The sequence below is a fragment of the Lentimicrobium sp. L6 genome, from assembly GCF_013166655.1.
Taxonomy (GTDB): domain Bacteria; phylum Bacteroidota; class Bacteroidia; order Bacteroidales; family UBA12170; genus UBA12170.
The window spans coordinates 1-48190 of sequence record NZ_JABKCA010000042.1 but is presented as its reverse complement, the minus strand read 5'-3'; the positions used below and the strand labels follow the sequence as shown (position 1 = coordinate 48190).

The window sequence follows — 48190 nt, the reverse complement described above, 5'->3', positions numbered from 1 at the left end:
CACCTTCAGTTACGATAGTTTCACCATCAAGGACTACGGTTACATCTGCCATGGGCAGCATTCCATCAGTAGTCCAGATGTAAATATCATAGGTTTCAGGAGTGGGAAGCATAACTGCAAAGTCGGAGCCATTAGCATCAGTAATAGTAACAGAACCATTAACAGTGATGAATCCATCTTTAGAAGCAGTATAGTTATAAGTTCCTGGAGCTTTATTAGTAAAAACAGCCTCACCACCCATTGGGCCACCTTCAGTTACGATAGTTTCACCATCAAGGACTACGGTTACATCTGCCATGGGTAACATGCCGTCAGTAGTCCAAATGAATATGTCAAATTGAGCAAAGGAAAATGAAGATAACATCATCAATGACATTATCATCAGCAGCTTTAATTTCTTTAAAGAGTTAGTTGTTTGTCTCATATTAATCGTTTTTGTTTAACATTAATTCATGATTTTTTTACAGGGACAAAGGAGATAATATTAATTCCTAATTGAAAAAAAATAAACCATACAATAGTTTTACAGTAGGCTAGTATGATGTTATTTTATTACTACAGCATGTGTTAATTGGCAGGAATACAGGGTGATAAGTGTTTTGTGTTTGCGAGATCTGAAAAATGAAAATTCAAATTTAAATAGCCTAATCATTGAATGTGAAAAGTATATAAAGTCCAATTACATAAACATTCAGTCGTTAAAGTAAATGGAAATTGGTTTAAATATTCAATATTAACTTTTGCTGTAAGTATTATTTAAATATAAGAAGAAGCTTGCTGCTTTTCAACATCATCTTTAGTTAATAATTTCTAATAGGCATTTTTTAGGATAAATTAGGAAGGTATAAGATATCTTTACTTTGTTTTTTTTGTAATTTCGTCATCATAACAAAAAAAACACAACATATGCATTTATTTGATAAAGAAACTTATATAAATAGACGTCAAAAATTGAAGTCAGAAATTAAGGATGGTTTATTATTATTCATTGGTAATGAAGAAGCCAGTTTTAACTATCCTGCCAATACCTATGCTTTTCGTCAAGACAGTAATTTCCTTTATTTCTTTGGCTTAGACCTTTATAACCTGGTTGGAGTGATAGATGTAGATGCTGATAAAGATTATATTTTTGGTAATGATGTAGATATTGATGATATCATATGGATGGGACCTCAGCCAAGTATTAAAGATTTATCCGCAAAGGTAGGAGTATCCAACTCTAATACATTAGCCAATTTAGAAACAGTGCTTAATGATGCCATAAAAGAAGGCCGAAAGATACACTTCCTTCCACCTTATAGAGGAGAACATAAATTACAATTATCTTCTTTATTAGGAATGAAGCCATTTTCAGTTAACGATTATGTTTCCTTAGACTTGATTAAGGCTGTTGTTAAGTTAAGAGAAATTAAAGAGGATGTTGAAGTAGCAGAAATTGAGAAAGCTGTTGATATTGCCTACGAAATGCATACTACTTCAATGAGAATGGCAGCTACAGCTGGTAGAGTTGAACGAGAAATTGCAGGTACCATCGAAGGTATTTCCTTAGCAAAAGGAGGACCCGTTTCTTTCCCAATTATTTTAAGTGTGCATGGAGAGACTTTGCATAATCATCATCACGATAATATTATTGAAGTTGGCCAAATGATGGTTACTGATGGTGGTGCTGAAACCACGATGCATTATGCAAGTGATATCACCAGAACGGTTCCAGTAGGAGGTAAGTTCAATGAGCGCCAAAAGGCGGTTTATCAAGCTGTACTCGATGCCAATATGAAGGCCATTGAAGCCATTAAACCAGGTTTAGAATATAGAGAAATACATTTTTTAGCAGCTAGGGTATTGGTTGAAGGTTTAATTAAAGCTGGAATCATGAAAGGGGATGCTCAAGCAGCTGTTGATGCAGAAGCACATACTTTGTTTATGCCTCATGGTTTAGGTCACCAAATGGGCTTAGATGTTCATGATATGGAAGGTTTAGGAGAAAATAACGTAGGCTATGATGAAAAAACTGTGAGAAGTAAGAATTTCGGAACAGCCTATCTTCGATTAGGAAAAGAACTAAAACCTGGTATTGTTTTAACAGTAGAGCCAGGTTGTTATTTCATTCCTGCACTAATCGACCAATGGAAAGCTGAAAACAAACAAAGTGAGTTTATTAATTACGATGTCGTAGAGACTTATAAAGATTTTGGAGGTATTCGTATTGAGGATGATATTTTAGTTACAGAGACTGGATATAGAGTTTTAGGAAAACCAATTCCAAAGACTATTGAAGAGATAGAAGCGGTAATGGCAAATCCATTATAAAGCTTGTTCTTAAACATAAAAAAGCTCCTTATTTAGGAGCTTTTTTTATGTAATATAAATCAGTTCAATTTAATTCTTTGTCAATTTTCGAGTTGTTTTGTTTCCAAACATATCTATAATTTCAAGCAAATAAATACCATTATTCAATTGACTTGTTTCCATAGTATATTGTGTGCTAGCTATGGTAGAGATTGTTTGGATTTGTTTGCCGGTAATATCGTAAAGGTTCAACTCCTTTATAATCTCGTCGTTGCTCACATTAATAAAATACTGGAAAGGATTTGGACCTAAAACTAATTTTTCTGCTAAGCGGTCTTCAATACCAACAAAATCTTCTGTTTCTACATTGAAGGTCATCGTTTGTCCATTCTCATAATCACCAGATTCATAAATATAATAGGCTACTGTACCAGAGCCGTTTATATATAGCGGATCGAAGGATAGCTCAATATAGCTTGTGAATTCATCAAAGAGAGGTGACATTTCACCATATTCAGGAAGACTCGACATACATCCATGATTATCACAGTATGAACGGTACCATTCATCAGGGATGGTATTAGTGACTAATTCGTATTTGAGCCTAACAGTATCAACAGCCGGATTTCTTAAAATATTCAAGCGCAAATAACTTGAACTAGAAATACCAATAACCTTCGATAATTCATTGCTGGGTTCAAAATAGAAATTTTGCGCTGATATTTGTAAGCTTGCTGTAATAATTAGTATAATTGTAAATATTTTTTTCATAAAAATAACTTTTGGTTTTCCTTTGTAGTCGTAAAGAAAATGAATTCCTTACAAAGAATTAAAAAAATATTTTCCTTTAACAGGGTATTAACAGCTCTTCTATGGTACTTTCAGTCCATATTGGTTTAGTTTTCTTCCTCTTTTGAGCTTATCTTATTGTTTGGGATATCAAGCTTATCTGCCTTCTTATGAACCTCCTCATTTGTATTTTCTTGTTTTACTGATTGTAGATGTTTTCGGACAAAATAAGCTGCAGCAATCGCTAAAACAGCTAACCAAAAGAAATTGACTTTTAAGATGATAAGTACAATAAAGATAACAACTAAACTAATGATGGCGTATTTATTCATGCATATTTTTTTTGTAAAAGTAGAAAAGACATTCATTTTATCCTAAGATTTTATAACTTCACCAACATAAAATAATGAAGGTATGTTTCAAAAAGCGATAGTAAGAATTCCAAGTAAAAGCATGATCAATGGGCTGAGTTCTGTTAACCTTGGTCAGCCTGATTATCAATTGGCCATAAAACAACATGAAGCCTATGTAGACGCTCTTTTGAGCTGTGGGCTCGAAGTGATTACTTTGGAAGCTGATGAGAACTTTCCAGACAGTACATTTGTGGAGGATGTTGCCCTGTGTACACCTCATTGCGCAATAATCACTCATCCTGGGGCCGAAAGCAGGAGGGGAGAGATTGAAGAGATGAAAGAAGTTTTGAAGGATGAATACAAGAATATTGAGTTTATTCAAGCTCCGGGTACTGTTGAGGCTGGTGATATTATGATGGTTGAGAATCACTATTTTATAGGTTTGTCAGCCAGAACAAATGAGGATGGTGCAAAGCAGATGATTTCTATTCTGGAGAAATATGGGATGACAGGTTCTTTAGTTTCTTTGGAAGAGGTCCTACATTTAAAAACCGGTTTAGCTTATTTGGAGAATAATTATCTAGTAGCTTGTGGAGAGTTTTTAGAGAAGGACGAGTTTAAGAAGTTTAATATTCTAGAGGTTGAGCAAGGGGAGTCTTACGCCGCAAATTGCATCTGGGTAAATGATACGGTAATCATACCAAAGGGATTTCCAAAAGCTAAAGAAGTCATTGGGCAAACAGGTTATGAAATCATAGAATTAGACATGTCGGAATTCCAGAAATTGGATGGTGGATTGAGTTGTTTATCCTTGAGATATTAAAAATAATAAAATAGAAAAAGCTCCATTACTAATAATGAGTTATGGAGCTTTATTATGAATGCGGATTCTAATATTTAATCCATTTTTGACTCATTGACATATTGTCAGTCTCTATTTTAATCAGGTATGAGCCATTGTTTATATTGCTCATATCTAATTGTATATTGTTTTCACCTGAAGTTCTAGTTGAATATATGATTTCTCCTAAATAGTTGATTATTGAAATTTGAGCATCCTCCATTTTTTGATTTAATTGAAGGTTAATCATGCCATCAGATGGGTTTGGACTGGCTGTGAAATCGAAAGAATTGTCATTGATTTTAGAAATTCCAACATTGGTTTGAATATTGACATTTCCATCTCTAAGTTGATTTCCTTTATATCCATTAGCCAATATTTTTGACTCATCATACGGAACATTTAAATTATAAGAAGTGATAAAAACAGAATCATTGCCTGTGAAATTGGTATAAGAAAGGCAGCTGATGTCTAATAATTCATCACCGTTAATATCACCTAAGACTGCAGAATTGATAAATGTAAATCCTTTTGGTCTTAAAGGAAATCCTTCGATTTCTCCACTTCCATCAAGTGAGTAGGCATGGATAAAACCATATCCATCAGCATCAGTAATATTACTGGTAAACACTAGATCCATAATATCATCATTATTCACATCAGCGACAGAAATAACTCCTTCGCAACCGCCAGCTTTGTTGATAGGTAGGTTATCTAGCATTTGTCCGGCTGCATTATATCCAAAAACAACATCTAATGGAGCTCCGCCACCGTCGGTGTTTGGATGTCCAACATATATCTCATATTCACCATCATCGTCAGCATCTACCACAGTTGGTGGGGAATATCTCCAGCCACTAGGGCTAGTGATTGGCCAGCCAAAAGGATAAGATCCATTTGATTTTACCATATAATAATCTGAAGCATCCCCATGTCTAGCTCCAACAATTTCCATAAGCTCATCACCATCAAAGTCATAGATGATTGGCGATTGATAAGAAAAGCTTTTACCTGCCTCTATTAATGGAAAACCAAAAATAAAGCTGCCATTTGTATTAATGGCATAGAGAGACCCAGAGGAAATTGAAATGATAATATCTTTTGTTCCATTATTGTCAATATCACCTATAGAAGGAGTAAAGGCTAAATTGCCAGGTAGCTCTAATGGCCAAGCATCACTAAATGGAGTTCCGTCTATTTTGATGACATGAAGCATACCATAATTTGAATTTCCTCTTTCACAGGTAATGACTTCCATAATATTGTCTCCATCCAAATCAGATATGGCTGGGGCATTAAACATCCAATGCTCTTCAAAGTTTTGTGGCCAGCCTTCTAAATCATTTCCATCTTTATCGAGCAAATAAACTCGTCCAGCATTAGGCGAGCCTCCAGTGTTAAGAATGATCTCTAAATGTCCATCATCATCCATATCAGCTATGCTAGGTGGATATATAATGGTACCACTTACATTTTTTGTCCAAAGGGTTTCGCCGTTTCCTTTGAGAACGAATAGTTTATTATTGGCACCAAAGATAATTTCATCTGCGCCATCCTCATCAATATCTGCTATGGCAGCACCTCTGAAATTTTTAAAACTGGCATTGGCAGGACTTCCAAAGGGGAATCCATTTAGCATTTCAGCAGTGCTTTTTTCACTGTAATCTGGTAAAAGGATGTTTTCGAGTAATATGGTTCCATCAGTACTTAAACTTGCTTTCTTTCCATTGGTATATTGACCATAAATAGAGGTGGAGAATAGCATTATCAATGTGATTGATACAAAATAGTAGTTTTTTTTCATTGGGTTAAATTGGGGTTTATTTTATTTAATGGATTTAGAATCTCCATAAGCCCAAATATAATCAAAAAAGACACGGATAGAATTATAAGTTTCTAACCGTTAATGTAATAATGTTGAAAAGTATTAGAGTCGATTATTAGAATATTGCGGATTGGTATAGATAATTCTTTAGGATAATAATGCCTTCATCAAATTAACGGGAATTCCAAATCCCACATCTGTCATCCGTCTCCACTACTTCCCAGCTTCCAACTCTCTCAAATGCTCCATCTTTTTACGTTCTAAAAACTCTTGGATGCCCTCGAAATGCTCTCTTACCCTTTTGTTACCAAACTCGTAAATCTTACTGACCATGCCATCTAAGAAATCTCTATCGTGAGAAACGAGGATTAAAGTTCCATCATAATCCATTAAAGCTTGCTTGAGGATGTCTTTGGTTTTTAAATCCAAGTGATTGGTAGGTTCATCGAGTATGAGTAAGTTAACGGGTTCGAGGAGCAGTTTAATCATAGCGAGACGAGTTTTTTCTCCTCCTGAAAGAATTTTTACTTTTTTGTCCCAATCATCACCGCCGAACATAAAAGCGCCCAGAATATCTTTTATCTTATTTCTGATATCACCTTTGGCTACATCGTCAATAGTGCCAAATACGCTATTGTTCTCGTCTAATTTAGAAGCTTCATTTTGAGCAAAGTAGCCAATATGAATATTATGGCCAATAGTAAGCTTTCCATCATGTTCAATCTCATTCATGATGGCTTTTACTAAGGTAGACTTGCCTTCTCCATTTTTACCCACAAAAGCTACTTTTTCTCCTCTCGTAATACTAAAAGAAGCATCTTTAAAAACGGTATGTTCACCATAGTGTTTGGCTAAATCTTCAGCCATTACCGGATAGTTACCAGAACGTGGAGAAGGAGGGAAGCGAAGTTTCAAATGTGAATTATCTACCTCGTCAACTTCTACAATCTTCAGCTTCTCTAGCATTTTTACTTTGGATTGTACTTGTAGTGTTTTTGAGTAGGTTCCTCTAAATCTATCAATAAATACTTGGGTTTCTGCAATGAATTTTTGTTGCTCGTCAAATTGTTTTTGCTGCTGTTCTCTGCGTTCTTGACGTAATTGCAGGTAGGCAGAATAATTCACTTTGTAATCGTAAATTCTTCCCATGGTGACTTCGATGGTACGTGTGGTAATTCTGTCGATAAACATTCTATCGTGAGAAATAATCATCACTGCTTTTGCACTATTGATGAGGAAATCTTCTAACCATTGCACCGATTCGATATCTAAATGATTGGTAGGCTCATCCAGAAGAATTAAATCAGGGTCTTGTAATAGAATTTTAGCCAACTCAATCCTCATTCGCCATCCTCCACTAAATTCACTGGTAGGACGTTGAAAATCGGAACGAACAAAACCCAAGCCTAATAAAGTTTTCTCTATTTCAGCATCATAGTTAATTTCAGCTTGACTATAGAGTTTCTCACTGATATCAGAAACTTTCTCTATGATTTCGTAATATTCCTCCGATTCGTAGTCGGTCCTAGTGGTTAGCTGTTGGTTTAACTCGTCCAACTCCTTTTGCATACTTTGAACTTGAGAAAATGCTTGAGCTGCTTCCTCAAAAACCGTCCTGTCATCCTCTGTCATTAAATGCTGAGGAAGATAGGCAATCACAGCATCTCTGGGCGCTGAAATCTTTCCACGACTTGGAGTTTGAGCTCCAGCAATAATTTTGAGGAGGGTAGATTTACCAGCACCATTCTTACCCATTAATGCTATTCTATCTTTATCGTTCACCACAAACGAAATATCTTTAAATAGGGTAGTGCCACCAAATTCTACTGCCAAACCATCAATTGAAATCATAGTATTCTTTTAAAAATGAAGCGGCAAATATAATTAAATACGAGATGTAGCTCGATTCGGATTTGTTATTGTTTTCAAGAATAGGTTTCTTGAGGAGGATTCGATAAGAAATTCCGTTTTTTTAATTAGAAAAAGAAACGAAATCCAGTGTTAATGATGAGTCCATTAGAATAAATAGGTTTGTATAATACCTTATCAGCTATAGCTCCGGTTCCTACACCTCCAATTTCTATAAAATAATTGCTTCCATTACTCATGAAAAACTCAAAGCCAAATAATCCATATCCACCAAACTCCATTTGTTCTGAGGATAATTCGGTGCTAGGAAAGATAAAAAGCGCTCCACCTTCTCCATATAACCTTATTTTGTCATTGATTTCTCCGGCAACCCCAATTATGCCAAGAGATAAATTGGAATATGGAGTCCAAGTAGTTTCTTTTTTGTGAATATGCTCATTGAACATTAAATTTCCTCGTAATCTGAACGCTACTTTTTGCTTTGCGAAATATGGTGTGGTAACTTGTAATCCTATTCCAAAGTCTTTTTGGTACTGACCTAACTGGAATCCAGCATTAAACTGATGCCTTTTTTCTTGTGAAAAAGCTGAAATTAAAATAGTTACAAATATAAGTGTTAATAGTCTTGATTTCATGATAAGTGGTTTTAAATTTGGATAAAAATAGAATTTTCTATTATTAATTCAAATGAAATCATGAAAAATTAAGAAAAGTAATGGGCCTAATTTATTGTTTCTTAAGCTTTTTTTGGCTCTTTTTAGCCAAAGGATTGTAATCTAAACATAGTTGAATCCATTCTTCCAAATCTTCTTGCATATCTAAGCCTAAGGAATCAACATGAATAAACCCTTTCATGGGTCGGCCTGTAAAGGTCATTTCTGAAGCATATTCCCTCTGAAGAGCCTCCTCATATGCAAATTCACCAACTCTAGCCATCATTCTTGAGGCTTTGCTCGATTTGTTTGATTCTAACCCTACACACATCTTATCATCAACCATGAATGTGAGTCCGCCCATCATTTTCTTTTCTGTAAAGAAAATTCGTTTTTGTTTAAAAACTTGTCTTATTCGTTCTGCTAAATTTTCATCGTAAGCCATGTTGTTAGGTTAATATGTTAAAAAGATATGAGGGTGAGGGGATTATACTACAACAGCCATTATTCACTTTCCCCTTCTGCTTTTCTTTTAAGCTCTCTTTGATTTACAATCAAGTCTTGTCCATATTTCTCCCAAGTTTTGGCAAACTTTTTAAACTTACTGCATGGGAACTTTGAACATTGGTAGCAATAGTCAATTCCTTTCTTTTCGTTGCATTGGTATATGGTTTTGCAATGCTTACATCCTTTGTCAGCTCCATCGCATCCATTTTTCTCTCTACCAAAACGAGGGCATCCATTACAATCGATGCCACATGGAGGAGTGATTCCTTTATACTTCTTTTTCTTCTTCTTTTCTTTCAAGCTCTGAATCTTTATTATTAGAACCCTTAAACCAATTTTTAGGATTAAAATAGGATTTGTATTTGGTAAACAATTCTTTGCCCACTAAAAGTCCTCCGCCCCAAAATAAAATTTCTCCAATAACTAGCGATGCGGTACTAAGCCACACTTTTGTTGTGTTTTCTATTTCAATAAATGGGAAAACAGGGATAATTAGAAAGAATGGAATACATGCAAGCATTAATCCTATGCCCAGTTTTATTTTCCAGTTTTGTTTTTTCATGGTTTTCTCAATCAGAAGCCAAATATATTATAACTGTAGCTTAGTTTGTATCTGATGGACCTCTTTTTGCAAAGATTTAAGACTTTGAGCTAAAGCTTCGGTTTTCATTTCGTTGGTATCGGGGAGCTCTCCGCTTATATAATTCACAAATTTCCAGACTTCTTTTACCTCTTGAATATGTATTTCATAAGGTTCGTAGAGTGGATTGAGGGAGTGGAGTTTGAGCATTCCTTCATTTTCTATTTTGTTTTCCACAACTTTAAATACTACACCATCGTCAATGGTAAGAATGATATAGGCTTGCTTGCTTTTCATATGAGTCCAGTTTTGAACAAACTCCGCTGTTACATAAGAGCCATCGGGGATGGGAAGCATAGAATCACCACTGATTTGAAAACTGCGGTATTTCTTTTCCTTAGATAGGAAAGGAAGCCTAAATGTGGGTAGTATCTTAATATACTCTGGGTCGGCAAATCCGCTGGTATAACCTGCTTTGGCTTTTTCTGGAACCAGCTCTATATTTTCCTCGTTGTCCTCACTTACTGAAGTTACTAAAACCCTCAATTTGCTACCTTTAATATAAACATCATAGCCTCTTTCTAGTTGGTTGAGTTGATTTTCTGGAAGACTCCCCAAATCGATTTTTATTAAAGTATCCACCGATACATTATAATATTCAGAGAAACTGACCAAAGCAGACATATTAGGCTGCGCTACTTCGTTCTCATAACCACTCAAGGTAGAGCGTTTCATGTTTAATGTTTGCGCAATATCCTCTTGGGTAAAGCGTCTTCTTTTTCTTAATAATTTAATATTGCTGCTAAATATTGTCATATCTCTGTTTGTTTTTTTTAACTTAGTGGCTGCAAGAAAACTCCGATAACTTCGTTACAATTTTTCTAAAAACAGTCATTTACATAAGTAAACTCCTTGGTTTTTAGAAAAATCAAGCCTCGTTCTCGAAGCTTTCTTATCAGCCCTTGAAAAATATTATAGTTTTCTTACTAGTATTAATTTCAGAATGTACCAGTCATCCATCATCCCGCATAGATCATTGGTCATCCCACATCTAACACTGCACTTCCCCAAGGCAAACGCACTCTTTTTTAATTATAAAAAGCTAGCGCGGAAATGTTTTCCGTGCATATATAAGAGCAATAAAGGTAATGGTTACCGTACGGATTACAAATCCGCACTAGCGTTGTATCATCCCACTTCCGTCATCCCACTTCCCACAATTTTCCTAAACTTTCTTCCGACTTTCAAAATAATGATTATATTACCGTCATGTAAATGATTAAATAATAATCAAAAGTAAATAAAATAATTTAAAACACAAATATTTTAGATAATTTATGCTGATAGCTCAAGATAATAGAACCATAGTCCATTTTGATTTGGATACTTTTTTTGTTTCGGTAGAACGACTCGCAAACAGTGCTTTAAATGGTTTGCCGATCATTATTGGAGGAGGGTCAGATAGAGGAGTGGTGAGTACTTGTAGCTATGAGGCACGAGCATTTGGAGTGCATTCGGCTATGCCTATGAAAATGGCCATGCGACTTTGTAAAGATGCCGTGATTATAAGAGGCGATATGGATGAGTATACCAAGTATTCGCGTTTGGTTACCGATGTGATTGCCGATAAAGCACCTCTTTATGAAAAAGCCAGTATTGATGAACATTATTTAGATATCAGTGGAATGGATCGTTTTTTTGGTTCTTATCAGTGGACAAAAGAGTTGCGACAAAGTATTATCAAAGAAACGGGACTTCCTATTTCTTTTGGTTTGTCTATCAATAAAACGGTGGCCAAAATTGCCACCAGCGAATCCAAGCCCAATGGCGAATTACGAGTGCCGGCAAATATGGTACAGCCTTTTATGTTTCCGCTTTCCATTCGTAAGATTCCCATGATTGGCAAGAAGACCTACCATTTATTGCGTTCCATGGGGGTTTCTAATATAGAGACTTTGAGTCGCATTCCACCCGAGATGATGGAACAGGTATTGGGGAAGTTTGGAGCAGTGATTTGGAAAAAGGCCAACGGCATAGATTTTACTCCTGTGGAACCTTATAGTGAGCGTAAAAGCATCAGTAGCGAACGAACTTTCCAAAAAGACACCATTGATGTGGTTCGCCTTCGCCTTTTATTGATTTCCATGGTAGAAAAATTGGCTTTTCAATTGAGAAAAAAACAAAAGATGACGGGTTGTATTACAGTAAAGATTCGTTATTCCAACTTCGATACGCATACTCAGCAGAAACATATTCCATATACCGCTTTCGATCATGTATTAATGAAAACGGCCACAGAATTATTCGAAAAGCTTTACAACCGACGTATGCTCATTCGTTTGATTGGAGTACGATTTAGTGATTTGGTATATGGAGTACAACAACTCAATTTATTCGAAGATACGCCCGAAATGATTAATCTCTACCAAGCTATGGATAAGGTACGCCTCCGTTTTGGAAGCCATGTGATTAAACGAGCCAGCTCCTTAGTTACGCGGGATGAAAACCTAAAACCAAAGGAAGTTCCTTAAGTAAAGAAGAGACTTCAATATCGGACATCGGTCATCCGTCATCAAACATCCGTCATCAACAAATACTAACAAATTAAAACAATATTATGCAATACAAGAAATATCAAAAACTAAAAGCCATGCAGACCTTTAAACAAAAATTCAGCGATATGACCAGAGAATATCGAGATGGATTTCGATTTCAGCTTATTAATTCTATGCATGAGGCTGGAGCAAGTATAAAAGTTGAGGGAAAACTTCAATAATCTTCGTATTTTCGCAAAAAAATAAGATTAGGTTTGAAGATAAACGATTTACTTTCCCGTTATCAGTCTGAAAAGACTCAGCAATTTCTGCAATTATTTGATAATCAAGAACAGATTGGCTTAAAAGGCTTGTCGGGATCTGCATTGTCATTATATGTGGCTTCTGTATTTCAGCAGCGAAAAGGATTTCACCTTTTGGTGATGCCCGATAAAGAAACAGCAGCTTATTTATATAATGATTTAGAAAATCTATTAGAGGATGTAGGTGTAGATTATCCTCGTAAGAAAGTGATGTTTTATCCTTCGGCCTATAAGCGACCTTATGAAACCGATCATCCTGATAGCGCGAACCTGCTATCCAGAACAGAGGTGATAGCCAGAAACAATTCGGGTACTAAGGATTTGATTTTATTGAGTTTTCCTGAAGCTTTATCTGAGAAAATTGTTTCTAAGAAATATGTTACTGATAATACTTTAATGATTCGTCAGGATGATGAATTGGAGCAAGATGCTTTGTTGGAGAGGCTGGTGAATATGGGATTCTCTAGAGTCGATTTTGTGGTAGAGCCGGGTCAGTTTGCACTTAGAGGAGGTTTAATGGATATATTCTCCTATGCCTATGACCATCCCTATAGAATTGAGTTTTTTGGGGATGAAGTGGAGTCTATTCGTACTTTTGAGCCAGCCAGTCAGTTGAGTGTGAAAAAGCTGAAAACAGCAAAGATTCTTCCAAATCTTCAACGCCAGGAAATTGTAGAGAAAAGAAATTCTTTCTTCAAACTCATGCCAAAGGATTGTAATGTTTGGATTCAGAATCAGGATTTCATAAAAGAGAAACTGAAGAAAGGTTATGAAAATGCCATAAAACACTACGAAGAATTGAGTGGCGAAATCAAACATCTACATCCAGAAGAAATGTTTATCAGTGGAGAAAGTTTCGCTGATGACATCCTCAATTATAAAATCATTTATACCCATGCCAAATCCAATCAGAAGATAGATATTCAATTTAATACCCAGCCTCAGCCTAATTTCAATAAGCAGTTTGATTTGCTCTTGGGTAATATTCAAGAAAATGAGAATAATGGTTTAAAGACTATCATTGTAAGTGAATCTGAGAAACAGCTGACTCGATTGGAACAGATTTTTGAGGATTTAAGACCAGATACTGAAGATAAAATCTACCAAGGGATTTTAGTTGGATTGCATCAAGGATTTATAGATGAAGATAATGGATTAGTAATTTATACTGATCATCAGATATTTGATCGCTACCAACGATTTCGTTTGCGTGAAGGCTTTGGAGGAAAAGAAGCCGTTAGCTTAAAGGAATTATATGATTTGCAAAAAGGCGATTATGTTACTCATATCGATCATGGAGTTGGGCGTTTCGATGGTTTGCAAAAGATTGTGAATGATGGAAAAACCCAAGAAGTCATCAGAATTATATACAAAAATGAAGACTTACTCTATGTAAATATCCATTCTTTACATCGGATATCAAAGTATAGTGGCAAAGACGGAACAGCTCCTGTGCTTCATAAAATAGGTTCACCAGCTTGGAAAGTAGTTAAGGCTAAAACCAAGAAAAAGGTAAAGGATATAGCTGAGGAGCTGATCAAACTCTATGCAGAGCGAAAAGCAAAACCTGGATTCGGATTTACCCCAGATACTTATTTACAAACAGAATTGGAAGCCTCATTTATTTATGAAGACACTCCAGATCAGGTGAAAACAACCCTTGCGGTAAAAGAAGACATGGAAGCCGAAAACCCAATGGATAGATTGGTCTGCGGAGATGTGGGTTTTGGGAAAACAGAAATAGCTATTAGAGCTGCTTTTAAAGCAGTAGCAGATAGTAAACAGGTGGCTGTTTTGGTACCCACAACTATTTTGGCCTACCAGCACTATAAAACTTTTTTGGCGCGATTAAAAGATTTCCCTTGCAGAGTAGAGTATATAAGCCGGTACCGTCCTCGCAAACAAGTCACACAAGTTCTGAAAGATACCAAAGAAGGTAAAGTTGATATATTGATTGGAACTCATAAGTTGGTTGGAAAAGATATTGTATTTAAAGACTTAGGGCTTCTAGTTGTTGATGAAGAGCAAAAGTTTGGGGTTTCCATTAAAGAAAAGCTCAAACAATTTAAAGTGAATGTGGATACCCTCACACTTACTGCAACTCCAATTCCTCGTACACTACAGTTTTCACTAATGGGAGCCAGGGACATGAGTGTGATTAATACGCCTCCTCCAAATCGCCAACCTGTATTAACCGAAGTCCGATCTTTTTCTGAGGAGATCATAAGAGATGCAATACACTATGAAGTAAGTAGGAGGGGACAAGTCTTCTTCGTCCACAATAGAGTTCAGAATATTCAGGAAGTAGCAGGTATGATTCAGAAGTTTGTTCCTGATGTGAAGATTGCTATAGTTCATGGGCAGATGGAGGGAGCAAAGATTGAGAAAACCATGCTCGATTTCATTGAAGGAGATTATGATGTTTTATTAGCGACCAAAATCATTGAATCTGGATTGGACATTCCAAATGTGAATACCATCATTATTAATGAAGCCAATCATTATGGATTAAGCGAATTACACCAAATGCGTGGACGTGTAGGCAGGAGTAATAAGAAAGCTTTCTGCTATCTTTTAGCACCACCAGACATGGCTCTAACTGATGATGCTAGAAAGCGTTTGAGAGCCATTGAAGAATTTTCAACTCTAGGTTCTGGATTTAATATTGCCATGCGAGATTTAGATATTCGTGGAGCTGGGAATATTCTTGGTGGAGAACAGTCAGGGTTTATTTCTGATATAGGCTTTGAAATGTACCAGAAGATTCTCGATGAAGCCTTAAAGGAACTTAAGGATTCTAAATTTCAAGAATTGAGTAAAAATGAAACCCCATCGGATTATGTTTCTGAATGCCAACTCGATACTGACTTAAATGCTTTGATACCTGATGATTATGTGGAGAATGTGGCGGAAAGATTATCTCTTTATAAAGAATTATCGCAAGTTGATACAGAAGAAAAGCTAATTAAGTTTGGTGGATCCTTAGAGGATCGCTTCGGATCATTGCCTGAAGCAGTAGAAAGTTTACTCCAGTCTATGAGATTGAAATGGTTGGGTAAGGATTTAGGTTTTGAGCAAGTCAGGTTAAAAGGAGGATATCTCTATGCCTATTTTATCAGCAATCAGGATAGTCAGTTTTTCTCAGGTCCTTATTTTGGAATGATGATTCAGCATATTCAAAGCAATACGAGTTGCAAAATGAGAGAGAAAAATGGTAAGCTGAGTTTGATGTTCAAAAATGTGAAAACCATTAAAGCTGCCTTAATGATTCTTGAGGATTTAAAACAGCAATTAGCTGTGGAAGCCTAAGAAGTTTGGAGAATTACTTAATTGATTTGGTTTAAGCTTTTAATTAATGTGTTTATAATTTCTTGTATTTCTTCTTTAGATATGGTAAGGGGAGGAGCAATTCTAAAGGAGGTTCTGTTGAATAAAAACTGGTCAACAATTAATCTGTTTTCCCACAATACCTTCATCGCTTCTTTACCGAGTTCATTGGAGCCTAAATCTACAGCCAGCATAAGGCCCTTTTGTCTTACTTCTTTTACTAAAGGATGTGCCTGCAGGGCCTCAACAAAAAGCTGAGCTTTTTCTTCAGCTTGTTCGCAGAGCTTTTCGTCTAAAATAACCTCAAGACTTGCTTTCGCAGCTGCACAACTCACCGGATGACCACCAAAAGTAGTAATATGTCCTAAGTTGGGCTTTGACTGTAATTGATTCATCATTTCTTTAGAGGCCACAAAAGCTCCAATAGGCATTCCTCCACCCATCCCTTTGGCAAGGGTCAGTATGTCTGGAATAAAATTGAAATTTTCGAAACTAAATAATTTTCCAGTCCTTCCAAACCCCATTTGAATATCGTCTAATATTAATAAGGCGCCGACCTCTTTACATCTTATCTCAATGGCTTTGAGGTACCCTTCTTTTGGTAGAATGATTCCTGCTTCTGCTTGAATTGATTCGATAACAACTGCTGCAGTTTTTTTTGTGATTTCAGAAATTAGGCTTTCATTATTGAATTCCAAGAATTTGATATCTGGTAGTAGGGGACGAAAGGCGTATTTCATTTCTTCATTTCCCAATAGGCTTAAAGCACCATGAGTTCCGCCATGGTAAGCATCTTTAAAGGCGATGATTTCGCTTCTTCCGGTCACCCTTTTGGCTAGCTTCATGGCACCTTCATTGGCTTCTGAGCCAGAGTTAACAAAGAAAACAGAATCTAAAGAAGAGGGGAGCTGTTCGCTAATGAGTCCTGCTAATTGTACTTGTGGAGATTGGATAAACTCTCCATAAACCATCAGGTGCATATAGGTGTCCACTTGCTCTTTTATGGCTTCTACTACTTTCGGGTTTCTATGCCCAACATTACTTACGGAAACACCAGAAACTAAATCCACCCATTTGTTTCCTTTATCGTCTATTAAATATATTCCTTCTGCTTTTACTACTTCAATAGCCTCTGGTACAAAAGCTGGTGTAGCCAAGTTTTGATAGTATAATTGCCTGTTTGTTAATTGCATGATGTATTCTCTATATTTTGGTGTTCTATAAACAGAGAATATAAACTATATTCCCAATTTTCAGCAAAAATAGTTTTTCTAATCATAAATTATATCTAATAATTCAATTTTAATTGTTTCGAACCTTTGAATGGCTAATTTTGTAAAAAAAACAAAATCATTATGACAAGCTATAAGGAGATATTTGAGAATCTTTGGAAAGATTATATCAAACAAAATCCAGAAACAAAGAAAATATACGACCTTTTTATTACTGAAGGAGAAACTGTAATTAACGATCATATTGCATTTCGTACTTTCGATCATCCCAAAGTGAATATTGACGTTTTAGCCAAGCCCTTTTTAGATGCAGGTTATAAAGAAAATGGCACTTATCATTTCGAAGCCAAAAAGCTAATAGCCCATCACTATGAGCATAAAACAGATAAAGATGCTCCCAAAGTATTTATCAGTGCATTGCAGCCACAATATTTTAGTGTATTTGCTCAAAAAGCCATTGCAGAGACTATAGGTCGAATTCCAGAAGGTTTTGCTAAAGATGCCAGTTTCTTATGGGGAGGCAGTCCATGGGGAAAACCAAATTACAATACCTATTTAAAACTTCAAGAGGAGTCTGAATATGCAGCATGGTTGTATGTTTATGGTTATAGAGCCAATCATTTTACGGTGAACATCAATGCCTTAAAAAACCATACTGATATCTATGAGCTCAATCAGTTTTTGAGAGATAAAGGCTTTGCTATATTAGAGGTAGGAGGAGAGGTGAAAGGAACGCCAGAACAGTTATTGGAGCAATCGAGTATACGAGCAGGAAAGATCGCTGTCGAGTTTGAAGATGGTCCAAGAGAAATTCCATCATGCTTCTATGAATTCGCCAAACGTTATGAAGATGCTCATGGAGTGCTTTACACTGGTTTTATCGCCAAATCAGCCGATAAAATTTTTGAAAGTACCGATAATAAATAGGGTCGTCGACCCTGAAAGCAAAAAAAACTCCCAATCAAACGATTGGGAGTTTTAAATAAAAGCTCTCCTATAAGCGGGGTTCTGTTTCCGTCCTAAGACGGAGTCTATCATTTATCTAGGGTATTAATTGCTCAATACCTCTATCAACCTACCCTCCGGATTTGGCCGGGCAGACCTCCCTTTCCGACGCGCGAAAAATCTCCGGTTTATTTGGTCTTTCAACCCATAAGGTTTACATCGAGCTATAGTCGCCTATAGCAAGCGTAGGCTCTTACCCCACGGTTTCACCCTTACCCTGACATCGAGATGCCATGGCGGTTTACTTTCTGCTGCACTTTCTGTTCTCGATAAATCGAGCCCTTCCCGTTAAGAAGTATGGTGCCCTGTGTTGCCCCGACTTTCCTCGTCAATCCTAAAATTGCCGCGATAGATCAGAGAGCTTTATATTTTTAAGAACTTTTTCGTTGAGCGAAGTTGAAGCCTTGATTTCAATATCTAAGCATCGGTCTTCTATCTTCAGTCTACTGGTAAATCGATAAGTTCAGTCACCTTCTATAAAACTTATTTTTATTTGATACCTGTTGTTCAGTATCTAACTTTTACTTTCTCACTTCTCACTTCTCACTTCCGTCTTCTAACTCTGTCATCCAACTTCCAACCTACTTATAATGAATATGAACTTCAATAGCTCCATATCCATATCTTTGGAAGCTAGCATCTCTTACTTCTATCTCTTCATAACCCCTCAACTCGTCCTTTAGTTTCTTCTTAAGGCTACCATTACCTATACCGTGAATATAAATAATTTTCACATATTGGTGTTGCATGGCATCCTCTAGAGTTTTATTAAAATGCATCAATTGTTCATCAAGTATCTCTTGAGGTTTCATATCTCTAAAATCATCAGATAATGCTGAAATATGTAAATCAACTTCAGCTTCTAATGGAGCATACTTATATTTTTGTATCAATGATTTTTGTTGCTTTACAATAGCTTTTGGTGATTCTTCTATTTTAAGATCTTTAAGCTCATCACTATTTTTACTTATCATTTGCTGATAATCCATAGTAATTAATTCTACAACCATGGCATTGGCATCTAATAAATCAATATTCTTGAAATTATTCTCTTGATAGAATTTGGCTCCTTTAATGCTGAAGCTTTTGTTCAATGGTGAAATTAACTTTTCAGATTTGTCTTTGATGAATAGCACTTGAAGCTGACCTTTAAGCCATTCGTTAATATCTTCTCTGTCAATAGTATCTATAAGGAATTTATTATGAGGACCTAGTACATCATATTCTTGGTTGATAAATGCATTGTCTCTTAATAGGTTAAGACTGAATACGATATCATACTCACTATGGTTCATTAAGTAAATATCTATCAAGCCAGTCATTAGCCACCTTTGGTCTTGTGGAACAAAAGCGAGATAAATTCCTTTCTTTAAATCAAGGCTCTGACGCTTGAATAATTCTGATGAAATATGACTTGGGTTTTGATTATCACCTTCTTTAGCCTCTGGTTTATTTCCAAAGTCTTCATCAAAAAACTGACTGGCTGTTCCTTGATCATCTACTTTCAATAATTCAGTAGTAGAATAGGGGATGTTAAAGCCATCTTGAATACTTACTTCTACCATGGATGGGCTAATTACTTTTGTAATGAATCCTCCGCCTTCTTCGTTTAGAAACTTTACTTTATCACCTAAATTATAAGCCATTTTTTTTGTTTTAATGAGTGTGCAAATTTCGCATAATTTATTTAATTACAAGCCTTATTTTTTGTGCATTTCCAGAATAAAAATATGTTTTCTTTTCTAAAGTTTTTTTGTAGATTTGACAAGTTAATGGCGCCTTTTATGTAAGTAAGTGCTATTTAAAGTTAAAATCAATACATGAGACTGTTTTTGAGCATGTTTGCTTTGGGTTTGTTTTTGATTTTGTTATTCTCCTTTAGTCCAATCAGGCTGCTTGGGAATGGCCAAGATTATGGTGGAATTCAAGTGGATTCTTCAGTTTTTGATTTTGTTGTGTTGAAAAATGATACTAACGCATGGTATTATCAGGTTTTAAAAAGTGACAAAATCTTAATTATTCAAAAAAACATCCCAGCAATTACAGGAAACCGAGCATTTGTAGATTCTAGTCAAGCAGCCAAGGTTGCTTCTTTAGTTTTGTCGAAATTGGAGAATGGGGATTTCCCACCAAGTGTTCAGGTATCTGAATTAAAAAGTCTTCAAATTATTTATTAAGTAATCAATATTTATGAAAAATATGTTACTATTTTCATTTCTAAAAAAGTCAATAAACCCAATAGGTTATCGACTTTGGATAGTTTTACTAGGGCTATTCTTCGCTTTCTCAGCTACTTCACAAAACGATTTATGGATTCCAAAAGCCGATTTAGGTGATGGTTCACCGAGCTTGAAAAGAACTGGAGCGGTAAGCTTTACAATTAATGGTAAGGTATACATTGCACTTGGTAAGGCGGGATCAACTTATCATCAGGATTTATGGCAATATGATACTGTTACTGAAGCATGGACGCAGAAAGCTAATTTTGCTGGTGTTGGAAGAATTGGTGCTTTCGCAATGGTAGTGAATAATCAAGCTATTGTTGGTACGGGTGAAGTGGCCGGTGGTTCGAGAACAAATACAGTTTTCAAATATAATGCATTGTCAAATTCATGGTCAGCTATTGCTGCTTTCTCAGGAGGAGCTAGATCTTATGCTTCTGCATTCTCTATTGGAACAAGTGGGTTTGTTGTTGGAGGTGATGATGGTTCTTTTAGAAATGATCTTTGGAAGTATAATTTCAATAATAATACTTGGACTAGTAGGGCTGCCTTTCCGGGCACGGCAAGGATTAAAGCAGTTGCATTTACAATTGGTACCATGGCTTATTATGGAACGGGTGATATTGGAGTGGGGGCATATAGCCAAGATTTCTATTCCTATAATACCAATACTGATATTTGGACTCCATTGGCTGATTTCCCAGGTGGAATAAGAGGTGGAGCTATTGGTTGTAGTAATGGAACCACTGGATATGTAGGATTAGGAAATAATGGGACATACCTTACAGACTTTTGGAGTTTCGATGGAACTAATTGGGATCAGAAAACAGATTTTACTGGCAATGCTAGAGAGCTGGCTGTTGCATCTGCTGTAGGAAATAAAGTATATGTGGGCACCGGTTTTGGGGGAAATGATTATAAAGATTTTTTTCAATGGGATCCATGTGCGATTCCTCAAATTACGGTCCATCCAGTGGGTTTGGATGTCTGTGAAGCCTATGATATTACACTGACAGTTGAGATTGGAAATCCAAGTACTGAAACTTATGAATGGACAAGGAATGGTAGCCCAGTTGGCGGAAATAGTAATATTTTGTCTATCATTGGTGTAACTACAGCAGATAATGGTTCATATATATGTGAAATCACAAATGCATGTGGAACAGCAACATCTGATGCTGCACTATTAAATGTGACAGCTATTCCTGTAAATTCTCCTACAGGCTTGAGTGTGACTCCAGATATGTTATGTCCTGATAATAATTTCGATATAACCTTATCGGCCAATAATAATGGTGTTAATACTGATACTTTGAGATGGTATACCGAAGCTTGTGGGGGAATTTTACTAGGCACAGGTTATCCTGTAAATAACGATTTAATTGTAGCTGCTCCTGATCCATTGGCTGAAACAAAATACTATGCCAGATGGGAGAATCAATGTGGAGTTACAGATTGTGTTTTTGATAGTGTTATGATAAAAGAAATAGCTGTTGAACCAACCACTATAACTACTTCTCTCGATACGATCTGTTTAAGCTTTAGCGATTCTCTATTCCTTTCTGTTGAGGGAGGAGCTGGTGATTCTTTAGTTTGGTATATTGGTGATATTTGTACTAACCCAAATGCTGAAAGGTTAGATACAGGAATGAGAATCGACCTTTTTACACTTGGAAAAATACCTACTCAAACAACTACATACTCTGCTCGATGGGAGTCTTATTGTGGAGGTAGTGACTTTAGTTCTTCTTGTTTGTTAGTTGATGTATATGTGAATGGTGAGTTTTTTATCACTCCTAATCCTCAAAACAAAACAGTTTGTGAAGGAACAGAATCTGTTTTCTTCAGTGTAGATATAGATTCAGGAGAATCTTTAACAGATTTATTTTATCAATGGTATTTTGGAAATAATGCACTTAGTGGCGCTACCTCAGATACCCTTTGGTTAACTGGAGGAATTACACCTGCAGATGATGGATACTATAAGTGCAAGATTTATAATTCATGTGATACTTTAGTTTCTGATAGTGCCAAGTTAACTGTTAACTTGCTTCCTAATATTATTTTAGAACCTAGTGTTTTAGATACGATTTGTGAAGGGGATAGCTTGACTATGCATCTTCAAGTGGAAGGAACTCCTGTTATTCAAAACCAATGGTATTTTAATAATGTGGCTATTTCGGCTATAGATACTTTCTTAACCATTAATCCTGCTTCTTTTGCAAATACAGGAGAATATTATTGTATCACCACTAATGGTTGTGGTAGTGATACCTCTGCTAAAGTTAATATTGAAGTAGATACCATCCCATTTGTGGTCACACAACCCCTCGATCAAATTGTTTGTTTGAATGCAGATGCTGTGTTTGAGGTAATAGCAAATGGAACTTTACCAATCAATTACCAATGGTATAAAATAGACGATGCAGATGTTTCTGTTGTCTTACCTGGAGAAACAGGATCTACTTTTAGTGTTTCCCCTGTTTTGGCAGCGGATACCGCATTTAGTTATTACTGTATGTTGAGTAATGAATGTTCAGATGGCCCAAGTAGTGATACCGTGAGTTTGTCCATGTATAAACAAGTTGTTAAAATGGATAGCATTGTAAGTGATACCAATAATTTGTGTTTAAATTATCCTACTTACATAGAACTTACAGTATATGGTGGTCTTGGTGATTCTATTCGTTGGTTCTCTGGTGCCTGCGATGGAGATTTATTTACAGTTACAGCTGATACTACTTTAGAAATTGGTGCTCCAAGTGAAACGACCACCTTTTATGCCAGATGGGAAACTCCTTGTGGAGTGAGTAACTGTGACTCTCTAACCATCATCATCAAAGAAGATCCCATTATTCCTGATACAACTATTCTTAGTCTCGACACTATATGTTATAATTATAATGATGAATTATTTGTGAAAGCAGAAGGTGGTTATGGTGATTCATTGGTTTGGTATAAAGGTGATATTTGTACTAATCCAGCCGCCGAGTTTATAGTGGCAGGCGATACTCTTGATTTATTTGCACTTGGTCAAATACCCACGGAAACTACTATGTATTCTGTAAGGTATGAAGTTTATTGTGGCCCTGATGAATCTTACTCGGAATGTAAAACATTCACTATTTATGTGGATGGTGAAATTACCATCACTAGACATCCACAGAACAAAAGTGTATGTGAAGGAATTGATTCTGTGATGTTCTTTATAAAAACAGACCAAACTGAAGCATTGACAAGTTCAAGCTATCAATGGTTCCAAAATGATATTGCTCTTGCTAGCGCAACAAATGATACATTAATTGTTTATGATGTTACTCCTGCTGATAGCGGATATTATTATTGCAAAGTTTATCATGCCTGTGATACGCTGGCTTCTGACTCCGCATTTTTAACAGTGAATATGGTTCCAGAAATTATTACGCAACCTATTGTTTTTGATACTATTTGCGAAGGTGATAGTTTGTCTTTCTTTGTGGAAGCTCAAGGTTCTCCAATATTACAATACCAGTGGAATTTCAAAGGTGTACCCACTTCTGACAATGATTCTATTTTTATTATTAATCCAGCGAGCTTCTTAAATACGGGCAACTATTATTGTATAGTTTCTAATGGTTGTAGTTCTGATACATCAGTTACCGTTCATGTTGAAGTAGATACTATACCTTATATTACTACTCAACCCATCGATCAAATTGTTTGCTTAAATGGAACAGCTCAATTCAATACTGAAGCTGAAGGAACATTACCTGTCGCTTATCAGTGGTATAAAATTGATGGAGCTGGAGTTTCTAGTGTGATATCAGGACAAAGTAGTCCAGATTTGGAAATTACACCAGTAACAGTAATAGATACGCTTTACCATTATTATTGCTTAGTGAGCAATGAATGTTATGATGGAATATCAACTGATACAGTGGCTCTAGAGATGTATTCTCAGCTTCAAGTAATGGATAGTATTGTCAGTGATGTTTATAATGTATGCTATAATTATCCTACTTATCTTGAATTTACTGTTCATGGTGGAGTGGGTGATAGCATTCATTGGTTTACTGGTTCATGTGAAGGTCAAGAATATGCTATAACTGTAGACACGACACTTAGTATTGAGGTTCCTGCTGGAACAACAACCTTCTATGCTCGATGGGAGAATTCTTGTGGAGTGAGTGCTTGTGACTCTATAGTTATTACAGTGTCTGAAGACCCTGAAGCTATAGATTATCTAGAGTTTGAAGATAATGGTATTTGTATTAATCAATACGATTCATTGCGACTAACTGCTTATGGTGGTTCTGGTGATAGTATTTACTGGTTCAAAGGCATAGATTCTGAACCATTTGAAATCACGGTGGATACATTTATTTATGAGACTGACATTCCTGCTAATGATAATGTTTACCGTGCACAATGGGTGAATGCTTGTGGAGCCTCTTTCTTAACTCAGGTTTTATTAGATATCAATGATCAAACTTCTATTAGTCTTCAAACTGATGAGGTTAATGTTTGTGAAGGTGAAGAAGCATTCTTATTTGTTATTGCAGATGGTATTGAACCATTTACTTATCAGTGGTTCTATGAGGGTGTTGCAATAGCTGGAGAATCTAATGATACCTTATTTATAGATGCTGTTCTTGAACCTGTTTTAGGAGATTATTATTGCAATATTCATTCTGATTGTGATACTGTGTCTTCAGAGGTAATTGTGGTTAGTATGAAAGAAAACCCAAGGTTTGTAGAGCCTTTACTAAATGATACTGCATTCTGTATTGGAACAAATGCTGAATTGATAGTTCATGTTACTGGTGAGAGTCCATTATTATATCAATGGTTCAGAGATGGCAATAGTCAGGGTGCACCTTTTCTTAATGACAGTATTTTGGCTATTGAACCGGTTTTGGAAACAGCTGATTACTATGTGAAGGTATTTAATGAATGTACTACTACTTATAGTGATACCATTAATCTTAGAGCATTAGAAAATTTAGAAATTACGGAGCATCCACAACATGTAAGTTCTTGTTTATTGGAAACAGTTTCTTTCTCTGTTGAAACTATTTCTACTGAATTTGTTACATATACTTGGTATAAAGATACTAATCCAACAGTAATTGGAACAGAATCAACTCTGGTAATTGCAAATATTGATTTCCCTGATGAAGGACAGTATTACTGTGTAATAGCTGATACTTGCGGAGAGATTACTTCAGATTATGCTATATTAAACATTAACGAGCCTCCTCATATCTTAAATAACCCATATGGAGCTACTGTTTGTGAGGGTACTTTCTTCCAGTTCGAAGTTTTGGCGGAAGGTGATTCATTAAATTATGTATGGTATAAAAATGGTTTTATTGTTCCATCTGAAGAGAATAATATTCTTCCTTTCGACCCAATTATTAGAGGAGATGAAGGTAGTTATACTGTTGATGTAATTAATAATTGCGGTGAGGATCAGTCTGTTCCTGTAGAACTGCTTGTTGACTATTTACCTAATTTATTAGACAGCTTAGTAGCTGTTCCTGATTCAATATGTCCTGAATGTGATTATGATTCTATTCAATTGATTGCTTATGGTGATGGGGGAGGTTATGGAGACTATATTGAGTGGTATGTTGATGAAGTATCCCCTGATAATGTAGTTGGAGTTGGAAGTTCTATAAATGTAGCTCTTCCTACAAGTACTACAAATTACTTTGCATTCTGGATTAATGACTGTGCACCTTCTGGCTCTGGAATAGGCAATGGTGGTACTGGAGGAGGTTCTGGTGATCCATTAATGGTGACTGTTCATTATATTGAATATGCTGAACCACCAACAACCGTAATTGTGAATGTTAATGATTTTTGTATCACTTCTTATGATAGCATCACGTTATCTGGTAGTGGTGGATTTGGAGAACGACTGAACTGGTTTATTATTGATGGTTCAGATGAAACATATATAGGTCATGGAGAAAGTTTAACTGTTGTGCAACCAATAGACACTACCATTTATGCTGCACATTGGACTAATTTCTGTGGTCATTCAGACAGTGTTGTCATTCAAGTGAATGTTGTTCCTCTTCCTGAAGTGTATCTTACTGATGGTGATACCATTTGTTCAGGTCAAGAGTATACTCCAGAGCTTGTTGTAGCTAATTATTATGATTCATTACAATGGTCTACTACTAGTTTAACTGGATATTTTGATACAGCTAATATTATGTACCCAACTTATTATGATCCGGGTTTAATCAATCATGATACCACTAGAGTTTTCTTAATACTAAAAGCATATGGGCAAGCTAATTGTGAGGATGCGATTGATTCAATAGAATTATATCATCATCCAATTCCGTTCTTGACGTATAATCCATTGCTTACTGCAATTTGTCGGGATTCAATTATCACTCTAACAGGAGAAGGTGCTGAAGAATATATATGGAAGCCCATTGATTCTGATGAACCAATTGAAGAAGGTAATCCAATGGTTTTTAGCCCTGATGTTACTACTGATTATTATATTATTGGTACAAGTAGTGAAGGTTGTTTAGATTCTGTTAGCTTTACTATTGATGTTTATGCAACGCCTTTGGTTGATTTGGGAGATTCTTTATTTATGTATTCTTGTGAGCCTGTTCAGTTAGATGCAGGAGGAGGAGATGGCTCTGAATATTATATTTGGAATAATGGATTTAGAACTCGTGCTATTACAGTTTATGAAACTGGAAACTACTCTGTGATTGTAGGTAATCCAGGTTGTGAGGTTAGTGATACGGGCTATGTATCTCTTTGTAATGGTAGAATGTTTATGCCAACAGCTTTCACACCAAATGCTGATGGATTAAACGAGAGATTTAAACCTATTACATCAGATCCTAGTGTGGAATTCCATATGATGATATTTGATAGATTAGGTAAGATGTTATTCGAAACTTATGATATCCATGAAGGTTGGGATGGTGACGTAGATGGCGAAGCTTGTCCAGCTGGAAATTATGTTTGGCGAATAGATTATCAAGGACAAGGAACTTCTGCTCCGGGTAAGAAAGGAAGTGAAGTAGGAACAGTGATGCTGGTTAGATAGCAAAAAAAGCAGGCTACTATGCCTGCTTTTTTTGTCTTGTCTTGTCTTGTCTTGTCTTGTCTTGTCTTTTGGTTTTATCTTATTAACCTAATACATTTTTTTTCGTTTGCTTAAAAAAGGAAAAAGAATCTGATTGAAGCCTTTTTGAATATCAGCAGAAACTAGATCGATTGAGTATTGTGTACATTTTAGTTTGAGCTGATTTTCAAACCTATTCATCGTTGCTTGATAAGCCTCTTTAATTTCATTGGCTTGGAGTTTGATAACCTCACCAGTTTCAAGATCTATAAATCTTTTAGGTTGAGAATTGAAATTGAAATGGAGTTCGGTTTCTTTATCATGAGTATGGAAAATAATGATTTCATGTTTGTTATGCTTTAAGTGTCTCAAAGAATCAAAGAAATCATCCATCTCTAGCATATTCTCGAATATATCACTAAATAGAATGATAAGACTCCTCTTGTGAAGCGTTGCAGCTAATTGATGTAAGATGGCAGCTGCATTTGTTTCTTTGTTTTCTCCTGAGTTATTATTAATCTGCTGGCTAAGGATTTGGTAGAGATGGCTAATATGGGCGGAGTTCGACTTCGTTTCTGTGTGTTCAGTAATTTGAGTGTCGAAACATGTCAAACCTATAGCATCTCTTTGTTTTTTCAATATATTAATGATGGCTGCTGCAGCAATTATGGAGAATGATATCTTATTTTGTTTTTTTAAAGAATACTCTTTAAGAGGAGGGTAGAACATAGAGGAAGATGTGTCTAAAATAATTTGACATCTTAAATTAGTTTCCTCCTCAAATCTTTTTACGAATAGTTTATCAGTTCTTCCGAATAGTTTCCAATCGATATGTTTAACAGACTCTCCATTATTATACAAACGGTGCTCGGCAAACTCAACAGAGAACCCATGGAAAGGACTTTTATGTAATCCAGTGATAAATCCTTCTACTACTTGTTTGGCAAGTAATTCAAGATTACCGTATCGTTCTATTTGTTGTCTATCTATAGTAAAGCTCATATATAATGACTAAAAAAGCTGTCTTGTCTGGTTACTTTTCCAGAAAAGACAGCTAAATTTATTTTATGATATTTAGTTGTAGATTCTTAAAAAAGAGGCTCTATTTTACCAACTAATACTTGCTTAGGTACAGCACCAACTTGTTTGTCAACAACTTCGCCATTCTTAAAGAAAAGAATGGTAGGGATATTTCTAATACCATATTTTGCTGCAGTCTCAGGATTGTTGTCCACGTCAACTTTTCCAACAACTAATGTATCAGGATAGTCTTCACCTAATTCATTAACGATAGGTCCAACCATTCTACAAGGTCCACACCATACTGCCCAGAAGTCTACTACAACTGGTTTGTCCGATTTTATTACTAACTCTTCAAAGTTAGCATCTGTTAATTCTAAAGCCATATCTTATGTTTTATTTTCCACGCCAAATATAGGTTATTTATGCCTATACATAGGGGCTGCTGTTGATAAAGTTTTATAAATATTTTGAAATTTTGATATAAAAGCCAGTTGGAAGTGGAATTCCTTATTCTGAGAGCTTTTGCAACCAATCAATATTTTGCATCATACCTTTATACCCTGCTCTTTTAACAGCAGAGCCTCTAAATATTTCACCAAAATGCATAGCCTTTAAATTTTGCCAGTCTTTTTTTCTTAATTTTAGTAAATCAGGATGGGGATTGAAGGATTCGGTTTGGTGAGGTTCTGGGTTTTTATTAAATGGGCATACATCCTGACAAATGTCACAGCCATAAATGGTATTCCTGAATTGCTGAGGAGGGATATCTTTAGAAGCAGATTTGTTTTCAATAGTTTGATAACTTAAGCATTTTGTAGCATCCATTTTGTAAGGTTCAAAAAGTGCCTGAGTTGGACAAGCCTTGAGGCATTTATTGCACTCGAGACATAAATCCTCGTGAGTTTTATTAATCGGTTCTAATTCCCGATCGATAAATAAGTGTCCAATAAAAAAAAAAGAGCCGTGTTCTTTGTTAATAAGAAGTGTGTTTTTTCCAATCCATCCTAATCCTCCTTTTTGAGCCCAAATTCTATCTGGAATGGGAGCAGAGTCAGTAAAGGCTCTATAGTTCATTGAGCCAAATTGAGAAACAGCATTTTCTGCTATTCGATTTAGTTTGTTTTTAATGATATCATGATAATCTTTACCATAGGCATATTTGGCCAATCTATAATTATCAGAAATGGCCATTTTCTCCTGAGGAAAATAGTTGAGGATAACCGTAATGATGCTTTTTAGACCTGGCATCAATAATTCCGGGTTGAATTTCATATCAATATGGTTCGCTAGATAAGACATCTTTCCATGATAGTTCTGTTCTAACCATTGAATATAATTCGCTTTCTCCTTTTCTAAAGTTTCAGGTTTAGAGATGCTATAATCTAAAAAACCTTCCTTTAGGCATTCATTTGCAAGAAAATCAGATAGAGAGGAGCTGTTCATCTATTCTCCTTTGAGGTTTTGATTGAAAAGGTCTTCTTGTTTGATGTTTGGGTATTTGCCTAAATGACGGTAAGCCATATCTGTGACTTGTCTACCACGTGGAGTACGCATCATAAATCCTTCTTGAATAAGGAAAGGTTCGTATACTTCTTCTATAGTTCCAGAATCTTCACCTACCGCAGTAGCTATGGTTGTTAAGCCAACAGGACCTCCCTTGAACTTCTCTATAATAGTACTCAATATCTTGTTGTCCATCTCGTCCAACCCATACTTGTCTACATTGAGTGAATTTAAGGCGTATTGAGTGATTGTTAAATCTATAGACCCGTTTCCTTTTACTTCTGCAAAATCCCTCACTCTTCTAAGTAACAAATTAGCTATCCTTGGTGTCCCTCTGCTTCTGCGAGCAATTTCATTAGCAGCCTCCTCAGTAATGGGAACATTAAGAATTCCTGCTGAACGGATAATAATTTTCTCTAATGTAACTGCATCATAATACTGTAGTCTCGATGTGATGCCAAAACGGGAGCGGAGCGGAGCTGTTAATAAGCCAGAACGAGTAGTTGCTCCAATTAGAGTAAAATGATTTAAGTCTATCTGTACGGTTCTTGCATTTGGTCCAGATTCAATCATGATGTCTATTCTATAATCTTCCATAGCAGAATATAGATATTCTTCAATTATTGGACTTAATCTGTGAATTTCATCAATAAATAAAACATCACGCTCATCAAGATTGGTTAATAAGCCTGCTAAATCACCTGGTTTGTCCAATACAGGGCCGCTGGTGACTTTTATTCCAACACCCAATTCATTAGCTATAATATTAGATAGGGTTGTTTTTCCAAGGCCTGGCGGGCCATGTAATAATACATGATCCATAGCTTCATTTCTGTTTTTTGCAGCATTCACAAAAATATTCAGGTTCTCCACTACTTTGCCTTGGCCAGCAAATGTTTCAAATTGACCAGGCCTCAGCATTTGTTCCATTTCTTGTTCTCTAGGATTTAAACCGTCTCCAGAGGCATCTAAGTATTCGTTCATAGGCTTTGTTAATCATGCAAAAATAGGAAATATTCAACTCAAATTAATCCGATTTAAAATTAGATAGCGTTTCTTGGATAATTTAACCTGCCTTCCTAAAAAGGTTGAATTTATAATAATATTCGTCATTTAAATATCGAGGATTATTATTCTTGAGTTTTTAAAAAATGGAATCCATATGGCAGATATTAACATGCAACTAATTTATTCATAAAAATTATTAAAATAGTTTATTATCAATGAGTTTTATTAAAAACACTCTGTAATACTTGATATTCTTCAATTGTTAGCTCATATAATATATTGAAATTTATAATCAAATCCTAGTATTTAAAAAAAAATAAAAAAATCATCGTGAAAAGTTTGGAAATTGGACATATTCGTCTTATATTTGGACAGAATTAAGATTAACTAGGCTTATTTATTTACGAACAATTAGAGAGGACAAAAATTATGAACGTTTTTACACAGAAGATTACAGAAGCAAAAATTATCAATTCTCCCGAATATCAAGAATACTTAGAATTTTTAGAAGAAGAAGCGATGAGCAAAAATCCTGACCAGTTTTGCTTTGAAATGCCTGATAGAAATAACTATGATGAATCAGAATTGAATATCTTCTCTTATAATGATCAGCTATCTGACCAATCAGCAGCATTAGAAGACATAAATTACAGTGGATACGAAATCATTTCTGCTGCTATCTAGCACTGAAAGAATTAAATTGTCAGTTTATAGCTTGTTACAAAGGTTTTTATAGAACTCAAACCTTAGTAACAAGCTTTTTTATTTTATATATTTGCCCCTATGAAATATTATGTTCTCACTCCTTTATTAATTATTTGCGCATTCATCTTAATATTTTATTTCTGGGCTAAAGAACCTACTTTTCCAGAATCTGAGTATACTGAAATTTCAGGATTTTCAAAAGTAAATCACATTCCTTCAGATACTTTTTCCATTATGACTTATAATATTGGTTATTTATCTGGAATGAACAATAATTTGCCATTGGAAAGAAGTCCTTTAGAATTTGATCGTAGTTTAAAAAAAGCCACTGCTTTAATTTTGGACAACAATCCTCAAATTGTAGCTTTACAGGAAATCGATTTCATGTCCAAACGTTCTTTTTACATTAATCAATATGAACAAATAGCAAGTGCCTGTGATTTTACTAATGGTGGAATTGCAATAAACTGGGATAAAACCTATGTTCCTTTTCCATATTGGCCTTTTAAATATCATTTTGGCAAAATTTATTCTGGACAAGCAACATTGTCTAACTTTAACATTATTTCAAATGAAAGAATAGTATTACCTCAACCAAAAAGTAATTTCTTTTTTTTTAATGACTTTTATTTAGACAGATTGGTACAACAAACTTGGGTTAATATTGAGAAAGATAGCCTATTAATATTAAATGTTCATTTTGAAGCCTGGGATGGTTCTACAAGAGAATTGCAAACTGATATTGTCATCTCGCTATATAAAAAGTATGAAAAAGAATACCCAATAGTATTATTAGGAGACTTCAATTGTACTCCACCATATAGTAAAGATGCATTTAATGAATACACAATAAAGAGATTACTTAATATTCCGAGCATATCTTCAGTAATTGATGAATCTAAATATATGCAAAAACCTGAAGAATTTTATACTTTTTATAGTGAAAAGCCTTTTCAGAAAATCGACTATATATTTTATAATAAGCTGTTTTTGAATTGTGTTGAATCAAAAGTCCTCCAAGAAGCGAAGGATATATCGGATCATCTACCCATTTTTGCTCGATTTGAAATAAAAAAGTCAAATAATTAATACAATCATTTTGGGTTAATTATCGTTAAATAGTAGGTTTATGCTTAATATCTGTGGATATTTGCAAGCTTAAAATGAAATAGAATTATTGGGATTTGAAAATATTATTTAAGAAGGTTTTATATTCCATAAAAACATATATTTTTGCAGCATGATTAATAGTGTACGGGTTATATTGTTCGTGAGTGTGGTTGTCCTGTTTTCAGGATGTCGTTTTCAGAAGCTATTGAAGAGTAGTGACTACGATGAGAAGTACGCCATGGCCTTGGAGTTTTACAATCAGAAAGATTATAATAGAGCTCTTCAATTGATGGATCAAATTGTTCCTATATATAAAGGAACAGCAAAGTCTCAAGAATTGGAGTTCATGTATGCTATGAGTTATTTCATGCAAAATGATTATATTCTAGCTAGTTACTATTTTAAGAGATATTATAAAAATTATCCCAGTAGTGAACAAGCAGAAGATGCATTGTATTATAGTGCCTATTGTAATTATCTAGATAGTCCGCGCTCCTCATTGGATCAGGAAACCACAAAGGCTGCAATTCAAGAGATGAAGCTTTTTATGGTTCGGTTTCCAGAGAGCAAGCAGTATGTAAATGCTGAAATCATTGTGAATGAGTTAGAAGCTAAGCTCGAGAAAAAAGAGTATGATATTGCTAAACAATATTATAAAATGGAGGATTATAATGCAGCCATAACAGCATTAAAAACCTATTTAAAGAATTATAATGAAAGTGATTATCGTGAGGATGTCATGTTTTATGTGATGAAGTGCTATTACGATTATGCATTATTAAGTTTTAGTGCCAAGCAGGAGGATAGATTTACTAAATCTATAGGTGCTTATGTTGATTTTGTAGCTTTGTATCCTGAAAGCAAATACAGGAAAGAAGCTGATGAGATGCATGCTGAAGCATCTGCATATATTGGAAGAGAAGTTGTGAGTTCTGAAACTGATGACGAGGAAAATATTGAGGACGAAAATAATAATAAATAATAATATGGATTACAAAAAAGTAAAAACCGATAAGGTTGCCGTAACCAGAAACTTAAGAGATTTTGACGAGTCAACTGAAAACATTTATGAATCTATTGCTATTTTAGCAAAAAGAGCCAATCAAATTAGTAAAGATTTAAAAGAAGAGTTGAATCGTAAGATTGAAGAATTTTCTACTACGGGTGATAATTTGGAAGAAGTGTTTGAGAATAGAGAACAAATAGAAATTGCTAAGTTCTATGAAAGACTTCCAAAACCTACATTATTAGCTATTCAAGAGTTTCTTGAGGATGAAATTTATTACAGAAATCCAGCTAAAGAAGTTGCGAATAATAAAATTTCGTAATTTTTTAAAAGAGCATATTGGACTCCTTTATTAATGTTCTGCATTAGAAAGGAGTTTTTTTGTATTTTTATTAAAATTGAAAAAATAGTGATTCATGCAATTAGAAGGAAAGAAAATTCTATTAGGAATTACTGGTAGTATTGCTGCATATAAAATTCCAATCTTAGTACGTCTATTAAAGAAAGAAGGTGCTGATGTTCAGGTGGTCATGTCAGAATCTGCAAGAGATTTTGTAACTCCTCTAACCTTATCCACACTTTCAGGAAATCCTGCATTATACAAGCCTTTTGATCCAGTTGATGGAAGCTGGAATAGTCATGTGGATATGGGCCAATGGGCCGATTTGCTATTAATGGCTCCATTATCAGCATCTACTATGGCGAAAATGGCCAATGGCTTAAGTGATAGTTTGTTGACTACAACCTATTTGTCAGCCAAATGTCCTGTGTATTTTGCTCCAGCTATGGATTTAGATATGTATGCTCACCCAAGTACACAAATTAATATCGAAAAGCTATTGTCCTTTGGTCATGTGATGATTGAAGCGCAAACAGGTGAATTGGCTAGCGGGCTTTGTGGAGCAGGTAGAATGGAAGAGCCAGAGAAAATAGTGAAAATTATTATTGAACATTTCAAAAAAAAAAATAGTTTCCTCAATAAAAAAGTTCTAATCACTGCTGGACCTACTTATGAAGCTATTGATCCAGTTCGTTTTATTGGAAACCATTCTACAGGTAAAATGGGTTATGCTATTGCCGAAGAGTTTGCCCAGAGAGGTGCTTTAGTTGACTTAGTGAGTGGACCAGTATCAATAAAAGCTACCCATTCAAATATCAATTTGATTATGGTAAAATCTGCTGATGAGATGTTTGAGAATACTTCAAAACATTTTGATGATGCTGATATTGCTGTAATGTCAGCTGCTGTAGCCGATTATAAGCCCTTAATTATTAGTGCTAATAAAATAAAAAAAAGGGATGAGTCTTTAGAAATCAAACTTCAGCCTAATGTTGATATTCTGAGAAGTTTGGGTAAGAAGAAAGATAAGCAATTTATAGTTGGTTTTGCTTTAGAAACTAATAATGAAATGGAAAACGCTCAAAAGAAACTTCAATCTAAAAACTGTGATGCACTGATTCTAAACTCTATGCAAGATGCTGGTGCAGGTTTTGGTCATGATACGAATAAGATATTTATTCTAGGCCATCATCATGAACCCATCGCTTTTGGTTTAAAGCCAAAAACAGAAGTAGCAAAGGATATTTGCAATTATATTGAAAAGCATATTTCCCAATAGTTTATTTTGTAATTTTACATTAAAATATATTGATTTATATGGCGTTTACTACTAACAACATGATTGTTTAAACTTAGATTTATGAAAACTAGATTTTTTCTTTTTATTAGCATTCTACTCATTAGTTTTTCTACCATTGGCCAAGAAATTAATGGCTCAGTTCAAGTGTCTGCAAGGCAGATAGAAGGTACAGATAGAGAGGCATTTAAAGAACTTCAACAAGCTCTTTATGAATTTGTAAATAACACCATTTGGACCAACTACAATTATAAATTAGAAGAAAGGATAGAATGTACTATTCTTTTAACCTTATCAGAAAAAATTTCTTCGGATCAATATAGAGGGAAGTTAAATTTAGTACTTCGTCGCCCAGTATATAAAACCAATTATAATTCTACTATGTTTAATTATGTGGATAGTGATGTCGAATTTACTTATAGTCTAGGTGAGCCATTGTTATATGCTGAGAATAGCTTCTCAAATAATTTAACAAGTTTGATTGCCTATTATGTATATGTTTTTCTTGGTATAGATGCCGATTCATATAGTAACTTAGGTGGAACTCCATATTTTGAAAAAGCCCAAGGAGTAGTTCAAGATGCTCAAAATACTAGTGAACCTGGATGGAAAGCATTTGAGAATATGAAAAATAGATATTGGTTGACTGAAAACCTAATGAATCCCCAATACCGACCAATTAGAGAGAGTATTTATGAATACCATAGAAAAGGTTTAGACTTAATGTATGACAACGTAGAATCTGGAAGGAATAATATTGCGGAAAGTTTGAAAAATCTTCAAAAAGCCAACCGTACAAAACCGGGGTCTTTTCTATTGAGGCTTTATGTGGATTCAAAACGAGATGAAATAATTAAAGTTTTTGGAGAAGGTAGCCCAAACACCAAGACTGAAGTAGTGAATATCATGAAAGAGATAGATCCAGCCAACGGAGATAAATACTCAGCTATTTTAAAGTAATAGTGTAAAATGTTACAACAACTTTCTATAAAAAATTATGTTCTCATTGAGAATCAGATTATTGATTTTCAATCGGGTTTTTCTGTAATTACAGGAGAAACAGGAGCTGGTAAATCTATTATTATAGGAGCATTAGGATTGCTTTTAGGGGATAGAGCCGACAAGGAAGTGGTAATAGATAAAGAGCTAAAATGCATAGTCGAGGGTAGCTTTGGAATTGAGGCATTGAATCTAAAAGCATTTTTCGAAGCATTTGATTTAGATTATGAGGCCAATTGTATAGTTAGAAGAGAAGTGTCCAAAACAGGCAAAAGCAGAGCTTTTGTGAATGATACTCCAGTAAATTTACAGGTCTTAAAAGCATTAGGTATTCGGTTAATGGATATTCATTCACAAAATCAAAATCAGCAATTAAATCAGGCTGAATTTAGGATGAATATAGTGGATGCTTATGCCGATCATGATAAACAATTGTTTCAATATCAATCCCTTTTTTCCACATACAAAAATGGAATAGAAGAGTTAGAACTTTTAAAAGAGAACTATCAGAAACAAATAAATGAACAAGAATATCATCAGTTCTTATTTGATGAAATTGAAAAAGCAGAGGTTCATAAAGGTGAGCAGAAAGAAATAGAGGAGGAGCTTCAGGTATTATCACATGCTGAGGATATAAAACTCGCTTTATTTCAAGCCTCTTCTCATATTACAGGTGAAGATAATAGTATTGTTGAGCAATTAGAATCTATTTTGGCACAGTTACAAAGGGTATCAAGCTTTCAAACAGATATTGCTCTATTAGATGAAAGATTAAATTCATGTATTATTGAATTGAAGGATTTGGGAAATGAAGCTTCAGTTTTAGAAGATCAATTTCAGTATGATCCAGTTAGAATGCAATACCTTAACGATAAATTGGAATCATATTTATCATTATGCAGAAAGCATAGACTCAATAATGCAGATGAATTAGTCGAATTTAAAGAAGAACTCTCCTCAAAAATTTTTTCAGTACAAAATTTAGATGCCAAAATACAGGAATTAGAATTTTCATTGACTAAACAATTAGATGAACTGAAGAATCGAGCCTTTAAAATTAGAGGAACCCGAATTAATGCGGCCAAGAAAATTGAAGAATTAGTTAAGAAGCAGTTAAAAGAATTAGGCTTGGAGAAGGCTGAGCTTAAGATAGAGGTGAACGATTTAGGCGAGCTTGCAAAAAATGGTTCCGATCAAATCCAATTTCTTTTTAAAGCCAATGCAGGCTCTCGTTTTTCTGATATGACTAAAGTGGCCTCAGGTGGAGAAATGTCACGGTTAATGCTGTCATTCAAGTATGTACTGGCATTGAAGAAGGCTTTGCCTAGTATTGTTTTTGATGAAATTGATACAGGGGTATCAGGTGAAGTTGCCGATAAACTTGCAAAATTAATGATGGGCTTAGGAGAAAAACTTCAGGTAATTTCTATCTCTCATCTTCCTCAAATTGCTGCACAAGCCAATCATCATTATTTGGTTTATAAGGAAAATGACTCTATTTTTACTCGCTCAAAAATCAAAAAACTTAACCAACAAGAACGTCTCGAAGAAATCGCAGCTATGCTCAGTGGTTCCAAGGTTGGGGATTCGGCCATTAAGCATGCGAAAGAATTGTTGGGAACAAAAAGCTAAACAAAAACAGATTAATTATGGCTTATAATTTATTAAAAGGTAAAAAAGGTATTATTTTCGGTGCATTGAATGATATGTCGATAGCATGGAAAGTGGCCGAAAAAGCATATGATGAAGGTGCAGAGTTTATCCTAACTAATACTCCTGTGAGTATGCGTTTAGGTTCTGTGGATAAATTGGCAGAAAAATGTAATACTGAAGTTATTCCAGCTGATGCAACAAATGACAAAGACATAGAGAACCTAGTTCAGAAAGCTATTGAGAAGTTTGGTAAAGTTGATTTTGTATTGCATTCTATTGGAATGTCACCAAACGTAAGAAAGAAATTAGTTTATGATAAATTGAACTATGATTATTATCATAAAACATTAGATATCAGTGCACTTTCTTTTCATAAAGTAATTGCAACTTTGAAGAAGCATAATGCCATGAGTGATTGGGGTTCTATCGTTGCCTTATCATATGTTGCAGCACAACGTACACTCTATGGATATAACGATATGGCCGATGCTAAAGCTCTATTGGAATCGATTGCAAGAAGCTTTGGATATATTTACGGAAGAGAGAATAAAGTAAGAGTAAATACAATTAGTCAGTCTCCAACTATTACAACTGCAGGCTCTGGAGTTAAAGGAATTGATGGTTTGATGGATTTCACAGAAAGAATGTCACCACTGGGAAATGCAACTGCTGAAGAGTGTGCCGATTATTGTTTGACATTATTTAGTGACCTTACCCGAAAGGTGACCATGCAAAACTTATTCCATGATGGTGGATTTAGTAGTATGGGTATGAGTTTAAGGGCAATGACTCAATATGGAAAGAGTTTAGACATGGATATTGAAGAGTAGAAGATCAAATGATACGATTTATATCAAAAAAAAGCTTCTAAACAATTGTTTAGAAGCTTTTTTTTCTATTTGATTCTGATTATTCTGGAGAAATAGCATCTGTTGGACAAACATCAGCACAAGCACCACAATCAGTACAAAGTTCAGGATCGATTTTATAAATATCACCTTCTGAGATTGCATCTACTGGACACTCGTCAATACAAGTTCCACAAGCAATACAATCATCATTAATTACATAAGCCATAATGATAAGTTTTAAAATTAAATTTAATTTAGTTATTCCCTGCAAAAGTATATTTTTTTTTAATTGGTAAAAACTAAAATTCATGTTAAAGAAAATTTAAATAGATTCTAAATAGATAACAAAAACAAACGTTTGCATTGGTATTTGTTAATAGCAAATGAAATTCGCACTACATTTGTATAGATAAAAAAAACTCATTGAAATGACTAACAATAAAGATAAAGCGATTGAACTCGACCATGTCGTAATTCGCTTTTCAGGTGACTCCGGTGATGGGATGCAACTAACTGGAACCCTGTTTTCTGACACCGCTGCAATATTAGGGAATGGAATTGCAACCTTTCCTGATTACCCTGCAGAGATCAGAGCTCCTCAAGGTACCGTTGGCGGCGTATCTGGCTTCCAGGTTCATTTTGGTTATGATATCAATACTCCTGGTGATTATGCCGATGTATTGGTGGCCATGAATCCGGCAGCTCTTAAAGCCAATGCAAAATGGACCAAACGAGGTGGTACAATGTTACTAGATCGTGATGCTTTTACTGCTAAAAACCTATTAAAGGCTGGCTATGAAACTGACGATCCAATAAAAGAGGATGGAATTGGAGGATTCAATATTATTTATGCTCCTATCAGTACCATGACTCAAGAAACATTGAAAAACTCAGGTTTGGATAATAAAACAGTCCTAAGAAGTAAAAATATGTTTGCTCTTGGTATTTGTTTCTACTTATTCAATAAACCATTAAAATTTACTGAAGCTTTCTTTGAAAAGAAATTTAAAAAAGTTCCAAAAATTATTGAAGCCAATAAAATGGTTTTAAAAGCTGGGTATAATTATGGTTATGTGGTTCAAGAATTGACTCCATATAAAGTGACTGCTGACGAAATTGAAAAAGGAACTTATAGAAATATTAATGGTAATACAGCCACTGCCTGGGGATGTATTGCTGCTGCTGAAAAAGCAAACTTGCCTTTGTTTTGTGGTTCGTATCCTATAACCCCTGCTACGGAAATTCTTCAAGAATTAGCAAAACACAATAGTTTAAATGTTAGAACTTTTCAGGCAGAGGATGAAATTGGAGGTATTACATCAGCCATTGGTGCTAGTTTTGCTGGAAACTTTGCTGTAACAACTACTTCTGGTCCAGGTTTAGCCTTGAAAACGGAAGCTATTGGTTTAGCTATGATTACAGAATTACCTCTAGTTATTGTAAATGTACAAAGAGGAGGGCCAAGTACCGGACTTCCAACTAAAACGGAGCAATCGGATTTATTACAAGCAGTGCAAGGTAGAAATGGAGAAGCTCCTGTACCAGTAATTGCTGCAAGTACTCCTTCTAATTGCTATGATTATGCCTTTGCAGCAAGTAAAATTGCTTTGGAACATATGACACCCGTTATTCTTTTAACTGATGGGTTCTTGGCAAATGGTAGTCAACCCATGAAAATTGAAAATACAGATACACTTCCAGATATTATAGTACCTCATGCCACTTTTAAAGAAGGAGAAGAATATTTACCTTATGAGCGTGATGAGAAAACCTTAGTTAGAAAATGGGCAGCTCCTGGAGTTGCTGGTTTAGAACATCGTATTGGTGGTTTAGAGAAAATGGATAAAACAGGCACTGTATCTTATGTTCCTGAAAATCACGAGCTCATGACTGATTATAGGGAGAGAAAAGTCGATTACATTGAGAATGTAATCCCTGAACAAGTACTAATAGGTGCACCTGATGCAGATTTATTAGTTGTTGGATGGGGAGGAACCTATGGTCACCTTTTAACTGCAGTTCATGACCTTCAAGCTGAAGGTAAGAGTATCGCTCTTGCTCATTTTAACTATATTAAACCTCTTCCAAAAAATACAGAAGATATTTTAAGAAGTTCTAAGAAAGTTGTTGTAGCAGAATTAAATAATGGTCAATTTGCGAAATATCTGCGTCAGAATTTCACTAATATTGATTTCTTACAGTATAACAAGATGATGGGTTTACCATTTACTGTAGAAGAATTGACCAATCATTTTAACAAATTAATGGAGGAGAAATAAAATGGCTACGCAAGAAACAGTAAAACTTACTTTTAAAGATTTTAAAAGTGACCAAGAAGTTAGATGGTGTGCCGGATGTGGGGATCATGCCATTTTAAATTCAGTTCATAAGACTTTGGCAGCTATTGGTAAGCCACGTGAAAACTATACCATAATTAGTGGTATTGGTTGTTCATCAAGGTTTCCATACTATATGAATACCTATGCTTTTCATACTATTCATGGACGTGCATTGGCTATTGCTAGTGGAACTAAAACTGCTAATCCAGATTTAAGCGTTTGGGTAATTACAGGTGATGGTGATGGTTTAGCTATTGGCGGAAACCACTTTATTCATGCTATTCGCCGTAATATCAATATGAATGTTTTATTATTCAATAATGAGATTTATGGTTTAACCAAGGGACAGTATAGTCCAACTACTCAAGAAGGTTTGGTAACAAAAACTTCTCCAAATGGAAGTATTGAACATCCTTTTAACCCTGGTGAACTTGTATTGGGTTCTAATGGTCATTATTTTGCTCGCTCCATAGATGTCAGTATGAAATTAACCAATGAGATATTGGAAAATGCGGAAGCTCATAATGGAACATCTATTGTTGAAATACTTCAGAACTGTGTGATTTTTAATGATAAAACTCATGGTTACTATACTGATAAAGCTGAGAAATTAGATCGTCAGATTATTTTGCGTCATGGTGAGAAGATGATTTTTGGAAAAGAGAATGACAAAGGTTTAATTCTTGATGGAATGAAACTTAAAGTGGTGAAAATAGGTGAAGATGGGATTTCTGAGGATGATATCCTTGTTCATGATGCCCATGAAGAAAGTCCTTTTTTACATTGGATGTTAATCAGAATGAAAGGGCCAGAATTTCCAATAGCTTTAGGTGTAATTAGAGAGACTGAAGGTACTACTTATGGTGACAAAATGGAAGCTCAAGTGGCTGAACGAAAAGAGAAATCATCAATTAAGACCATGAATGATCTCTTACATTCAGGAGCTACATGGCAAGTTGATTAGTTGCTGTACCCAAATTAAGATAATGAGTAAGCCCGCATTTGCGGGCTTTTTTTGCACCTAGTCATCAAAGTTTTCTTAAATTTGATAAATCATGGAAAAAGAAGAGAAAATAGATAGAAGCTTATGGCGAAAATGGATAAAATATCTATTTTCTACTGTTTTCATTCTTTTGATTCTGACCATTTTTCTATTTCCTCCACTATATACAAAATATATATTGCGACCCATGTTGGAAGAAACATTTTCGCAGCTCACCAACGAGAGGTATCAATTGGATTTTGATAAAATGAGATGGAAATTGTTTAATCGAAGTATTTTTTTAAATCACATTAGAATTCAACAAGCTAATGATAGTGTATATAATCCTCATATTCAATATGTAGAACTAGATACCCTATCTATTAATGGGATACAATACCTTGATCTATTAACTGGGGAGGCAAAGGTTAAATCTCTTGAGCTTATAAATCTTAATCTTGGATTAAATATTTATACAGAGATAGATAGCAGTGAAAAAATGAATACTAAAGTGGTAAATAGATCTGGTTTTTTACACTCTTTAGAGTTAGAGAAGTTTAATTTGGATAAATTTAATATGGATATTAACTTAGATGGAGACAGCTTATTACAGATTCGCAAAGCAGATTTTAGTGTTCTTCAATTATTTGCTGATTCTTTGAATTATCCTAACTCTATTGACTTGCCAATTTTTGAAGCTGTGAACATCAATGCAAAAAATGTTGATTTTCAAAAAAAGAAAACTTCTATTTCCATTCAGGATTTAACGTTCAGCGAAAACCAGACTATTCATCAGGCTGTATTAAAATTTAAAGAATTGCTGCATAAGAACTTATTAAATGATAATCAGCAAAGAATTGAGGAGGCTAGCTTTGAGCTTGATTCAATCGCATGGATAGAACACCCTGAAAAATCTTTTCTAAAGGGAAATACCTTAAGACTTAGCTTGTCGCGACTTGTAAACACTGTTAATACACTGACTGGTGAAAAGCCTGAAGCAAGTTTGCAAAAGATTAAAAACGTAATTGAAAATTCCGGATTAGATTTTGAGGTTGATAAAATACATGTGGAACTGAAAAATTTAAAACAAGAGCATCCTCAAATGGATTTTGAGATTGTAGATTTGAATTATCAAATAATCCAAGCTTTGACCCATCAGCAAAAGTTTGAGATGAATAGCTATACTTTGGAAAGTGATACTATGTCTTTGTTGCTAAAAAAGGAAGGAGATAGTCTTTCTTTTTCGTCTTTTATATTTGATCAATCTCAATCTACATTAAATATAAAGGACATTCATTTTGTTAAAAACAAGGGATTGGTTAGTGCTTGGTATATTGCGATGCTTAAATTGGAGGGGTTTTCTCCATTTCAATTTTTAGAAGAGGATATTCTGAAATTAAATCACATGCATATTATGACACCTGAAGTGAATATAAATAAATCAGAATTTGTACATAATCAAAGCAATACGTTTCCTATACTTTTAGATATTGATAAATTCGATATGCAAAACGCTAGATTTGAATGGAAAGAAAAAGGAATTGAAATAGGTCAAACAGACCTTTATATCGATAATATTATAATTCCTCCTGGGTTTTCAGGTCATTGGGAAAGTGTATTTGAAAGTGGACAAGGGCTTATCGGCAAGTTGGAATATCAGTCTCATGATGGAAAAATGCAAGTCAATTCAAAGGATTTTAAATTTGATACAAATTTGGGATTATTGGCTTTAAAAGAAATAGATGTGAAGTCGCTATATTTTTCTAAAGAAAATCCTGGACTGATTCAGGCGGAAGAATTGATGATTAATGGGGTTAATTGGAAAGAGTTATTGAATCATTCTTCCTTAATAAAGGTTGATACAATAAAATGTATGAGTTTGAATGTAATAGGGAATATCATAAGTCAAAATCAATCTTCTAAGAGAAATAATACAATACCTTGGTCAGCTTTTTGTTCCTATATAAATTTACCTAATATATATGCCCATATTGAACATTCAGCTTTAAATAATACATCGAAGATAAACCTGGAGGAGCTAGACATTGAAGGTGCTGGCTTAAATTTAGATTTCGCTAGGCCCTACTTTTTGGAAGCTAAGAAATTGAAGTTTTCTGCTATGAAATCTTTCTATTCACAAATTCAAGACTCACTTTTGCTGAGAATAGCTAGTTGGAGTTTTACTTTAGCCCAAAAGAGGTTTGATGGTCATCAGGTTATGTTTCAATATGAAAACCAAGAAGATTCCTCCAAAATAAAATCTCATCTACAAATAGATATAGATAAGTTATCAATAGGGGGTATAGAGCCATTTGATATGTATTTGGAGAAGCAGTTTCTTTTTGATTCCATCTATATTAATAATCCTAAATTAAAGCTTAATGGAGATAGACAAACCAAAATAGTTTACCAAACCAATGCTAAAAGTTTTTACGAGTCATTAGGGCACTATATAGACAAAGTAAAAGCAGTAGGGGTAAACGACTTTGTTGTAGAAGATTTAAATCTTTCTATAAAAAATAAATATATGGAAAGGATGGATCATATTGGCTTAGAATCTTTTGACCTACATGTTCACGATTTTTATGTGGATTATAAAGTATTCCATAAATTAGATCGTTTTTTATTTTCAGAGAACACTGAGCTTGAATTAAATGAATACTTCCAAAGTGTAAATAATGGAGAGCGGCTTATTTATTTGAAGAGTGCCAAAGGTTCTACTTCAGATAATAGGCTTCAGGTTAGTGATTTACAGGTGTTGTCTTTAGGAGATTCTATTAGGTTTCCTGCCAATATACGAGTGAAAGACATTTTACTCAATGATTTAAAAATGAGTCCAGGAAATATACAGCCCCGTTTATTTATAGGCAGTCTGTTATTTCAAGAACCTGAACTCGATTTAAAAAGTTATAAAAATAAAAAAGAGCAGAAAAAGGCTTTTAGTTTAGAGGAAATAGATTTCTTTAATTCCATAAAAGGACAGTTCTCGGCCATAAATATTAACCGAATTGAATTGTCTGATTTTGATTTCAGCATGCCAATAAGGATTAAGCAAAGTTCCAAAATCTATGATTTTAAAAATATTGATTTGACTTTAGAAGGAATCGTGATCGATAGTAATAATATAGCTTTTACAAACGACAAGTTTTTTTACTGCGATGATGTGAGATTGAATCTTCCACAATTTTCAATGATTTCGCCAGATCGTTTTTATAATTATAGCTTCGAGAATATGAGTTTGAGTAGCCATGATAAATCTATTCACTTTGATTCAGTGATGATAGTCTCTAGATATGATAGAAAGACTTTTGTAGCCAATCAGACGTATCAGACAGATCAAATGGATATCACTATTCCTATATTGAAATTAGAGGGAATAGGGTATAGGGAAGCTATTTTTCGAAATAGATATACTTTAGAGAAACTAGAATTTTCTGAAGCTCAAATCTTTATTTATAAGGATAAAAGGCTTCCTCCTGATACTTCTAAGTATAAAACTATGCCGGCACAGGCTATTGAAAATATTCGTTTTTATTTGAATATTGATACCATTCAATTTAATGATGGCTTTGTTAAATATGAGGAGCGAAGTCAGATTGTAGATGATAATGGAGTCATTTTTTTTGATCGAATGAATGGGAAAATAATAGGATTTAGCAATGATACCGATTTTAGAAATTTTGGTGGAACTTTGAAGATTAATGCTCAGGCAAGGCTAATGTCTGAAGCTGATGTTTCCTTAAATGCCTATTTTCCTTTAAATTCGAAAGAACAGAATTTTGTTGTGCTTGCTTCTATGAATACCTTAGATGCGACCTCTTTAAATCCTCTATTACAGCCCTTAACAAGAATGCAAGCTAAAGCTGGTGTTTTAAGTCAGTTACAGATGAATGTAAAAGGTAATGATAAAGAAGGTTATGGATATATGGTCTTGCGTTATGAAGATTTAAAAGTTGAAGTTCTGAAAAAAAATATGGAGGAAAGTAATTTGGCATCTTTTTTAGCCAATTCTATTCTCATTAAACAAAACAATAATAATATATTTAGAATACGGAAGGGGCCTATTTTTTATGAGAGAACCCCTTATAGAGGAGTCATACATTATTTATCACATTTTGCCATTATGGGAGCTAAAACAAGTCTAGGGATTGACACCCGTAAAACAGCAAGAAAAATTAAACAAATTGAAAAAGCTCTCCAAAAATAGACTCTTCCATATTGTTTTAGTCTTTTCTTTAATAATGATAGCCATCCTCCGTTTCTTTTTTGGATGGTGTAATATTTTTATCTGCCTTGGTGGTTTAGGAGTTTTAATTGCTTGGCAAATTCTTTCTGATTATCATAAGGAGTAGTTTTAACCTAGGTAGATGATCTAAAGTTTCTATTCTGGTTATTAAAAAAAAAAGTGCTAACTTTATCATTCGAACATAATATTTTACTTTATTCTTAGATATTTTAGAGAATGAGTAAATTGGTATCAATAAAAGAAATATTTTTGCAGGCTCAAAATAATTAACGCGATGGAAAGTAATAAAGGTTTTAGAAAGTTTTATAGAGAAGAAAAGCCAGAAATGGAAGAATTGGAAAAGCAAGAACCTGTAAAGCCTAAAAAGAAGAGACAACGTGTTTCTGCCAGTACATTAACTTCAATTCAAAATCGCTCAGAAGATGAATTAATTAGACTCAATAAATTTCTTGCACATTCTGGTGTTTGTAGCAGGAGAGAGGCAGATAAACATATTCAAGCCGGAATGGTGAGAGTAAACGGGGAAGTGATTAAAGAAATGGGGCATAAAGTTCATCCAACTGATAGAATTCAGTATGATGGGAAAACCCTAAAACGTGAAAAACTGGTTTATGTATTATTAAATAAGCCTAAAGGTTTCATTACTTCTATGGACGATCCTTTTGAAAGAAAAACAGTAATGAGTTTGGTAGAACATGCAGTGAAAGAAAGAATATACCCAGTAGGCAGATTGGATAGAAATACTACAGGATTATTGCTTTTTACCAATGATGGACAAATGGCTAAGAAGCTAACACATCCTTCGCATCAAATTAAAAAGATTTATCACGTTACTTTAGATAAAGACCTTGAGCTTGAGCATTTCGAGACCATAATGAACGAGGGAGTAGATCTAGAGGATGGCTTAATAAAACCCGATGCCATTGCCTATGTTTATGATGATAATAAAAGAGAAATTGGAATAGAGATACATTCAGGTAAAAATAGGATTGTAAGGCGTATTTTTGAAAAGTTCGATTATCAAGTATTCAAGCTGGATAGAGTGAAGTTTGGAGGTTTGACCAAAAAAGACTTACCAAGGAGTAAATGGAGATTCTTAACTCTTCCTGAGATTAATATGTTGAAAGTACTGTCCTAATTCCATTAAAGAATAAGATATTAAAGCTTCATGAAATTCGTTTTGTGAAGCTTTTGTTTTTTATTGAAATAGGTATTATAAATGAGAAGGCGGTAGTAAACCATTAATTTGGTTTATTTATCTTTGAAGCAGATACAAACTAGTAAAACTAATGATAAACTCTTTTTACCACCGCCTACAACTGTGTTTACTAATTACTTATGTACTCATAGGTTCGATGGCCATGAGCCAAACCAACGATACGTTTGCAAATTGGGATAATTATTATCAAGAGTGGAATTTCCATGTAGCCTCACAAGATATTATTGACAATCCAGATACACAAGGAATATATCCATCGGCTCAATGCCAACAAGTATTGACTAATAGGGACCCTTATGATTTTATATATACAGACTTTTACGATGCTTCCAATTTTGATTATTTATTTCAACCTTCGAAGCTTTTATGTTATTAAAAACCTCTGTTCTACATTAAATAAGGCCACATTTTCAAATAATTAGGGGTCACATTAAAAATTATGGGGAGCAATGGTTTTTAGCCTTTTCATAGTTACA

The 48190-nt window shown here is 34.7% G+C and carries 38 protein-coding genes and 1 other RNA gene; 21 read left to right on the top strand and 18 right to left on the bottom strand.

Annotation, left to right across the window (positions count from 1 at the left end):
- On the bottom strand, positions 1–424 hold a 424-nt coding region (locus HNS38_RS11700; RefSeq protein WP_172346511.1), incomplete at its 3' end, for a hypothetical protein.
- 482 nt (positions 425–906) lie between these two features.
- Here HNS38_RS11700 and HNS38_RS11695 point away from each other — a divergent pair.
- Positions 907–2310, top strand: coding sequence for an aminopeptidase P family protein (locus HNS38_RS11695; protein ID WP_172278966.1), 1404 nt, complete (start codon positions 907–909; stop codon positions 2308–2310).
- Positions 2311–2379: 69 nt separating this feature from the next.
- Here the strand turns inward: HNS38_RS11695 and HNS38_RS11690 are convergent, their stop codons facing one another.
- Positions 2380–3060 carry a T9SS type A sorting domain-containing protein gene (locus tag HNS38_RS11690; RefSeq protein WP_172346510.1) on the bottom strand — a complete coding sequence of 227 codons (681 nt, stop codon included), beginning with the start codon at positions 3058–3060 and terminating at the stop codon, positions 2380–2382.
- A gap of 125 nt (positions 3061–3185) precedes the next feature.
- Positions 3186–3410, bottom strand: coding sequence for a hypothetical protein (locus HNS38_RS11685; RefSeq protein WP_172346509.1), 225 nt, complete (start codon positions 3408–3410; stop codon positions 3186–3188).
- 82 nt (positions 3411–3492) lie between these two features.
- On the opposite strand from HNS38_RS11685, the gene HNS38_RS11680 reads away from it, so the two are divergent.
- Complete coding sequence (locus HNS38_RS11680; protein ID WP_172278960.1) at positions 3493–4254, top strand: dimethylarginine dimethylaminohydrolase family protein; 762 nt, start codon at positions 3493–3495, stop codon at positions 4252–4254.
- A gap of 67 nt (positions 4255–4321) precedes the next feature.
- Here HNS38_RS11680 and HNS38_RS11675 read toward each other — a convergent pair whose 3' ends face one another.
- The 7 genes from HNS38_RS11675 to HNS38_RS11645 all read right to left on the bottom strand — a co-directional run bounded on the left by HNS38_RS11675 (position 4322) and on the right by HNS38_RS11645 (position 10522).
- A complete protein-coding gene (locus HNS38_RS11675; RefSeq protein WP_172278958.1) occupies positions 4322–6076 on the bottom strand; it encodes a T9SS type A sorting domain-containing protein in 1755 nt (584 codons plus the stop codon).
- A gap of 234 nt (positions 6077–6310) precedes the next feature.
- Entirely contained in the window at positions 6311–7948 is a 1638-nt protein-coding gene (locus HNS38_RS11670; protein ID WP_172278956.1) for an ABC-F family ATP-binding cassette domain-containing protein, read from the bottom strand.
- A gap of 125 nt (positions 7949–8073) precedes the next feature.
- A complete protein-coding gene (locus tag HNS38_RS11665) occupies positions 8074–8601 on the bottom strand; it encodes a hypothetical protein (protein ID WP_172278954.1) in 528 nt (175 codons plus the stop codon).
- A 91-nt stretch (positions 8602–8692) separates the two neighbouring features.
- Entirely contained in the window at positions 8693–9064 is a 372-nt protein-coding gene (locus HNS38_RS11660; RefSeq protein ID WP_172278952.1) for a TfoX/Sxy family protein, read from the bottom strand.
- Between the two features lie 59 nt (positions 9065–9123).
- Positions 9124–9426, bottom strand: coding sequence for a DUF3795 domain-containing protein (locus HNS38_RS11655; protein WP_216663704.1), 303 nt, complete (start codon positions 9424–9426; stop codon positions 9124–9126).
- The gene (locus HNS38_RS11650; protein ID WP_172278950.1) at positions 9395–9688 is read right to left on the bottom strand and encodes a transporter suffix domain-containing protein; all 294 of its coding nucleotides are present in this window, start codon (positions 9686–9688) and stop codon (positions 9395–9397) included. Before HNS38_RS11650 ends, HNS38_RS11655 begins: the two co-directional genes overlap by 32 nt.
- Positions 9689–9715: 27 nt before the next feature.
- Positions 9716–10522: a LexA family transcriptional regulator gene (locus tag HNS38_RS11645; protein WP_172278948.1), complete on the bottom strand. Its 807-nt coding sequence runs from the start codon at positions 10520–10522 to the stop codon at positions 9716–9718.
- A gap of 521 nt (positions 10523–11043) precedes the next feature.
- On the opposite strand from HNS38_RS11645, the gene dinB reads away from it, so the two are divergent.
- The 3 genes from dinB to mfd all read left to right on the top strand — a co-directional run bounded on the left by dinB (position 11044) and on the right by mfd (position 15872).
- Positions 11044–12237, top strand: coding sequence for a DNA polymerase IV (dinB, locus tag HNS38_RS11640; protein WP_216663703.1), 1194 nt, complete (start codon positions 11044–11046; stop codon positions 12235–12237).
- A gap of 86 nt (positions 12238–12323) precedes the next feature.
- The gene (locus HNS38_RS11635) at positions 12324–12482 is read left to right on the top strand and encodes a hypothetical protein (RefSeq protein WP_172278946.1); all 159 of its coding nucleotides are present in this window, start codon (positions 12324–12326) and stop codon (positions 12480–12482) included.
- Between the two features lie 33 nt (positions 12483–12515).
- A complete protein-coding gene (mfd, locus tag HNS38_RS11630; RefSeq protein ID WP_216663702.1) occupies positions 12516–15872 on the top strand; it encodes a transcription-repair coupling factor in 3357 nt (1118 codons plus the stop codon).
- A gap of 17 nt (positions 15873–15889) precedes the next feature.
- On the opposite strand, the gene HNS38_RS11625 is transcribed toward mfd, so the two are convergent.
- Positions 15890–17083 carry an aspartate aminotransferase family protein gene (locus tag HNS38_RS11625; RefSeq protein ID WP_172278944.1) on the bottom strand — a complete coding sequence of 398 codons (1194 nt, stop codon included), beginning with the start codon at positions 17081–17083 and terminating at the stop codon, positions 15890–15892.
- 162 nt (positions 17084–17245) lie between these two features.
- Between HNS38_RS11625 and HNS38_RS11620 the strand changes: the two genes are divergently transcribed.
- Positions 17246–18049 carry a DUF1338 domain-containing protein gene (locus HNS38_RS11620; RefSeq protein WP_172278942.1) on the top strand — a complete coding sequence of 268 codons (804 nt, stop codon included), beginning with the start codon at positions 17246–17248 and terminating at the stop codon, positions 18047–18049.
- Positions 18050–18103: 54 nt separating this feature from the next.
- On the opposite strand, the gene rnpB is transcribed toward HNS38_RS11620, so the two are convergent.
- Together rnpB and HNS38_RS11610 are read right to left on the bottom strand one after the other, a co-directional pair.
- Positions 18104–18492, bottom strand: an RNA gene (gene rnpB, locus HNS38_RS11615) — RNase P RNA component class A.
- 216 nt (positions 18493–18708) lie between these two features.
- Positions 18709–19773, bottom strand: coding sequence for a DUF2027 domain-containing protein (locus HNS38_RS11610; protein WP_172278940.1), 1065 nt, complete (start codon positions 19771–19773; stop codon positions 18709–18711).
- A gap of 174 nt (positions 19774–19947) precedes the next feature.
- On the opposite strand from HNS38_RS11610, the gene HNS38_RS11605 reads away from it, so the two are divergent.
- Positions 19948–20304 (top strand): DUF4907 domain-containing protein, encoded by a 357-nt coding sequence (locus tag HNS38_RS11605; RefSeq protein ID WP_172278938.1) that lies wholly within the window; start codon positions 19948–19950, stop codon positions 20302–20304.
- A gap of 13 nt (positions 20305–20317) precedes the next feature.
- Positions 20318–27415, top strand: a complete 7098-nt coding sequence (locus tag HNS38_RS11600; protein WP_172346508.1) for an immunoglobulin domain-containing protein — start codon at positions 20318–20320, stop codon at positions 27413–27415.
- Positions 27416–27502: 87 nt separating this feature from the next.
- Here HNS38_RS11600 and HNS38_RS11595 read toward each other — a convergent pair whose 3' ends face one another.
- From HNS38_RS11595 to ruvB, 4 genes are all read right to left on the bottom strand, one after another.
- Positions 27503–28435: a DUF58 domain-containing protein gene (locus HNS38_RS11595; RefSeq protein ID WP_172346507.1), complete on the bottom strand. Its 933-nt coding sequence runs from the start codon at positions 28433–28435 to the stop codon at positions 27503–27505.
- Positions 28436–28521: 86 nt separating this feature from the next.
- Positions 28522–28839, bottom strand: coding sequence for a thioredoxin (trxA, locus tag HNS38_RS11590; RefSeq protein WP_172278931.1), 318 nt, complete (start codon positions 28837–28839; stop codon positions 28522–28524).
- A gap of 124 nt (positions 28840–28963) precedes the next feature.
- Positions 28964–29899, bottom strand: coding sequence for a tRNA epoxyqueuosine(34) reductase QueG (gene queG, locus HNS38_RS11585; protein WP_172278929.1), 936 nt, complete (start codon positions 29897–29899; stop codon positions 28964–28966).
- On the bottom strand, positions 29900–30943 hold the full coding sequence (gene ruvB, locus HNS38_RS11580; RefSeq protein WP_172278927.1) for a Holliday junction branch migration DNA helicase RuvB: 1044 nt from the start codon (positions 30941–30943) through the stop codon (positions 29900–29902). It lies immediately after the preceding gene.
- Between the two features lie 453 nt (positions 30944–31396).
- On the opposite strand from ruvB, the gene HNS38_RS11575 reads away from it, so the two are divergent.
- From HNS38_RS11575 to HNS38_RS11540, 8 genes are all read left to right on the top strand, one after another.
- Positions 31397–31651 carry a hypothetical protein gene (locus HNS38_RS11575; RefSeq protein WP_172278925.1) on the top strand — a complete coding sequence of 85 codons (255 nt, stop codon included), beginning with the start codon at positions 31397–31399 and terminating at the stop codon, positions 31649–31651.
- Between the two features lie 99 nt (positions 31652–31750).
- The gene (locus HNS38_RS11570; RefSeq protein WP_172278923.1) at positions 31751–32761 is read left to right on the top strand and encodes an endonuclease/exonuclease/phosphatase family protein; all 1011 of its coding nucleotides are present in this window, start codon (positions 31751–31753) and stop codon (positions 32759–32761) included.
- 151 nt (positions 32762–32912) lie between these two features.
- The gene (locus tag HNS38_RS11565) at positions 32913–33764 is read left to right on the top strand and encodes an outer membrane protein assembly factor BamD (protein ID WP_172278921.1); all 852 of its coding nucleotides are present in this window, start codon (positions 32913–32915) and stop codon (positions 33762–33764) included.
- Positions 33765–33768: 4 nt separating this feature from the next.
- On the top strand, positions 33769–34110 hold the full coding sequence (locus HNS38_RS11560) for a DNA-directed RNA polymerase subunit omega (protein ID WP_172278919.1): 342 nt from the start codon (positions 33769–33771) through the stop codon (positions 34108–34110).
- A gap of 94 nt (positions 34111–34204) precedes the next feature.
- Positions 34205–35407, top strand: coding sequence for a bifunctional phosphopantothenoylcysteine decarboxylase/phosphopantothenate--cysteine ligase CoaBC (gene coaBC / locus HNS38_RS11555; RefSeq protein ID WP_172278917.1), 1203 nt, complete (start codon positions 34205–34207; stop codon positions 35405–35407).
- Positions 35408–35488: 81 nt separating this feature from the next.
- Complete coding sequence (locus HNS38_RS11550) at positions 35489–36385, top strand: DUF4835 family protein (protein ID WP_172278915.1); 897 nt, start codon at positions 35489–35491, stop codon at positions 36383–36385.
- Between the two features lie 9 nt (positions 36386–36394).
- Positions 36395–38056 carry a DNA repair protein RecN gene (recN, locus tag HNS38_RS11545; protein WP_172278913.1) on the top strand — a complete coding sequence of 554 codons (1662 nt, stop codon included), beginning with the start codon at positions 36395–36397 and terminating at the stop codon, positions 38054–38056.
- A 17-nt stretch (positions 38057–38073) separates the two neighbouring features.
- A complete protein-coding gene (locus tag HNS38_RS11540; RefSeq protein ID WP_172278911.1) occupies positions 38074–38907 on the top strand; it encodes an enoyl-ACP reductase in 834 nt (277 codons plus the stop codon).
- Between the two features lie 79 nt (positions 38908–38986).
- On the opposite strand, the gene HNS38_RS11535 is transcribed toward HNS38_RS11540, so the two are convergent.
- The gene (locus HNS38_RS11535; protein WP_172278909.1) at positions 38987–39154 is read right to left on the bottom strand and encodes a DUF362 domain-containing protein; all 168 of its coding nucleotides are present in this window, start codon (positions 39152–39154) and stop codon (positions 38987–38989) included.
- Positions 39155–39356: 202 nt separating this feature from the next.
- Between HNS38_RS11535 and HNS38_RS11530 the strand changes: the two genes are divergently transcribed.
- From HNS38_RS11530 to HNS38_RS11510, 5 genes are all read left to right on the top strand, one after another.
- Positions 39357–41207, top strand: coding sequence for a 2-oxoacid:acceptor oxidoreductase subunit alpha (locus tag HNS38_RS11530; protein ID WP_172278907.1), 1851 nt, complete (start codon positions 39357–39359; stop codon positions 41205–41207).
- A 1-nt stretch (position 41208) separates the two neighbouring features.
- Positions 41209–42231: a 2-oxoacid:ferredoxin oxidoreductase subunit beta gene (locus tag HNS38_RS11525; RefSeq protein WP_172278905.1), complete on the top strand. Its 1023-nt coding sequence runs from the start codon at positions 41209–41211 to the stop codon at positions 42229–42231.
- A gap of 91 nt (positions 42232–42322) precedes the next feature.
- A complete protein-coding gene (locus HNS38_RS11520) occupies positions 42323–46456 on the top strand; it encodes a hypothetical protein (RefSeq protein WP_172278903.1) in 4134 nt (1377 codons plus the stop codon).
- Positions 46457–46769: 313 nt separating this feature from the next.
- Positions 46770–47633, top strand: coding sequence for a pseudouridine synthase (locus tag HNS38_RS11515; protein WP_172278900.1), 864 nt, complete (start codon positions 46770–46772; stop codon positions 47631–47633).
- A 151-nt stretch (positions 47634–47784) separates the two neighbouring features.
- On the top strand, positions 47785–48090 hold the full coding sequence (locus tag HNS38_RS11510) for a hypothetical protein (RefSeq protein WP_172278898.1): 306 nt from the start codon (positions 47785–47787) through the stop codon (positions 48088–48090).
- The last annotated feature ends 100 nt before the right edge of the window (positions 48091–48190 follow it).

Bases quoted from the DNA above. Each gene is read 5' to 3' on its own strand.
- HNS38_RS11660 (WP_172278952.1), bottom strand. From the start codon at position 9,064: ATGGCTTACGATGAAAATTTAGCAGAACGAATAAGACAAGTTTTTAAA.
- dinB (WP_216663703.1), top strand. From the start codon at position 11,044: ATGCTGATAGCTCAAGATAATAGAACCATAGTCCATTTTGATTTGGAT.
- HNS38_RS11610 (WP_172278940.1), bottom strand. From the start codon at position 19,773: ATGGCTTATAATTTAGGTGATAAAGTAAAGTTTCTAAACGAAGAAGGC.
- HNS38_RS11620 (WP_172278942.1), top strand. From the start codon at position 17,246: ATGACAAGCTATAAGGAGATATTTGAGAATCTTTGGAAAGATTATATC.
- trxA (WP_172278931.1), bottom strand. From the start codon at position 28,839: ATGGCTTTAGAATTAACAGATGCTAACTTTGAAGAGTTAGTAATAAAA.
- HNS38_RS11690 (WP_172346510.1), bottom strand. From the start codon at position 3,060: ATGAAAAAAATATTTACAATTATACTAATTATTACAGCAAGCTTACAA.
- HNS38_RS11525 (WP_172278905.1), top strand. From the start codon at position 41,209: ATGGCTACGCAAGAAACAGTAAAACTTACTTTTAAAGATTTTAAAAGT.
- HNS38_RS11520 (WP_172278903.1), top strand. From the start codon at position 42,323: ATGGAAAAAGAAGAGAAAATAGATAGAAGCTTATGGCGAAAATGGATA.
- HNS38_RS11625 (WP_172278944.1), bottom strand. From the start codon at position 17,083: ATGCAATTAACAAACAGGCAATTATACTATCAAAACTTGGCTACACCA.
- coaBC (WP_172278917.1), top strand. From the start codon at position 34,205: ATGCAATTAGAAGGAAAGAAAATTCTATTAGGAATTACTGGTAGTATT.
- HNS38_RS11680 (WP_172278960.1), top strand. From the start codon at position 3,493: ATGTTTCAAAAAGCGATAGTAAGAATTCCAAGTAAAAGCATGATCAAT.
- HNS38_RS11515 (WP_172278900.1), top strand. From the start codon at position 46,770: ATGGAAAGTAATAAAGGTTTTAGAAAGTTTTATAGAGAAGAAAAGCCA.
- HNS38_RS11570 (WP_172278923.1), top strand. From the start codon at position 31,751: ATGAAATATTATGTTCTCACTCCTTTATTAATTATTTGCGCATTCATC.
- HNS38_RS11565 (WP_172278921.1), top strand. From the start codon at position 32,913: ATGATTAATAGTGTACGGGTTATATTGTTCGTGAGTGTGGTTGTCCTG.
- HNS38_RS11650 (WP_172278950.1), bottom strand. From the start codon at position 9,688: ATGAAAAAACAAAACTGGAAAATAAAACTGGGCATAGGATTAATGCTT.
- HNS38_RS11595 (WP_172346507.1), bottom strand. From the start codon at position 28,435: ATGAGCTTTACTATAGATAGACAACAAATAGAACGATACGGTAATCTT.
- HNS38_RS11510 (WP_172278898.1), top strand. From the start codon at position 47,785: ATGATAAACTCTTTTTACCACCGCCTACAACTGTGTTTACTAATTACT.
- recN (WP_172278913.1), top strand. From the start codon at position 36,395: ATGTTACAACAACTTTCTATAAAAAATTATGTTCTCATTGAGAATCAG.
- HNS38_RS11645 (WP_172278948.1), bottom strand. From the start codon at position 10,522: ATGACAATATTTAGCAGCAATATTAAATTATTAAGAAAAAGAAGACGC.
- HNS38_RS11540 (WP_172278911.1), top strand. From the start codon at position 38,074: ATGGCTTATAATTTATTAAAAGGTAAAAAAGGTATTATTTTCGGTGCA.
- HNS38_RS11675 (WP_172278958.1), bottom strand. From the start codon at position 6,076: ATGAAAAAAAACTACTATTTTGTATCAATCACATTGATAATGCTATTC.
- HNS38_RS11685 (WP_172346509.1), bottom strand. From the start codon at position 3,410: ATGAATAAATACGCCATCATTAGTTTAGTTGTTATCTTTATTGTACTT.
- HNS38_RS11695 (WP_172278966.1), top strand. From the start codon at position 907: ATGCATTTATTTGATAAAGAAACTTATATAAATAGACGTCAAAAATTG.
- HNS38_RS11575 (WP_172278925.1), top strand. From the start codon at position 31,397: ATGAACGTTTTTACACAGAAGATTACAGAAGCAAAAATTATCAATTCT.
- HNS38_RS11670 (WP_172278956.1), bottom strand. From the start codon at position 7,948: ATGATTTCAATTGATGGTTTGGCAGTAGAATTTGGTGGCACTACCCTA.
- HNS38_RS11665 (WP_172278954.1), bottom strand. From the start codon at position 8,601: ATGAAATCAAGACTATTAACACTTATATTTGTAACTATTTTAATTTCA.
- queG (WP_172278929.1), bottom strand. From the start codon at position 29,899: ATGAACAGCTCCTCTCTATCTGATTTTCTTGCAAATGAATGCCTAAAG.
- ruvB (WP_172278927.1), bottom strand. From the start codon at position 30,943: ATGAACGAATACTTAGATGCCTCTGGAGACGGTTTAAATCCTAGAGAA.
- HNS38_RS11635 (WP_172278946.1), top strand. From the start codon at position 12,324: ATGCAATACAAGAAATATCAAAAACTAAAAGCCATGCAGACCTTTAAA.
- HNS38_RS11605 (WP_172278938.1), top strand. From the start codon at position 19,948: ATGAGACTGTTTTTGAGCATGTTTGCTTTGGGTTTGTTTTTGATTTTG.
- HNS38_RS11550 (WP_172278915.1), top strand. From the start codon at position 35,489: ATGAAAACTAGATTTTTTCTTTTTATTAGCATTCTACTCATTAGTTTT.
- HNS38_RS11535 (WP_172278909.1), bottom strand. From the start codon at position 39,154: ATGGCTTATGTAATTAATGATGATTGTATTGCTTGTGGAACTTGTATT.
- HNS38_RS11530 (WP_172278907.1), top strand. From the start codon at position 39,357: ATGACTAACAATAAAGATAAAGCGATTGAACTCGACCATGTCGTAATT.
- HNS38_RS11560 (WP_172278919.1), top strand. From the start codon at position 33,769: ATGGATTACAAAAAAGTAAAAACCGATAAGGTTGCCGTAACCAGAAAC.
- HNS38_RS11600 (WP_172346508.1), top strand. From the start codon at position 20,318: ATGAAAAATATGTTACTATTTTCATTTCTAAAAAAGTCAATAAACCCA.